Here is a 42145-nt window from a genome sequence, read left to right as displayed (position 1 = left end):
CCGACTGAAGATTCTGACACAACCAAACCGACTGAAGATTCTGACACAACCAAACCGACTGAAGATTCTGACACAACCAAACCGACTGAAGATTCTAACACAACCAAACCGATCAGAGATGTTCACACATCCGAGACGATCGAAGAGCCAGCTGAGATCGACTCCAAAGCGCTCGAGACGCTGACCGAAAAGCTCCGTGCCGCCGCCGATGGTGATCTAACCGTTCGAGCAGATCTCGGTACTGCCGATGCGCAAGCGGTGGCTGCCGCTGAGGCGTTTAACGACCTCGTGAGTGCGTACGAATCGACCGTCAACGACGTCTCTGGCGTCGGAGCACAGGTGATTGGTGCAACAACGCAAGTCGATGATCGAATGGAGTCGATTACCGAGGCCAGCCGGGAGGCCGCACGATCGACCGAAGCCATCACCGGCGATGTGACCGAGCAACAGCAGATGATTTCAGCGCTCAGTGCTGAAATCAGAGGGCTTTCTGCAGCCACAGAGGAGATCGCATCCTCCGCCGAGGAGGTCGCAACAACCTCGGAGGCAGTCTTCGAAAAGGGCCAGCGTGGAGAGAAAGCCGCACGAGACGCCCGCGAGGAACTGGCGGCGATCACCACGCGGACAGAGACCGTGCTCGAATCGATCGAATCACTCAACGAGCGGGTCGACGCGATCGAAGAGAGCGCTGCATTTATTACCGAGGTCGCTGGCCAGACGAATATCCTCGCGTTGAACGCCTCGATCGAGGCTGCCCGCGCGGGTGAGGCTGGTGAGGGGTTTGCGGTCGTAGCCGAAGAGGTCAAATCACTAGCTGAAGATGCCGAGGAAGCAGCAACGGCAATCGAACAATCGGTTGACGCGGTCAAAACTGAGACCAGCCAGACGCTCAGTGAGATGCGAGAAACCGCAGTGCAGGTCGAATCGGGTGCAGAAACGGTCGAGCAAGCAGCCGAAACGTTCGACGAGATTGCCGCCGAGATCGAAGAAACAAACGGTGGCGTTCAAGAGATCAGCGAGGCAACTGACGACCAAGCGAACTCCCTCCAGGAGGCGGCGGGTATGGTCGAGAACGTCGACGACTTAGCGAGCGACACTGCAAGGAACGCTGAAGCAGTCTCCACAACGATGACGAACCACTCGACGTCGGTTTCGGAGGCGTCCACGAGCGTCACGACGCTCACCGAACGGATCGACACACTCGAACGGACAATAGCTGGATTTGAGACGACAGCCAACACCGCCGCAGAAGATGTCGACACTGTGGTCGAATTCTGGCACGCGATGGGTGGTGATAAAGGGGTCTTGGTTGAATCGCTCGCTGAGGAATTTACGGCGGACCACGAGGATGTTGCGATCGTGCCGCGGTCACAGGGCAGCTACCGTGACACTTTTGAGACGACGCTTGCCGCCGTCGAGCGCGGTGAAGGCCCGGTAATCGCCCAACTATACGAGATTGGTACCGCCCGCGCGGTCGACAGCGGGCTATTTACGCCAGTTGCGTCGCTGTTGCCATCTGGATCCACAGCGGCGTACCTCGATCCGATCGCCGATTACTATCGTGTCGACGGACAGCTCTGTTCGATGCCGTTCAACTCCTCGGTGCCAGTGTTGTGTTACAATCGCGACGCCTTCGAGACCGCAGGGCTCGATCCCAATAGGCCGCCAGCGACATACGATGCAGTTGTCGACGCGAGTGAGGCGATCGTCGACGCAGGTGTCTGCCCGACCGGCATCACGTTCGCGAACTACTCGTGGTTCGTCGAGCAGTGGCTCGCAGCTGCCGATCAGCCGATCGTTGACGCAGCCAACGGCCACGAAGGAACCCCGAGGACGGCGTACTTCGACAGCGATGCAGCACACAAACTGTACGAGTGGTGGACTGCAATGGACGACGCCGAGCTCTATGAGAATCCGGGGATCGAGGCCCGCGGAGAGGCGAAACGGCAATTCGTTGAAGGCGATGCCGCAATGCTGATCGGTTCGGCATCGTCGCTCGGATCGATCCGCAATCGGGTTCCATTCTCGTTGGGTGTTGCGGCACTGCCTGCGGCGGCCGGTCGTGCCGGCGTCGTCGTCGGTGGCGGCTCGCTGTGGGTTCCCAAGACTGCCTCGACCGCCGAACAGGCCGCCGCAGGTGAGTTCCTCGCGTGGCTAGCCGAACCCGCCCAGCAGGTCCGCTGGCACACCGAAACTGGCTATCTGCCGGTTCACGAGGATGCCGTTCGATCGCTCAGACGGGACGGCTGGTTTGAGGCGAACCCTGGCTACGAGGTCGCAATCGAACAGTTGCTCGCGAGCGATCGGACCGTTGCGACTCGCGGGGCACGCATCGGCCCCTTCGATACGGTCCGGACGATCGTCGCCAACGCGTATGCTGACGTCGAGTCGATGGGCGTCGAGGCAGGGCTCGATCGTCTCAACGCGCAAGTCGAACAGCAACTTGAATCCTACGCAGAGTGACCACGGCTGTTGTTCGTCGGCCGTACCGCTCTCGTATACATATAATTGTCTTCCCGTCATCCTTGGGGTATGGAACGAGTCGTAACCGTAGTTCCCGAAGACGGCCTGCACGCGCGGCCAGCCGCAACGTTCGTTGAGACTGCCGGCACGTACGACGCAACAGTAACGGTTGCACCTGCGGACGGCTCTCGGTCGGCCGTCGCAGCCGACAGCATGCTTGCAGTGACTGGGCTGGGCGTCAAAGGCGGTGAAGAGGTGGTGTTGACAGCCGAGGGGAGCGACGCCGAGGCCGCACTCGACGCGCTGGAAGCCATTCTCTCGACGACAGTCGAGGAGTGACCTCAAATGTCACGAACCCTTTCGGGTGTCGGGGCGACGCCACGGCGCGGGGTCGGAACTGTTGTCTGGGTCGATCGCGAGTCCGAAGACGCCGAGGATGCTGACGATGCTGACGACGCTGACGACACCGACAGATCGAACGATACAGCCTACCACGAGCGGACAGCCGAGTCGTCGGCGGTCGACCACCACGAGCGGGCGTCCGAGTCGCCGGCCGCGGAGGTCGATCGCTTCGAAGCGGCCACTGAGGCGGCGGTCGCGGAACTGGACGTGGAACGCGAGCGAACCGCCGAACGGGTCGGCGAGTCTGAAGCGGAGGTATTCGACGCGCACAAACAGTTCCTGTTGGATCCGACGATCGAATCCAGCGTCGAGGAAGCGATCGAAGCGGGCAAGAGCGCCGAGACAGCCGTGTGGGACGCGTTTGCGGGGCCGATCGAGCAGTTCGAGGGAATGGACGGAATGATGGCCGAGCGTGCAGACGACCTACGGGACGTTCGTGATCGATTACTCCGAATTCTTTCGGGTGCTGACCGGAGAGATCTCTCGGCGCTCGCCGATGGGACGGTGGTACTCGCCGATCGGCTCACCCCAAGCGACACTGCCCAACTCGATCCAGAGGCAATCGCCGGGGTGGTCACCGCAAAAGGCGGGCGGACATCCCACGCGGCGATCATCGCCCGATCGCTCGGTATCCCGGCGGTTGTCGGCGTCGGCGCGGGGCTGTTCGAGGTCGACGTCGGTGTAACCGTTGCGGTCGACGGCGAGTCAGGACGGATCGTGATCGACCCCGACGCAGAGACGATCGAGACCTACAGTGAGGATACGGCAGCCGCCGCGATCCACGATGCGGTCGAGACCGCTGACGGAACGTCGATCGAGGTGGCCGCAAACCTCGGATCGCCTACGGAGGCCGCCCCGGCGATCGACGCTGGTGCAGACGGCGTTGGACTGTTCCGAACGGAGTTTCTCTTTCTCGATCGCGGAGAGCCACCCACCGAAGACGAACAGTACGAGGCGTACCACGAGGTCTGTGCGGCGTTCGCCGATCGGTGTGCGGCGGCGGGTGGCCACGTCGTCGTCAGAACCGCAGACATCGGTGGCGACAAGCCGATCGACTACCTCGGACTCGATCCCATCGAAAACGGCTTCCTCGGCGCGCGTGGGATCAGACTGTCACTTGAAGAACACGCTGGGCTCTTCGAGACACAACTGCGCGCGCTGTGTCGAGTCGCCGGGTCAGCCGTCGGCGAGCACCTCGCGGTCATGTTCCCGCTCGTCTCGACAGTCGAGGAACTGGATGCGGCGATCGATCGGGTGCACGAGATCGTTGCGGAGCTGAACGCCGAGGGTGTCGATGCAGCCGTTCCCGAGTTGGGAGTGATGATCGAAACGCCCGCCTCGGTCATGCTCGCAGACGCGTTCGCCGATCGGGTCGACTTCCTCAGTATCGGGACGAACGACCTCACGCAGTACGTGCTGGCCGCGCAGCGCGACCTCGATCGGATGGACGACTATCATGACCCGCTCGCGCCCGCAGTGATTCGGGCGATCGATCAAACGGTACAGGCGTCTGGGGACGCGTGGGTCAGCATGTGCGGTGAGATGGCCGGCGATCCAGCACTCACGGCGCTGCTGGTGGGGCTTGGTATCGACGAACTGAGTATGAGTGCGGTGACGATTCCGGATGTCAAACGAGCCGTTCGAGACATCGATCGGACGGAAGCCGAAGCGCTCGCCGCTGATGTTGTCGCATGTGAGACGCGTGCAGACGTGCGATCGGCGATCGGTCTTGAGTGATAGTGATTAACGTAGCTAGCCAGGGATTGAGAAGGGCACAGTTGAGTTACTTTTGACCAGTCAGTTCAGAAGACTAAGCGAACCGTAGCGTTCCTCGTTTTGAATGTGGGTACAGAATTGGGCACAGAGTCGACAGCAGTCTTCGACATCTGTAAAATTCCGAACGCTCGCATCCCAGCGTGTGTTAACAGCACCGAGCATTGCACTTCGAACCGATGGTTCAGTCGCAACCATTACTCGTCGTGTGTCTTCAGGCGGAGTCGCGTCGGCCGCCGATCCATGCATTTCAGCTGTTGACAAGAGATCCTCGAGGACACTTCCGATTTCAATTCCGACACCGAGATTGTCGCCGACCTGTGGCGCAATAAAAATTGTTGCGTTACTCGCCTGTGCAAAGGCAATACTCTGGGTGGCTGCATCAATCTCTTCAAGCGGAATCCCAACGTCAATTGCCAGGAAGGCGTTGAATCCACGCTCACGGAGACAGTCTCGCGTCTCTTGGAGAAGGCGTAAGACTTCGTCCTCAGCGTACTCGCCGCTGGTTTCGTCCCACGTCGCAAACGATGGCGTATCGGTTTCGACGTTGACATCCGCTGGGAGCAATGTGTCGACGTCGAATGTTCGGTATGGTCCCATCAGGTAGACGAGAAACTGTTCCCGACGGACTGGCGCGAGAGCGGCTGAATTATCGGCTTGGTGAGGGAGGTTATCGATAATTCGTTGCCGCATTCGACGCAGTTGTTCGGAGCGACAGTATATAAATATCGGTGTTTTCAGGAATATTCTAGTTGAGAATGACTAAGTAGAGTGCACCCAAATAATGGAGCAGAGAGTTCCCAGATGTCCGAAGCCGATCGCCATCAACCAGATGACGTGCGCCAGCCGGAGCCGCCGCTGCCCGAAGAGAGCGGGCTAACGCTTGAAGAGTACCTCTCGATGCAACAGGCGATCGGTCACCCGACTCGATTTCGAATTCTGCGTACGCTTGTCGCCAACGATGAACTGAGCGCTGCTAAGCTCAAGGCCGCAGTGGATGTCGAATCTTCCAACTTCCACTATCATCTCGACGAACTGGTTAGTGTCGGACTCGTCGATAAGCGCCAGCGGCGGACCGCTGACAGCCAGGGTTTCTATACGTACTATCGACCGACAGGCATGGGTCGCGGTATCCTCGAACACGGCGTCGAGGAGCTCATGCGTCGGGAACGTGAGTTTGATAAGACGTACGCGTGAGGTATTTTCGAGACAATCAGTTCACTTTGTGATACTCGCGCGCATCTTCGGCCTTTTCGACGACGGAATCCATTGTCGCCGCGTCGTTGGTCGCTTCGACTGCGGCGTTGAGCGCGCCTTCCAGCACCGGAGCGTCCGCGATGACCGCTTGTGTGTCTCCCATTTCGATCGCCAACTCGGCGTTCATCACGGCGCTGCCGAGATCGACGAGTACGACGACCCCCTGGCCGTCATCGGCCGATTCGATCGCGTTTTTGATTGTCGTAGTATCAGTGCCGATCTCGCCGTCGTCGCCGCCGGCGGGTTCGATCGGGGCCTTCCCACCCATCTGGGCGGCGATCTCACAGATTCCCTCGGCAGCCTTCTGGCTATGTGAGACCACAACGAGTCCGATCATGCGTCGCCTCCGTCTATCTCGTCGGGGTCCGCTTCAGGCTCTGTCGGCGCAGCTGCATCGACGTCCGTCTCGCCCTCAAGGTACTGTTCGGCTGTGGCGAGGAGTTCCTCCATAATAAACAGCGTCGAGGTCGCGCCAGGATCCTGGTGGCCGACCGATCGCCACCCCAGAAACGACGCGCGGCCCTTTTCAGCGCGAAGCGGTACAGTGAACGCAACGCCGGCTTCTGCGGCTTCGACCGCCTTCGCGAACGCGGTCAGCGGCGGGAGGTCGTCGACCTCGATCGACTTCTTGTAGCTGTGGACCGCCGGCGTCAGCGCGTCGACCATCGTCTTCGCGCCTACACGCGCGTCGCCGCGATCGAGCACCTTCTGGAGGTACGCCTCCGCGAACGCGATCGACGTGTCAGCGGTGAGTCCGTCGTCCAGTTCCTGGCTCGCGCTCATGATCGAGCCGCCGTACAGCGGGCCTGAGGCGCCACCGACCTTCGAGATGAGCGTGACGCCGATCGTCTTGACGATCTCGCCGACGTCGTCATCGCTGTCTGCGACCTCGTCGGCGGCCGCACGGAACCCTCGCGAGAGGTTCGAGCCGTGGTCTGCGTCCCCGATCGCCGAATCGAGTTCGGTGAGATACGATCGTTCGTCTTCGAGGCGATCGGCCACACGGTCGATCGCGGTCAACACAGCCTCGCGCTGCGTGTCGGCGTCTGCCATATCTGTTGGCTCGGCTGTTGGGGGTAAATCGTTTGCGCCCGCATGGTGGGGTGCGAATGCGTCGAATCGATTGGGTGGTTCTCTCTAACCCTTGAGGGCTGGCGTATCGACTGGCGCAGAAAGCAGCGATTTGAGCTCCTCGTCGACCGCACAGACAGTGATCGAACAGCCCATCATATCGAGCGACGTCATGTAGTCGCCGACCCAGCTGTCCCAGGTCTCGAGGCCGTGATCGCCGATAATTTCCTGGAGTTTGCGGTTGACGACGAACAGCTCCATGAGCGGGGTGCCGCCCATCCCGTTGACGATCGTCATCACCTCTTGGCCCTCATCGAGAGCCAGATCCTCGAGAACGTTCTGGGTCAGCTCTTCGGTGATCTCGTCGGCGCTCATCACGTCGACCCGTTCGGTTCCCGGCTCGCCGTGGATTCCGATCCCGAGTTCGATTTCGTCTTCGCCGAGGTCGAAGGTTGGCTCTCCCTTATCTGGGGTGACACACGAGGTGAGCGCAGTTCCCATCGTCCCAACGTTGTCGATCACCTTCTCGGCGACGGCTTTGACCTCGCTGAGATCTCCGCCTGCGGCAGCCTTCGCACCAGCGGCCTTGTGGACGAGGATCGTTCCACAGACCCCACGTCGCCCGGAGGTGTACAGCGAATCCTCGACGGCCACGTCGTCGTTGACGACGACCTGTTCGACTTCGATCCCCTCCATGTCGGCCATCTCAGCGGCCGTCTCGAAGTTCATCACGTCGCCCTCGTAGTTTTTGACGATGTTGAGCACGCCTTCGCCGGCGTCACACGCCTGGATCATCTCGCTGAGTTGATCGGCAGTCGGCGACGTGAACACCTGCCCTGCGGCAGCGCCGTCTAACATCCCGTCGCCAATATAGCCGGCGTGGGTCGGCTCGTGGCCACTGCCGCCCCCAGAGACGAGGCCGACCTTCCCGTCGACTGGTCCGTCCGCCCGGACGAGTACATCGGTGCCGTCCAACCGCCGGAGGCGATCGGGATACGCTGCGAGCATCCCCTCGAGCATCTCGTCGACTACGTTTTCTGGATTGTTGATCAGTTTCTTCATGATCCATCGTGATATGGTCTCTCATCACAGATAGCTCTATTCCCAATGACGTTTGTATTTCCAGAGATGATGTACCGGTATGGCCCCACCGCTTGCGTTGGATATCGACGGGACGTTGACGACGAGCGAGCACACGATCGATCCGCGGGTGTTCGACGCTCTCTCTGGGTGGGACGGCCCAGTTGTGATGGCGACAGGGAAGTCGTTTCCGTACCCTGTCGCGCTGTGTCACTTTATTGGGATCGAAGAGCGTGTGATCGCCGAAAACGGCGGGGTCGTCTACGGCGAGGACACGCTTCGATTCACTGGCGATCCGGATCGGGCAGCCGCGGCGATCGAGGCATTCGTCGATCGTGGTGGTGCGGTTGGCTACGGAACGGTCGACACAACGAACCGCTGGCGAGAGACCGAACTCGCGGTTTCGATCGACGCCGACGAAGCCCTGCTGCGGGAGGTCGCCGCCGAGTTTGACCTCTCGGTCGTCGACACGGGCTACGCGTTTCACGTCAAAACGCCCGGCGTTGAGAAAGGGGTGGGATTGGAGACAATGGCCGAACTGCTAGGTGTTGATGTGGCGTCGTTCGTCGCGATCGGCGACAGCGAGAACGACGCCTCCATGTTCGAGGTCGCCGGCGAATCATACGCAGTCGCAAACGCAGACGATCGAGCGAAGGCCGCTGCGGATACCGTCCTTGGGGAGTCGTACTTCGATGGAACGCTTTCGGTGCTTCGATCGATCGACTCCTCGGTGTAGCGTGTCGGCGTCAGTTTCTGAACGTTCCCAGCAAACGGCCGCCGGCTTGATGGTCCCATCTCACAGGTGACCGTGGGGCCAAGAGATGACCGATGCGTCCCGAAGCAATCGTTACGGGAGCAAATAAATCTCGTTTGGTAAAAATCGAATACGTAGCGCTGCAGCGTTCGCTGATCGAGTTAGCTCTCGATCGGTGCGAATGAACCGTTAATGTCCCACTCGTGGATACAGTAGATTTCACCTGGTTCTTTGTTGACGATCCACGATTCGATCTCGTCGTCCCACCGCTCGGTTCTGCCGCACCGTTCACAGACACGATCGGTCGGCGTTCGCAAGGTGGCGGCCATACATGAAAACACGGCAGCGATCGAATTAAATATACCTGTCTTAGCTCACTGGCCGCATCGGGCCCGCAGTCGATCCAAGTCTCTCCCGTTTCTGCCCCCACAATACTTTCTAACATATGATTTCTATTTTCTCGTATTTTTTGATATACTGAATATTATTACCTTATACTCTCAGGTATATAGTTGGAATTAGGGCATAAAGATTCAATACGTGTCGAAATCTGCCGTGGTATATGGACACAAACTTTAGTGAGGTCGATCCGTACTCGCCAGCGGAAGGGTACTACGAATGTATTGAGTGTAGTCACCGCGAACACCGTGCAGATTCGCCTGGTCGGTGTCCGAACTGCAACGGACAGGTACGAAATATCGCAGTGCCGCGCGAGTGATCAGTTTTACACTTCGATTTCGGCGACCCGATCGAGTGCAAGCACCACAATTGCCCCCAGTATCCCAAAACCTGCAAACAGCCCAACAGCCGTGAGTGTCCACGCCTCTCCGGCCGCCAAGAGTCGACCGTCAACCTGTTCGATCGGCGCTCTCAACGCACCGACAATGAGGCTCACGAGAAATGCAATGGTCGCCTCACGGTAGTGTTCAAGCGCATATCGCACAGCATATGCGATCGTAAAGACACCAACAATTGCCCCGAGGATGAACGTAATGACTGGCGGCGTCGCCGCGAAGAGTGACTGTGGGTTACCCGTCCGAAGGGTTTCGATCGCACCGTCAACGAATGCCGACAGCGAGTTGGACATATATGCGTACTGACCAAGCAGTAGCAATAACAACGATCCGGAGATTCCCGGGAGGATCATCGCGCTCACGGCGATCGCTCCTGCCACAAACACAACTGTGGCCGAGGGATCAATCGCATTCGCTGTGACACCCGACGCCACAAATGCGAGGACGAATCCGGCGATTGCTGCGGCGATACGGCCGTGTGTGTTCAATTCGACATCCCCATACAGGACGATCGCACTTGCGGCGATCAATCCGAAAAAGAAGCCGAACGTGGCCACCGGCGCAACCTCAATCAACGTTGACACGAGGCTGAGTACGGCGACAATTGCGGTGGCAATCCCCGTACCCAACGCGAGTAAAAATGCGAGATCGAGTTCGACCGCAGCCGCTTTCGCGCTTTTTCGTCCCGACGGATGCACGCCCCCGAGCAGTCGAAGAATTCGGGAGGGAGAAATCGCAGTGATTGCGGTAATGAGTCGTTCGTAAATGCCGGTAATCAGGGCAATTGTCCCGCCCGACACGCCTGGGACAGCGTCGGCGGTGCCCATACAGAGCCCGCGGAGGTAGATTCCGAGGAGTTCGCGGGCGCTGGTCATCGATTAGGCGATCGCCCGTACCTCAGCGGGTGCAGTGAGCGACTTATGGGCGGACTGCAATGTACGGTCTGAATGTGACTCACGGTCCGAATCGGTGAGTTCGCTCTCACCGTCGATCGATTCGCTCGTAGACTCGTTGCCTTCGGTCTCCATTTCGGGCGTTTCCAGTTCGACAGTCACCGACGAGTCGTCCTCGCCGACGACCTGGGCTTCTTCAACAGCCGCATTGCCAACCAATTGACCGGCGAGGGGATTCTCAGAGGTGTTCGCGTCCTCGTCGACCGCCGTGAAAGTGTATTCGTCTTCAGCGGTGACACTTACGTTCGTGTACCCGTTCTCGGGACCGAACTCGTCGTAGCCGGTCGTCGAGTACGGCAGCGTCATCTCGAAGTTCCCGTCTTCGTCTGCTGTCGCGTGCTGCACGTACGGGAACGTCGAATTGGTGGTCTGATCGCGCATCTGTACCTGTGCGGTGACCTCGCTTCCTGCGGGGGCCCCACTACCCTCGACGGTCGCGCCGGGGACCCGCTCGAACGTCTTGACCCACTGTGGACTGGTTCGGGTGAGGTACTGCTCGGAGACGTTAGCCTGCTGCATTAGTTGGAGTTGCTGTTGGAAGTCTGAGTTGCTGAAACTTGCCGGGCTCTGGGCGGATTTGACGAGCCGGTAGTGCTCGAGGGCCGCAACGCGTTCCTGTGGATTCGGCCCAATTCCGCCCACCTGTGCGCCAGGATTTTCATCAGCGTACTCTTGCGCTGCTTCGACGCTATCGAACTCCTGGATTCCATCTTCGGCGTCGATCGCGTCGATCGTCACCTGGTCGCCCGCCTGTGTCTCGACGTTCTGCTGTTGGGTCTCGGTGACGATCGGCGAAGGATCGACTGCACTGCCGTGGAACTCGTAGAGTCGAACCATCTGGCTCTCGTAGTAGCGCTGCTCGCGTAACGAAATCGGCTGGCCGAACTGCTCGCCCTGCTGTGGATAGGCCGATTGGATGAAGTCGCCCTGAGAGATGTCCTCCTCATCGTACCAGACGACCGGAGCGCTGAATTTCGAAGCCGGCGAAACCATCTGCCAGTCAACCATGACGTAGCGCGTTTCGCCCGTCTCGCCCATCTTTTCCTCTAGTGCGGTTTCAGCGCGATCCTCACTCGGTGCAAGGAGGTAGTTCGCTGCCTCGGTCGCGCCCTGCTGGAACGGGTTCGCGTTCGGAATCCGCTCGCCCTGGGTGGTTATCCAGTGCCCATAGTCCCACCAGGATTGGACGCCGTACGCGCCTTCAGGGTAGTCGTGATCGCCTTCTGGGATGTCGTAGGTGCCGTAGTACTCCATTCGGTTGTCGTGACCTTCGAGTTCGCCGGGGGCGGGCGTCTCCTCTTCGAGGAAGTCCATGCTGTCGTCCCACGCGACGACCTCGCCGGGTTGGTTCGCCGACTCTGCGCCACGGTCCCACGCGGTCGTCGGGACCGCGAAGACGAGCGGCGCGGTGATGAGCAAGAATGCGGTGACGACTGCCATCACCTGCCAGCCTTCGATGCCGTCGATAACCTCTCGGGGTGAGCCGCGGAAATCGAGGTAGCCGAGGATCTCCGCGATGAAAATCGCGTTGAGAATGCCAACCACGATCGCCAGATAGTAGTTGAATCGCGTCTGGGTGAACGCCGAGGCGGTGATGAATCCTGCCCACGTGAGGAGATAGAATGTGGCGGCATCGTACTGGACGCGAAGGGCCGCGCCGATCAGTAGTGCGAGCGCGATCGCGAGTCCGAGCAACTGCCAGCTAATCCCGATCGCCTCGAAGGCGCCCGAGAACGTCGGGAATGCAGCGAGGACGAGGCCGATGAGGGCGACACCGCTCACGAGATAGATGGTGTCGCTGGTGTCGTCGCTCGCGTACAGTGGGCGGCCGATGAGGTATAGTGCGGCAGCGACGGCTGTGATGAATGCCAGACCGTATTCGTAAAAGATAATCTCGAAAGGGCTGGCTCTCGGGTTGCTCGTGAGGAACGCTTGCGCCTCGCCGATCGTCTGAGTTGTGTCAGAGGCGCTGAACGCGATGATGTTCAGGACGTTGCCCTCGATCGTCCGGTAGAGGCTCGGAATCGCGAACCGGACGACGATGATCGACGCGACGATCAGCCCGAAGACGGTGGCGACGTAGGCAGTCTCGGTCTGCTCTCTTTGTTCCCACTCGCGAGCAAGGAACGCGAGGAAGACACAGCCGGCGGCGACAGCGATCGGGAGCAGTACCTGCAGGAGAGAGTAGCTCGTCGCACCGCCGATCGAGAACTGGTTGAGCGGGACGAGCATCATAAGGCCGGTGACGGTCAGTGAGACGGCGCCGACGAACGCGATTGGCTCGGGGCTGTCGCTGTGGTAGACGTCGGTGGTGATCTTCAGCGCGAAGAAGATGCCAGTGAAGCCGACAAGGAGGATGCCCGGCGGCCACGCCCACATGTACAGTCCCGCTGCGACGCCCGCGAGGGCGCTATAGGCAACCGGGCGTTTGAGCGCCTCGACGTCGCGATCGATCACGAGCTCCCAAATGGGTTTTTCGCGCTCGGCAATCGAGAGGGCAACGATGAACGCGAGGACGGCGATCGTCTGGAAGAACACCTCGAACGCGTGGTGGTCGTAAAAGCCTGCGAGACTGTAGTTGAGGAACGTACCGGGCAGGAGGGCGATCACGCCCACGCCAATGAGGGCTGGGAACTTGCCGGTGAACCGGCGCGCGAGGACGTACGCGGGAATAAGTGCGAGTGTCGCCATCACGGGCGCGGCGATTACCATCACGATCGCCGCCTGTTGGCTCGTTGGATCTCCGAGTCCCAGGGCGAGGATTGCCCCGCCGACGATCTGGTCGACAAGCGTCCCAAACTGCTCAGGGTTGTGTCCAGAGGGATAGTTTGTCCACGGATCGAACGGCATCGTGAACGGGAAGTTCTCGACTACATAGGAGGTCTCTCGGTAGTGATACCACGGGTCGTTACCGCCGAACAGCGGTTCGCCGTTACTCAGGAAGTTCTCGTAACTCTGTAGCCGTACGGCCAACGAGAATGTCATAATTGCCACGAGGACAGGGATCTGATACCATCGTTCGATGATATCCAGGGCGGATCCCTCCAACCCGTCGCGATCGCTTCGCGTACTCATTGGGTTGAACGAATAGCAAATCGGAAATAAGCCTTGTTATATTGTGATCTGTGCGGCGATCGGTGGCAGGGTATCTCGAGTGCATTCGCTGGGTGTGTCATACGTAATAAAATAGAACCGCTCGAACTTACAAACTGCTCAAACTTGCGCGACTATCGATGCAGCACAATGCGTGGGATGTTAAATCCACTCCGGCGACGGCCGGTGTTCGTACGCTTCGATCGCAGCGATCGTAACCGATCGCTCATCACAATCTGGGAGCTCTAACTCGGCAGCCTCGTACATATCATAGAGAACCCCGATCTGTTCATAGAGGTTCACCTGTTTCAACAGGTCGATTCCGTACGCAGTGACCGCGTAGTATTTTCTCGGAATTCCGTTGGGAACTGGTGAGGCATCGGCCTCAAGCACCGCCACAATCTCCGAGTCTCGATTGTTGAGATCACGCAAATGATCGCGGATCGTACTTTCAGTAATCCTGTTCCGTGCCGCTAACTCCACGGCACTCAGTGCTCCCGTGGGACTGGCTAAAATTTGCTGGAGGAGCCGGGCCTTCGGCTCAACCAAGATTGCCCGCAGATCAGCGAGACGATCAGGATCCACGTCATGGTCTACCAACTGGTCTGCCCCGCCCTCTCCTCCGGGACGTGTTGCAGCCGAGGAAGCATTCTGTGACATACACACAGATTCAACGCCCAGCCACATATGTTTTGCGACGGTCATCGACAATCATAATCTTCAACGTATAACCCGCCAATCATACCTCTCACAGCCATGGCAAACACGGATGCGCCACCACATATCCAAGATACCCCTCGGCTCGGAGACGCTGACTTCATCTATAGTGGCCTTACTGGTCCTGCGGTTCAAACGATCCACGACAACGCCCTCTCACTCTTTACTGAACTCGAATTGAAAACCATCTCCGACAGCATTTACTTTATTCTCGGTAGTTACGACACCCCGTCAGGCGACCGTGACGGCCCGAAAGACCGCCTTGAAGATACACGTGACATCATCAACGACAGTCCGCTCCCTGCTAGCGCCATTCTGCTCGACGATCTCGACGAGACAAACGAACACTGGTCGAACTTCTACCTCAAATTCCGTTACACGCTCATCGGTACAGACTACACGCTACTTATTGCTGAAGACAACGACGGCGGCCACGAACTAGAGCTGGGCGAAGCCCCGCTCGAAACCACCTTCATATTCAAGCGCGACTACGTCGATCTGGCTATCGACTCCGATCTCGAATATGAAAAATATGATGCCATGATGGCAACGCTCTTCGACATCATGGATCAAAAGGGCCACCTCAACACGTGGACAACGCCTGAAGAACTTCGAACTGACGTCATGAACATCGTTGAGCAAACTCACTACTAACTCGCCGAACCGCTACCCCAGTGGTTCCGCTGTTAATCGAGACGAAATTCGAGCTTATCCACGCGTGGACTGCCGACGGCGCGAAAGATTCGGGAGACGCGAGGCAGGCACTCGATCTGCTTCTTGAGAGTGGCGACATTGCAAGGGAACGAAACGCCGAGCGGGTTACCGAAGACCACGTCCAAGAGGCGCACTCGCGACTACAGACAGATCAGGTCGTACAGGGGATCGCAAACTATCCAACACACGGAAAACTGGTCCTTTTAGCGTTAACCGTGCTCGCAGAGCGCGATCAGACTCCTGCCCGAACGCGTGAGGTTAGACCAGCATACGAGTCAATCTGCTCACAGGAGGGAACGAACCCGATATCCAACCGGGCAATCCGTGAGTACCTCTCGGAACTAGAGACGCTGGGTATCGTTTCTTCGATCGAAAAAAACCACGGCAAACGCGGCGGAAAGTACAAACTCCATGAGCTTGCACAGTCCACGGAGAGCGTTCGACGTGGGTTAACTGATCTACTCACGCCATTGGCGTAGTGGTAGTAGTCGATTCTTTCGTCGTCGAGCGATCGAGACCATTCTGTTGGCACAGATCACCACCTACCTCACACGCGTTAACAGCGGAACCAGTGGGGTGTGTCGCCCACTTCGAATCGACAATGACCTAACGGCCGGCATATCGGTGACACACAACGCACATCGGTGAAACACAATCCTTATTCGCCGTTTGCGTCAACGCTCGAGCATGAACGTTTCCGTCGTCGTCTGCACATATACGATGGACCGATACGACGTGTTCACGGAGGCTGTCGAGAGCGCGCTCGCACAGACCTACGAGCCGATCGAGGTCGTGTTGGTGATCGACGGTAATCCGGAGGTGTACGAGCGGGTGGTGGAAGATTTCGGCGATCTTGAGAACGTCGTGGTCCACAACAACGACGAGAATCGTGGGATTTCGTACTCGCGGACGAAGGGCGCGGAGCTGGCGTCGGGCGAGATCGTCGCGATGATCGACGACGACGGGGTCGCAGAGCCCGACTGGATCGATCGGTTGGTCGAAACGTACGAGCGGACCGACGCGGTTGCCGTGGGCGGACACGTGAAGCCGAACTGGGTCGGCGGGAAGCCGGATTTCTTTCCCGAGGAGTTCTACTGGCTCGTCGGCTGCGACGAACGCGGCATGGGCGAACACATGGAGGAACTGCGGAATACCTACGGCTCAAACATCTCGTACAGACGGGACGTGTTCTTGTCTGTTGGGGGGTACGATGAGAACACGGGCCGAAAGGGCGATCGGCACATTCAGGCGCACGAAGCTCCCGTCTGCGTTCGGATTCGTGATCTGACTGGGAAGGGTGTCTTATACAATACGGCGGCGGTTGTGAACCACACGCTGTTCGAGTATCGAGGCAACTTCCGGTGGTTGGTTGAGCGATCGTTCTGGCAGGGGTACTCGAAACGGATCATGGACCAGATTTCACCCGAGACGAGCGGCGATAAAAACGAGTACCTGTTCGATCTGTTGTTCACGTACGTGCCGCTGCGGCTGAAAGAGTTGTTGCGTGAGCCGTCAATTTCGAAGGTGAAGCAATTAGTTGCTATTTTCGTGTTTACTGCGGCTGTTGGGTTTGGATATCTATATGGGATGACGAAGCGGGAGTTATCGAATGAGGATGGGTCGGAGATGTCGATCGCATAGGCCGGAAGGGCGATCTCAGTCAAGAAGGCAGATACTTTACCCCACAGACACACCACCGTTTCAATCGTTTTATTCGTCTGTGTAGGGTTCTGATCGCCAACTCATCGAGAACATGAGGATGGGAAACACACCACTATTTCAATCGTTTTCGAGGTCATTTTGATCGAGTTTGATACTGAGTAGAACACACCACTGTTTCAATCGTTCTTAATTTGCTACATCCACCGCGAGAGTAACGACTGAAACAGTGGTGTGTGCGTTTACAGATACGCATACCTAAACGATTGAAACAATTGAAACGTTTGAAGGCTAGATATAAGTATCCTCGGCTGGTGGTTTAGAATAGATGCCGATCTTCGAACGCGATCAGACGATCTTTGAAGACGAAGATATACTCCGAGAGGATTACCAACCAAAACGGCTGACCGAACGAGATGACGAATTAGATGCGTTCAAGGCATATCTCCAACCGGTTATTAATGGTAAGCAGCCGCGGAACATCTTCTTGTACGGGAAAACTGGTGTCGGTAAAACGGCTGCGACGCGGTACTTACTTGATCATCTCGAACGAGACGCTGAGCAGTATGAGGATCTCTCTATAACGACAATCTACTGTAACTGTGAGGATCTCACCTCAAGCTATCAGGTAGCGATCGAACTGACGAATCAACTCCGAACAAAGAACAACCAACTCAGTTCCACCGGGTATCCACTTAATGAGGTGTACAACAAGCTGTACTCCGAGTTAGAAGCGCTCGGCGGGACAATACTCGTCGTTCTTGACGAGGTCGACCAGATCGGAGACGACGATTCGATTCTGTACCAGCTTCCACGTGCACGCGCAAACGGATATCTTAAAGATGCGAAGATCGGCATTGTCGGAATCAGCAACGATTTCAAATTCCGCGAGAACCTTGACCCCCGAGTTGAGGACACTCTCTGTGAGCGCGAAATCCACTTCCCACCCTACGACGCAACCGACCTCCAGGCGATCTTGGAGCGGCGGTCTGCCCTCGCCTTTCGAGACGATGTCCTTGATTCTGAGGTGGTGCCGCTGTGCGCCGCGTTCGCTGCACAGGATCGCGGGAGTGCACGCCAAGCGCTTGATTTGTTATTCGAGGCTGGTGACCTTGCCCGGCGCAATGATCGTGAACGAGTCACCGAAGCAGATGTACGTCGTGGTCAACAGCTCTTGGAGAAACGACAGATTGAACAGAGTCTCCTTGATCTTACGGTCCACGGCCATCTGACGCTTTTCACCATGGCAGTGTTGACTGTAGAAGGCGCTGTTCCAGCACAAAAGCTGGATATCTATACCCGCTACGAGCGGTTCGCCCGGGAGCTCGATCGCGAGCCCCTGAGCGATCGAAGTGTTCACAGCCATCTGAACGAACTCGTGATGCTCGGCGTGCTTGATCGGCGTGAGCATAACCGTGGCCGAGCAGGCGGAATCTTCTACGAGTACACGCTGGCTGTGTGCGTTGACACCGTCTTTTCAGCACTCGGAGACGTACAGGCGTTCGACGGGATCGATCTCGAAACTCTGCGCGATCGATGCCTCCGAAAGCGACAGAACGATTGAAATAGTGGTGTGTGTCTGATCAAACTATTGATAAGCCTGATTGTGCTTTTGGCTTGATTACGCATAGACGAAATCCATTTAACCGATCGATTGTACAATGTCGAGGGTCTGTTCACACACCTACGCATTACAGCTATAGATGATGTCCGTCTCATTATAGTGGGTGATCCGGGCATTGTCGTACAAAGGAGCGCAATCAGCAGTACGAATAGTGGAGTCGCTGTCGACAAAAATAATGCAGTAGCCGTTGGAGGTGCGGTTTGGCGAGAAGCAAATAAAGCATTGATCGGATGCCGGTGGAATCGTTGTAGATAGGAATAATATCGGGCTTCACAATAGTTACTGAATTTTGATATGATTTTCGAAGAGTTTTTACATATAATTAAGAGTGTCAAAATACTGTTCTCCTCCATCGCAGACTATGGAGACTACAGAAGCATTCTCATTTTCATTTGCAATATTATAAGCAATTTTAAATGCCGCTCCGGCGGATGTTCCAATCAACAGCCCATCTTCTCTAGCTGCTTTTTTAGCCCATTGGATGGCCTCTTCATCTTTTACTGATATAATTTCATCGATGTAATCAAACCACATCGTTGGAGTTTCACCCCCTTTTCCTAGCCCTTCGATTTTAGTATCGTATTTGACTGGTTCCTTATCATAAAATGACGTACTAATGTTGGATTTTTTAGCGTCTACCCCGATTATATTTACTGAAGGATCTTGATTTTTAATATATTTACCAATTCCGGATAGAGTGCCGCCAGTTCCCATAGGACAAACTATGTGAGTTAATTTATTTGTCTGATTCCAAAGCTCCGGCCCAGTCCATTTTTCATGAACTTTAGGATTTAATTGATTATGATATTGATTTAGGAAGATACCTCCCCGTTTATCGGCAATTTGCTGTGCTTTCGCTCGATAGTGATCTTTATGATCAGAGTTGACGTCAGGACACGTAACTAATTCTGACCCAAAAGCTTTCACAAATCCCATTTTCTGCGGACTCGTTTTCTCAGGAGTTGTGATAATACTATCATGCCCAAGTCGATTTGCGGCAAGTGCAACAGCTCCGGCAGTGTTCCCTGAGGACGCTTCGATGACAAGGTCACCATCAGAAATCTCACCAGACTCTCGCATCTCAAGAATCATTCCGAGACCAATTCTATCTTTCATTGAGCCTGTTGGATTTTCTTTTTCCAATTTAAGATGGAGATCGCCTAAGAGATTCTTAGGATGTTCGACGAGAGATGTTTGACCGATCAGAGATAAAACTGGGTCGTCAATATTATACGGGTTCATGTTCTAGGATTTTCAATTGGGAGCTTGATGTTCTCATCCGTTCTTACTAATTTGTATGTATTTGAGTCCGAATATAAGTGCTCTTTCCTCATCGGTTATATCAAAGCATAGAATCATTTTAAATCAAGTGGTTTTTTTATTATAGGAATAAACACAAGGATATCACTGACTCATTCATGAATCCACAAATAGAATTAAACAATAATATTTGGGTGAGGACTGGTGACACTTACGTACGTGGCCATGTTTTTTACGAGGGAGATTACGTTGATTCCTCAGATCTCGGAAGAATAGTTAACAATACTACTGGGGTAGAAGAAATATCTAAATTGCTAGACGAATTCATCGGCTTCTATGGAATAGTTATTGATCGTGATGAGCAAACAATTCTCGTAGCCGATCGTATGCGAACGGGTCCGTTATTCTATTCTCAGGAAAATGGAGATCTCTTGGTGAGTGATGATTGTAGTTGGATAATAGACCAGATACCTAAAACGACTTGGTCTGAGATCTCAAGAATAGAGTACAAGACATCCCGGTTCGTGACTGGATCACATACCCTATATAAAGAAATCAACCAAATTCAGTCCGGTGAAATTGTAGTATTTGATAAGTCTAAGAATGAGTTCTCATTTTACCAGCATCATGTACACACTGTTACTAAACCTGAATATGGATATGAAGAACTAGCTAAAGAGTTTGACAGAGTTCTAAAGTCCGTTTTTAATAGAATAGTTGAAATAGCTAATGATCGTCCGATTGTGCTCCCACTGAGCGGAGGGTACGACTCACGACTGATTGCACTAATGTTGAAGCGTGTTGGTTACGAAAATGTAATAACATATACAATAAACACAGGGGGAAAGAATACAGACATAGCGAAACGTATAGCAGAAAATCTCGGATTTCCATGGTACTCGGCTAAATTGACTCATTCAGATTGGCAAGAGTTCTACGAATCGGATGTGTGGAACAATTATTTCAATCGCGCGGCGTATATTGGTAGTCTTCCACATCCAACCAATGTACCCCCAATACGAAGATTAAAAGAATCAGGCATTTTACCTGAAAATGCATTATTCCTTCCAGGCCATTCGAGCTTGGATTCAATGAAAGCAACACCCGTCGCATTTGAAAATCAAGATGAGATTAATTTGGATCAATTAACTAATGCAATTATTGACCAGCACTTCAAGTATAATGAACACCTATCTATTCCATTTGAGGATGTCCGGGATAGAGTAGCCGAGACACTTGGACTAACAGAAGATCGGACTCCTAGCTCTCTTATGGAGGCTTTTGAACGATGGCGATTGAAAGAGCGGCGAGCAAAATTAATCGTAAATGGTGTTCGGGCAATTGAATTTTCTAAATATCAGTGGTGGATGCCTCTGGAAGATAAAGAATTATATGAATTTTGGCGGCAGGTCCCGATAGAAAAAAAGCGACATCGATCATTCTATGAGAAATATATTAAACAACTATATGTCGAAATAGCAGGGGTAAGTCTCAGGGAAGCAGGCCATGTCGCTGACAATGATTTAAAAGCTAATATCTCTAATATGATTCGTGGTCTTCCGATTGAGTCGGCCGTTCGTCAACTATACTCACTTTGGGATGAGAGTATATTCAGATATATTTATACAAAGTATTTTCAACTCGGAAAGATGTATGAGTCAGATCCCAGGTATGGTATTACAACCAAAGAGAAATTAAAAAATAATTATAATGGTCAATCTTTCTTATTTTTTTCACTACTCGCACTTTCTGTAACAGGAGATATTGAATTATAATAAACTAGGTTAAGCGAATCTATTTATTAAGTTTCGAACCTAATATGTGAATCTCATTATTTCTTTGCCTAAGAGTTCTTAATTCATATCCTGCCGAAATTAGGAGGGATCTTATATTTTCTATGTCTGTATGCTGTGGGTGGATTTCAACCAAAATAGAATGTGAATTTTCTAACCCTGTTTTAAATCCCCTAATTACGTCTAGCTCTACACCTTCAACATCAATTTTTATTATATCGGGGAGAGGTAACTCATGTTCTTCAATAAGATTATCTCCAGTTGTCGCAGTAACTTTCTCAATTTCTTTCATTTTATCTCCAGATTTGGTCGTAAATGTTCCTGTACCGATCTCATAGGTATCTTTGTCTGGAATACAAAGGCTAGTTGTTCCCTCCACATCACTCAGAGCATATTCTAAAACAACACCATCAACACCATTTCTCTCCATGTTCTCACGTGCTCTAGAAGCGGTTTCAGGATGTGGCTCAATCGCCACAATTTGATTCCCTCTCTGTCCGATATAGCACGAATGTGTTCCTATATTTGCGCCAATATCCCAAAAGACATCGTTTGGCTCAATTTTAGAAAGTAAGGTTTCAATTACAAAATCTTCATTCTGATAATCAATTGCACGAAGAAATTCACGGAAGGAACCAACCCCTAGTGTGACTGATTCACCTCCAACGGTTCTCGTTAATAACTTGCCGGAAGTATAATACTTAAATTGAAGAAATCGCCACTCGAGATGTTCCCTAATTGCATCTACTTTCATATTAGAGATTTACTCTTCCTATACATAAACAGCTTTATTGAAAAATCGGTCGATCACATCAGTCGTAGTGAAAGTGTCTGCTTCGGGAAAGTATGTAAACAAACTAAGTGGACAACAGAATGGAACCCATTTTCCGCACTCTGTATTAGATAAGCAACAAGTTTCTGAAATCAAAGGGTCGTTACACATGATCTATCGATACATATCAGTCACCTTGGTTGCGTATCTAATGAAGAAGTACTTCTCTCCAAAATTGTTCCATAACGTACCGCTTTTGCTAATTTCAGTAGATACATACATAAAGATCAATAAACTATTATTCCTCAATTGAGAAGGTACTGAGCGACTATGTTGGTTGAATGACTAAAATACAAATTATTGATGAAATAGATTCACGGTATGAAACGAGTCTCAATTGCCTTCTGACCCTCGTCAATGGCCGTACCAAGCTGATCTTCACACAAATGCTTCAATACATTTATTCGATGACTTATGATAATTGCTACTCACTACGCTCTCTGAAGCCTCAAAGATAGCACTGGTCACTTTAGCCGTGTGAGCACGGTCTTGGTTCGATTAATCTTGAGAAATTGTTCTGATTGTACCGTTTATAATAAGAGAACGGTGTGACAGTGGATTTCACCGTCTTATGGCGATTCAGCACAGCCATTCGTGATGTACGATAGCTGTGTTTTCGGGGCCAAAGCGCGACATTGATACGGTGGCAACGTAATCTTCACATTATCTGCGATCCCCTGGGTGATATCTTATGAGATATGGGCGCACCACGATGGTGAGTTTTTTGTCGAGTATGGTGATGTCTGTCTCTGGATTTATCGCGACTATCGTTTTGACACGAACGCTTGGACAAAATCAGTATGGAATATATGTAGTTGTTTTGTCTGTTTTGTCGTGGGTTGCAATCGCGGGGAAATTAGGGATCCCGGAGGCCATTAGAAAACGTATTAGTGAAGTCAATGAGGGGAACTACGTCATTGCTGGTGCTTTAGCTCAATTGTGTATATATATCGTATTAGTACTATTTCTATGGCTGTCACGCCCTTACTTAAATAAATTTATGGGAATTCAGGCAACTTGGATTCTGATTTTAATGCTTTTAGCTCATTTATTTATTGAGTTTATTCGTGTGGTGTTGGACGGTCAGCATCTTGTCCATGTCTCGAGTATTTTAGTTCCTGTAGAATGGACTAGTCGAAGTATCGTTCAGGTGGCTCTTGTTCTTACTGGATTCGGAATTACAGGTGCCTTCGTAGGTTACATTGCGGGCGCTGTTGTCGCAGTTGCCATTGGCTTTTATTTTATTGATATCCCTAATAATGTCCCATCTCGGAAAGAATTCACCCGTCTCAGATCCTATGCCCAATTCTCTTGGCTCAGTTCTGTTAAAGGAAGAACATTTCTCTCAATGGATACGATCGTACTTGCTGTCTTCGTCTCCAACAGCCTCATTGCAGTCTATGAGATCGCATGGAATTTGGCGTCCCTTTTTTCGACCTTTGGTGGCTCCATCTCCCAGACGTTATTTCCAGAAATGAGTGAGAAAGCGTCTGAGGGTGACTCGGAGGCAGAGATCGCTGGACTGCTACGCGTTAGCCTCGCTTTTTCTGGGTTGTTCGTCATACCGGGACTCATTGGAGGTGCAATCGTCGGAGATATTGTGTTAACCATTTATGGTCCAGGATTTGATTCTGGCTATTATATCCTTCTCATTCTCACTTTTGCACGACTTCTATATGGCTACATGAGTCAATTCGTGTCCACGATTAACGCACTCAACCATCCAGAGCTGACGTTCTATATCAATATAATTTTTGTCTTAATAAATACTGTATTAAATATCGGTCTAACCTGGCAATACGGGTGGTACGGAGCTGCCGTAGCTACAACTGTATCCGCTGGCTTAGGACTGTTTTTGGGATATCATTACGCACGTAAAATTACCAAGGTTATTATTCCGATTAGCGAGATAGCAAAACAGTTCACTGCAGGAGGAATCATGGCGGGAATTGTACTTAGTGGTCGCATTCTTTTAGGTGATTCACTTCTACGGGTGATTGGACTCGTATGCTTAGGTGCCATAGTTTACTTTATTACATTGCTCATTCTCTCTCGGGAATTTAGGACAACGGTTCAAGAGAATCTCCCGTTCCGTGTACCGGTCTTTTCTTCACCGTAGATCGGACACTTCATTGTTATGCGGTCTACTATCAAAATTACATGCAGACCCACGTCAAAAAATGGCTTGCAGAGATGGGTGAGCGATTCCGAGAAAATCCGATTCGAGCACCAATGTATGTGATTTACACGTGGTATCTTGTTTTTTGGTACGCGGTTACCTCTCGAATTCCGATAGGTACGAATGTCTACGAGCGGGATTGGGATTTACTTATTATCCTTGATGCATGTCGTGTTGACACGCTAATCGAGGTTGCGCCTGAGTACGATTTCATTGAGGATGTTGAGACAATTTGGTCCGTTGGCAGTCAGTCCGATGAGTGGATGGTGAACACTTTTATACCAGATTACGATAAAAAAATTAATCAGACCCACTACATTACTGGTAATGGCCACGCCACACAACTATTTGAAAGAGGAATTTTCCCTCCGAAAAATAATACAACTCCATTCGATTTTTCTCGTTGGGAGATAGTCGATACTGAAGATTTTGCAAATATTGATTTCGTATGGAAACAGAACCATGATAAACGATATCGTATTGTACTTCCAGGAGTGATAACCGATCGCGCGATTCATCTGGGACGGTCTTGTGGGTTTGACAGATTGATAGTACATTATATGCAGCCACATTTACCGTACATTGGCCGTGCTCTGCCTGAGGATAGAGAAGCAACGGACCTCGAGATGGAAGGATACGAACAACTAGAGAACAATACTGCCGATAGAAACGAAGTTTACGAACTGTACCGTGATACACTGCGTCTCGCGTTGGATGAGGTCGGAGAACTTTTACAAAATATTGACGCGGAAAACGTCGTAATCACCGCGGACCACGGTGAGGCATTTGGCGAATTTGGCGCTTATGGTCATCCAGAAGGATTCCCACATCCAGTGGTTAAGAAAGTGCCGTGGATCCGAACTAGTGCCGTAGATACCGGTAGTCGAAAACCAAGCCTCGAAACGGACCCGGATGAAACGGTGGACTTAGAACAACATCTGAAAGATCTTGGATACCGGTGAGGATATTTTTCTGCGAAAATCTTTCTATGAAACGTATTTAACTCCCCATCGTCATATTCGTAGTAACTGTTCTAAGAATGACCATAAGTTTCAAACAGTGGACAACTGAAACCGTATCGAACATACGCGAAAGCAACCAGCCCCTCCCCATCCGAATATTTCGGCCAATTTATTACATTTATGTTGCATTTCTTCTTACTCTTACACGCTGGCGACCATTTGGAACGAATATTTTCGAACGTGACTGGGATACACTAATCATTCTCGATGCATGTCGGGTTGATGCCCTACGGGAGGTAGAAGACGAGTATAAATTTTTGACAGTTAATGATTCAATTACTTCTGTTGGTAGCACCTCTTTTGAATGGTTGAACCACACTTTCGACAAAAAGTATCAGGAGAAAATTCAACAGACGGCATACGTAACCGGAAATGGATACACAGAGCGGGTATTCGAAGAAAATGGGTATACTGGCAATGCAGCGATTCCATTTGGACCATCAGAGTACAGTGTCGTCGATACGGACGATTTTAAATATCTCGAGGAATTGTGGCGAGCAGATTTTCAAGACTCTTCCGAATGGATAGTCGGAAGTGGGGATGTGACACGAATTCACCCCCGGTATACGACCGATCGTGCCATTAGAGCGAGTCGAGAATCCGACGCAAACAAATTAATAATACACTATATGTATCCACACACACCGTATCCACTTGCGGAGGATCCAGATTTAAGAGATCCATTCGAACCTCTTCGGGCAGGGAAACTCTCTAAACAAGAGGTTTGGGATGAATATCTGGATAATCTCCGCTTCGTGCTCGATGAAGTGGAAAAGTTACTGGAGAATATCGACGCAGAATCAGTCGCAATTACTGCCGATCACGGAGAAGCGTTCGGAGAGTTCGGTATGTATTGGCACTTTATTGGTTGTCCACTTCCAGTCATGAGACGTGTCCCATGGGCGAAGGCGACTGCTCATAATTCTGGGGAGTACGAACCCAGCGCGCCAGCTCCGGATTCAATGGCTGGATCAACTACGGCGGAGCAACAACTTAAGCAACTTGGATATCTATAATCGTTATAAGAGTTAACAAGCCGATAGTCGATAATTCAGCGGTCGGTTCCAAAATCACTATCATCTTCGATTTAACAAATGAAAACACGACACATTATATGCAAAATAATTCTTCGTCTCTTCTCATGGCTTCAGTTATTTTGCCAGTCTACAACGACGAAGAGGGCGTTCAAACTACTCTACGTTCACTAATCACTAATGAATACGACGAGTATGAAATAATTCCAGTAGACAACAACTCGACTGATAACACGGGTGACACGATTGACCAGATAGCGTCCGACTACTCAAATATCGCACATCCACAAGAGGAGACAGCGATCCAGTCTTCCTATGCAGCCAGAAATACTGGAATCGAACACGCTTCTGGTGACGTCCTCCTCTTTCTCGACGCGGACATGTGGGTTCCCAAAACCTGGATCGAAGACATGGTCACAGCCCTCGAATCCAACGATTACGACTATCTCGGCTGTAACGTCGAAGTAATCGCAGACGATCGGCCCAATTTCTGGGAACGCTACGAACAGTCGTTCTCTTTCCCCGTCGAAACTTACCTCGAGGACAAACACTTCGCCCCGACCTGCGCCCTCGCGGTCAGACGTGAAGTCTTCGAGGAGATCGGATTATTCGACGATCGCCTCGAGTCCGGCGGCGACAAGGAGTTCGGCCAGCGGGTCCACCGTGCTGGATTCAAACAGGGATATGCTGATGACGTCACCGCATATCACCCCGCCCGAAAGTCATGGGATGCGCTCAAATCGAAGGCGCTCCGGATCGGACGTGGTCGCGCACAGAAGCGTCGGTACCACCCAGAGCTCGCCGGACCCCATCCGCTGCATCCGATCAACTACCTCCCGCCGAGTCCGTTCCGACTTCAGCGTCGTTTCTCGGGACAAGATGTTTCGCTTCCGTCACTCGTTGGGTTCTATCTGCTTGAGTACGTCCTGAAGCTCACCCAGAGTTACGGGATGCTTCGAGAAACACTCACACAACGGCGATCGAAACGCGAGGAATCTTGACGATGATCTCGATCGTCATCCCCGTCTACAACGATCCTGAAGGTATCCAGACCACCCTCGACTCTATTCTCAATCAAACCATCTCTGACTATCGAATCGTCGTTGTCGACAACAACTCTACCGACAACACCTCAGAAATCATTTGTTCCTACCAAGCGTACCACGACAACCTCGTCCTTGTCCACGAACGCGATATCCAATCCTCCTACGCCGCCCGTAACACAGGTATTAGAAACACCGACACTGAAATTCTCGCGTTCGTTGACTCCGACATGACCGTCTCTGAGGATTGGCTTGAGTCGGCCTTCGACACCTTCCAAACCTCAGACGCCGACTACATGGGCTCTAATGTTGAGCTCACCCTCCCCGACAACCCGACTCTCCCCGCCCGATACGACCACCACACCGGCTTTCCTGTAAAACAGTACATTCAACACCAGCACTTCGCTCCCACGTGTTGTCTATTCGTCCGCCGGGAGGTCTTCGAAGACGTCGGCCTGTTTGACCATCGACTCGTCTCCGGTGGTGACAAGGAGTTCGGCAACCGGGTCCACGAGGCGGGGTACGACCTCCAGTTCGCCAAGAACGTGACGATGTTCCACCCGACCAGGAACAGCCTCCGCGCACACGTCAAGAAGGATCTTCGGGTAGGTTGCGGTCTCTGTCAACTCCAGCGATACCATCCCGATCGCTACGGCACGCCTGGCGTCCCACCCAGACCCAGCGGGATCAAACGTCCCGAGCGAACCCTCCCGGTAAGAGATCGAATCGCATTTGGCGGGGTCTCAAAGTTCCTTACAGGCGTCCGTGGCTTGGGCTACTATCGTGAGTATCTTACTGGCAATCGACAGCACGATATTGACGACGGTATTCCACAACTCAAAACCTGAATCAGCAGATCGGTCAGAATCGGTTACGAGCGGCTGTTGTTGGCTGACGTTTTTACCACGACCGTCCCAGACATCTCCTCAAACAACCTGACCACCTTCTTAGTCAATCCACAAACCCCTCATTTCGTCTGTTCTTCCGTCGTGGAATTACAAGTATCTGAACTGGTTGTACGAACGAGTAGCTAGTAGGAAGGACTCGCAGAAATCGATCGAAGGACAGTCCAGAAAACGCAGACTAAGAATCCCACACAGAGAGTACGTTTCGTCTGTCTGCGACGGTTCCGGTGGGGGCCAGCGAGGAGTTAGACACGAAGGTGAGAGACGATCGGATACCCCAAAATGAGACAAGGGACTGGCTGTGGGCCGAATAGCCGGGACAGACGAAACGAGGCGTGTAGGCTTTCACCGACATCACACACTCACAAAGTGACAACACGGCCCTCCCGTCGAAACCAACAGGTCTATTCGACGATAGCCACAACCTCGGAGAGAGTACGTTTCGTCTGTCTCCCAACCGAGTACGCTTTCAGCGGGAACCAGTACGTCTAATCTTGATCGATAGAGAGAGTGCACTTCGTCTGTCTTTCTAGCAGTCAAGAGTGAACCTGACTGTATACCCATTTACGCATAACTAAGACAGACGAGACAAACAAAAGCAGGTTTTAAATATCCACATTGAATCGTTTTGTACATGGCTGGGCCATTCAGTGATATGGAGCGATCGATATTTGTCTCTAAAGAAGTTCTTTCGGAGGATCATCAGCCTGATCAGATCCTCGAACGCGACGAGGAGATCGATCAGTACCGCCATGCGCTCCAGGACGTACTCTTCGGTCGTACACCACAGAACGTCATGCTGTACGGAAAAGCTGGACTCGGTAAGACCGCAGTCACGACGTACATGATGGAAGCACTCCAAGACGAAGTCACGAACCGCCCAGACGCAGACGATCTTCACGTACACGAGCTGAACTGCAACGGCAAGTCACTGTACACCGTCGTTCGAACGCTAGTGAATGGGCTGTTACCCGAGCACGCGAATGGGTTCCCGAAACGCGGTCTCGGGACGGCCGACGCCTTCGAAGAGCTGTATGCCCAGCTCGATCGAATTGGCGGTACCCATCTCGTCGTCTTCGATGAGATCGATCACTTAGATGACGTCGATACGCTTCTGTATGAGCTCCCCCGGGCGCGATCGATCGGCCACATCACCAACTCGAAGGTCGGCGTCATTGGTATCAGCAACAACTACACGTTTCGGCAGTCACTGTCGCCGAAAGTGAAAGACACCCTGATGGAGACAGAAATTTCGTTTAGTCCGTACGACGCGAGCGAGCTCCAGACGATCCTCGCAGATCGTGCTGATCGGGCGTTCGTCGATGGTGCCTGTGACGACTCGGCCATTGCGAGAGCAGCCGCAACCGCGGCCAAAGACCGCGGGAATGCGCGACAGGCGATCGACCTCCTTCGCGTTGGCGGCGAAGTCGCGACCCGCTGTGACGACGACCACGTCGACGACTCACACATCCTTCGGGCCCAGGAACTTGTCCAACGGGGTCGGTTGCGAAACCGGATCAACGATCAGACGCAGCACGCACAGCTTCTGCTCGAAACTGTGGCGTACATCGAAAAGCAGGGGGAATCGCCGGCACGATCGAGAACAATCAAGGACCAATACGAATCGGTCGCCGAATTACACGCCGTGGATCCGCTCACGACACTCAAAAGTATCCAGAACCACCTCTCAGATCTCCACATGCTCGGATTTTTGCAGCGTCACGATCGAAATCACGGCGAAAGCGGTGGACGGTACTACGAATATCAGCTGGATCTGGATCCGGAAATCGTTATCGAGATCAGACAGGAAACTGAGGCAGAAGCTTCCCTGTGATACTTGATATTGCCAGTCGCAACCACGTAGCGGACGATCGCGACGAGTGCTGTGGTTGATCCAGTACCTCCCTCAAGCCGACTACCCCGAACGTCGCAAAGACAGACGAAACGTACTGTGTCTCACGTCGCAGAGAGAGACCAAACACACAGTGATCGGCAGCACCCACGAGCTTTTGAGTCGAAAACAGACGAAATGAGGTGTGTCTGTGTTTTCAGGTCCCGACCACTATTGATGGCAAAGAGTCGTCGATCGGACTGTGACTAGACCATTCGTCGATCAAACTGCGACCGAACCATTCGTCGATCAAACTGCGACCGAACCATTCGCCGATCAAACTGCGACCGAACCATTCGCCGATCGAACTGCGAGAAAAACTTCCTCGATCGGCTTACGAAAGAAAAGATCCATCCAACGGAACCGTGACCGGATTACACAAGGATCGATCTGCAACAAAACACACGGATCGAACAAATTCATTTCGAAGACGGTGTGTGAATGTCGCTCGATAGTACCCATATTGTGGTGGATTTCATTTCGAACACGGTGTGTGTATGGATTCGGCCACTTATTTGAGGAACGATCGAAACAGTGGTGTACAGATCGAAGTCCATTGACTGTTGCGGCGTGAGTCGCTTTTGTACTCGATCACTTCAGTTGTGGATGCGTATGTCTGTGCCCGTACTGATTCACGATACGTGACGGCGAGATCGAGACTCGTCGAGGTGGCGGACTTGTCTCCAACGTCGCGGTGGCGGACTTGTCTCCAACGTCGAGGTGGCTAGCTTGTCTTCAAGATACTCGCTTTGAGCTTTTAGAGGTAGTTTCTGGTTCGAAAACAGGGATATCCTGATCACGGGCCATGATTTGGGCGTTCATTTTCGACTGCGTGTACGCTCGGATGTATTTGATTGCTGTTGTGAGTCTGCTGATACCGCGACGATCGATCCTTGCCACAACTGAGAACAGACGAAATGAGGGGTGTATACAAATCCAACGCATCCGTATTGTGTTCTGCAGGGATTCCGCATCCACCGATCGAGCCAACCTACAGCTCCCATCACAAATCCGAAATTACTCCTGGCGAGCTTCAATTCCGTTCCGGACCTCCTCAAGCGCCGATCGCAGCCCAACCGTCAACTCCTCGAACCGATCGATCGACATCGAATCGGTGGTGATCCAGACCCCCTGACTGAACTCATCATCATCGCCCTCGTCAATCACGCGGGTCAAAAATCCGTTTTCGAACATGCGGATCGTCGCCTCGTACGACCCGAGCTGGGTGTTGCAGTAGTACGCCTGGGAGTGAAAACCCGATCGCTCGTGGTCAGCGAATCCAACGAGATCGGCGCTTCGTTCGAGATCGTCACGCAAATACAGCTGTTCGACTGTATCTTCAGTAAAGTACGTCACGCTACGAAGTTCGTCGCCGACGGCCGTTCGGCATACGCTCACCAACTGATCAGTAGCAGCCTCCGAAAGCATCCGATTTGACATGGGTGGTTTCGACGTGGCGGGTGTGCTGGAAGTGTCGTTTACGACTCGTCCTCCGAGCCGTGCGGATCTTCGCTCACGTGATCGTCAAGCACGTTCTTTATTTCAGTCAACTTAATGTACGTCGCAAGCGCGAGGATCGACGAGGGCCACAACCCGACGAACTGTCCACGCTGTTCGTCTCCTTTCACATAGTAGTAATACAGCGCGAGCATGACCGACCCAACCGACGCCAACACCACTGGGCCGATACCGTTATCATCAAGCTCCTGTGCTATTCCACTAACTTCGTCAACGTCCGTTGTATCGGACATATGCTTTGTTATGTCTTCACACGCATATATGTTGCCTGAACCCCTCGAAATCGGGACTATCACGGAGTCAACTCTGATCGCAAACGGGGCAGCCACGATCCAAACAGGCCAACCACAATCCAAACGGGCCAACCACAATCCAAACAGGCCAACCACAATCCAAACGGGCCAACCACAATCCACATGGTATAACCACAATCCACATGGTATAACCACGATCGCATCCTAACGGATCGCCCATAACGACCGAGACGCATTTACGCCCCCCCAATGAATCGCCTGGTATTGAATGACGCGCGATGAGCATCCTCGGTCTCAAGACGACTCCGAGCAGTCTGGACAGCGAGTCCGATCAGACAGACGAGCGTTTCTCGCCGCAGCAGGCGCGATCGGTACCACAGCCCTCGCTGGCTGTGCAGCGGTCCCACCGGGGACACCAACCTATGACAAGACCCAAAACGAATTTAGCCCCGAGATCCCCCCGTACGATCGGACCTACCCCGACGATCCAGAGATCACCATGTTTCGGCGTGGGCTTCGACGCCTCGGCTACTATCCTGATACAACGGTCCCTGACGCAGTCGAGGTCAACTGGCAGCTTCCAGTTAACTACATCGGCCACACCGCCGCCAAATCGAGCCCGATCGTGACGCCGGACGGCGAAAACGTGATCATCGCTGCAGACACGGGACGAGTCCACGCAGTCTCAACAACCGGAGAGCACCGCTGGGTTGCAGAAACGGGCGCGACGAACCTTGGGATTCACGGGACGCCGACGATCGTCGATGGGGTCGCCTACATCGGTGGCTACGATGGGCACCTCTACGCGATCAACGTCCACACCGGCGAGTACGTGTGGCACACCCACCGCCGAGAGCTTGATTGGGCGATCGCGATCGGCTCCAGTCCGGCGTACCTCGACGGCGTACTCTATCTCATGGCCGAGTACAACCATCCGCCGTCGGGGGCGATGTGGGCGATCGACGCCGAGACGGGGACGCCGCTCGAGAGCGACCACCGGCCGGTCGGGATGCCCCATCCGTCGATGGCCATCGATCCAGAAACCGAGCGCATGGTTTCGGGATCGAACGACGGGGTCTGTTATTGCTGGGAGTTCCCCTCACTCGAACCAGTCTGGGAGTTCCAGACCGACGGGGAAATCAAAGGGACACCACCAGTGTACGAGGGCAAGACGTTCGTCGGATCGTGGGACGGGACGTTCTACTGTTTGGCTCTCGAAGACGGCGAGGAGCTGTGGACGTTCGACACCGGACAGGTCGTCATGTCGAATCCTGGTGTCGATCCGGAGGCCGGCGTGGTCTACGTCGGTAGTGACGATCGACAGATCCACGCGCTCGATACCGAGACCGGCGAACAGCTGTGGTCCCAGAATGTCGGCGGGAGCGTGATCGGCTCGCTGACAGTCACACCTGACGCGGTGCTCGTTGGCTCCTACGACACCCATATGTACGCGCTCGAAGCCGATACTGGTGACGTCCGCTGGCGCGTTGGGGGTAACGGACACGCGACGAGCGAAGTAGCGATCCACGACGGCAGGCTGTACTACGCCGAGCGTGGCGACATCTCTGGATACTGGGACGACGACGACGAGGAGACGGTCAACGCGCCTGGACACGCGTACTGTCTTGTTTCCGACGAGTAAGCTGGTCAAACACGAATGATTTCGACGCAAAACCTGCTCGAACACGAATGATTTCGACGCAAAACCTGCTCGAACACGAATGATTTCGACGCAAGAGCCGCTCGAGGCAGGACGATCGATCGCAGTGGAAATACGGTTAGTCATGTACATTCAGGTCATTAATTACCTCGCCCCGCAAATGGCACGCTATGGACACAGCTACGCTTCGGGACGCCCTCGAGGATGCGGGTCTCTCGCAGTATCAATCTGAGGCGTACATCACGCTGTTGCAGCTCGGGTCAGCTAGCGCAACCGAAATCGCGGATGGTTGTACGGTCCCAACGGCGCGGATCTACGATGTAATTAGAGATCTCGAACGCAAAGGATACGTCGAGACGTACGAACAAGACAGCCTACACGCCCGGGCAGTCGAACCCGGGAGCGTCCTCTCGGAGCTTCGATCGCGCGCGGAGTTGCTCTCATCGGCCGCCGAGGAAATCGAGACGCGCTGGGAAGCGCCCACGGTTGACAGACACAAAATAAGCATTGTCAAGCGATTTCAGACCGTGTTCGATCGGGCAGCCGAAGGGATTGCCAACGCCGAAGATGAGGTACAACTGTCGATTTCTGAGTCGAATTTCCATGCGCTCCGTGACATCCTCGTGGATGCAGTCGATCGGGGCGTGATCGTGAAGGTGAGTCTTCACGCAGACACACGCGGTGACCCTGCGCCACCATCGATCGACCAATTCACAGACGCAGCCACTGAGGTGCGCTACCGACCGCTGCCGACGCCGTTTATCGCGCTCATCGATCGCACCGACGCGTGCTTTGCACCCACGCGCGGCTCGCTCAACGAGTACGGCGTGTTGATCCACGACCGATCGCTCACGTATATTTTCCACTGGTACTTTCTCACCTGCTTGTGGGAGGCGTGGGACGAGATATACAGCGTCCGATCTGAGGAGCCACCGATAATCTACACCGACATTAGACGGTGTCTCAGAGACATCGAGCCGCTGTATGCAGCGGGTGAGACGGTGGTTCTCACCGTCGAAGGGTACGACACGACGACTGGCGAGCGAGTCTCTAGACGGGGACGAGTCACCGATCTGGTGTACGCAGGTGCGTCAAATCATAACAAACCCGTGCCGTTGGCGCAGCTGGCCGGACAGGTAGCGATTTATATCACAGACAATGACGGCGACACGACGAGCGTCGGAGGGTGGGGTGCTGTACTCGAAGACATCGAGGCGACCCGGCTGATCGTAACTGATATCACTGACGCTGAAGAGCGCATGGACACCTGACACCCTCCCACGACTGAAGTCGTGGGGTTCCCAGCCACAGACCAGGTGCCCCACGGCGGAAGGTTCCCCACTCATCGACGGTGGGGTTGTGGGCCGTGCCAGTACGGCCCCCGACCGAGATAGCGGGCTTCATTTACCTCCGTGTGGAGTGCGTATCCTTACCTCAGACTCGGCAGCACAACCTATGGTACGATCCGTGGTAGTTGTTTCGGGTGGTGTCGGATTCATCCCACGACTGAAGTCGTGGGCTTTCTCCTTGAACCATTGTAAGCACAGACAAAAACAATCAGTCTGGACGAACCAACACGACGACAAAGTGGACGAACCAACACGACGACAAAGTGGACGAACCAACACGACGACAAAGTGGACGAACCAACACGACGACAAAGTGGACGAACCAACACAATGACAAAGTCTTTGTCGGATCGAAGAGGTATTTTCTTATACGCTGACCCGCCACAATGAGACACAACGTGAGAGGTAGACCAGGAATATGAGTGACGCTCCAGTCGTGTTGATCGTTGAGGACGAGCCGGACCTCGCAGATTTGTACGCTGCTTGGCTCACCGGTGACTACGATGTCCGGACTGCGTACGGCGGCCGCGAAGCCCTTGACAAGCTCAATGACGATCTCGACGTGGTACTGCTCGATCGAAGAATGCCTGGCCTCTCAGGGGACGAGGTCCTCGTTGCGCTCCGTGATCGCGGGATTAACTGCAAGGTAGCGATGGTCACTGCCGTCGAGCCGGACTTTGACATCATTGCGATGGGTTTCGATGATTACCTGGTCAAGCCTGTGACGAGAGAAGGGCTCAAAGAAACGGTCTCAGAACTCCTAACACGGAATGAATACGACAAAGGCGTCCAAGAGCTGTTCAGCCTCTCTTCGAAAAAAGCGCTCTTAGAGTCAGAAAAAGGCACTACGACACTCGAAACCAACGAGGAGTATCAAGAGCTCACCCGCCGGATTGCCAAACTTCGTGAAGAGCTCGATCAGTCGATCGGTTCATTCTCCGAACACGACGATTTCGTAAATATGTTCCGCGAGTTTGAGTCCGAAGATGACGGAGACGGCTCTCCCGACCCCGACATATCATAAACATAAATCGTCACTACCGAGGCGTATTCGTCATTTCATCATCTTGAGAGCTACATCGGGACCATCTGTCCAAGCTCTTGGTCGATCGCTGCGTCAAGGACGGTTGCTGCCGCAGCTGCGTCCAGTGCTGCGGTTCCGACAGATTTCACCACGATGATGTCGCCTGGTTCTGACTGTGCACTCCGGTCTTGGCCCGCAAGCGCACTTCCGAGCGGCTTGAATGCGTCGGCGTATGCTGCGGGGATGTCTCCCGTCTCGACTGCTTCCTCGGGCACATCGGCGTATCGTACTGATGCTCGCTCTAGTGTCCGCCGATCGAGCTCGCGCATCTCTGGAGTGAATGCACCGATGGCAACGACAAGCGCGTTCCCAGGGAGGTCGTCCCCGTCGAACGTCGGCTCTGTGCTCGTCGTTGCCGTCACGACGACATCAGCTCCGGAGACCGCCGCCGCTGGTGAATGAACCGCAACTGCGTCGATTGATTCACCCCGAAGGTCGACAGCGCACCGATCGCGAGAGTCACTTGGCGAGTAGATACGGACCTGATCGACTGGACAAGCGGCTGCGATCGCGCGGGTCTGCCACCGCGCCTGTGTGCCAGCACCGAGGACGCCCACTGTGAGTTCACCTTCGGTGAAGGCGTCTGCAGCGACCCCGCCAATACACCCCGTGCGAGCGTTTGTGATCCGCTGGCCGTCCATGTAGGCAACGGGCTGGCCGGTCTCGGCGTCCGTCACGGCGATTGTCGCGTGTACTGTCGGTAGCCCCTGGTCAGGATTGCCTTCGTGGACGGTCGCAAGTTTTGTCACGGCGTAGGGCGCCCCTTCGATGTAGGCAGGCATGACGAGGCCAGTTCCAAGAGGGTCCTCGCCGCGTAATCCCGCACCGATCGGGTAGTGCGGCCGATCGGGCCGGACGACCCGGCCACGAAATTGGTCGATCAATGCGTCACGGGTCGCTACGAGCAACGTGTCAAGATCGAGCACTGTCGATACATCTTCGTCCGAAAGCATACGGATACCAGCGAAGTCGCCCATACCTGTGTCGTCGTCCCGAGCGATCGAATAGTCACCGGTCAACCCGATCGAGCCCGAGCCGATCGCTTTTTGACTGTGCTGTGTGACCCACAGCCATGGTTGGACCGGTGGTTGTAATCGGCGGCGGAATTGTGGGGTTGTCGTGTGCGTACGCGCTCGCCGATCGCGGTCGCGACGTCGTCGTCTGTGAAAAAGCGAGCCTCGGCGCGGGCAGCACTGCTCGCGCGGCTGGCGGGATTCGAACCCAATTTTCGACCCGCATCAACGTCGAATTATCACTGGCGAGCCTGCCAACGTGGGAAGCGTTCGAAGAACACTTCGGCGTCGATATCGGTTTCAAACAGGTCGGGTATCTCTTTCTCGCACGCGAGGCGACGACCGCCGATCGCTTCGAAGAAACAGTCGCAATGCAACAGAAAGCGGGTGCGTCGGTCGACTTGCTCTCGCCAGCGGACGCAGCTACGCACTGCCCTGAGCTGCACGCCGATCGATTCCGATCGGCAACGTACGCGGGGCGTGATGGGTTTGCTGATCCATACCTCGCGTTACAGGGGTACGCAGACGCCGCCCGAGCGGCCGGTGTTGACATCCGAACACACACCGAAGTGACCGCGATCGACCGTACTGACGCGGGGATCGAGACCGTCACGATCGGCACCTCGGGCGGCACCGAACGTCTCGAACCGAGCGCGGTCATCAACGCTGCTGGGCCCTGGGCGAGCGCGATTGCGGCGCTCGCTGACATGGAGATCCCTGTCGTTCCACGGCGTCGACAGGCACTCGTTGCCGCTCCCGAGACACCTATCGGCGAGACCGTCCCGCTGACGATCGATTTAGACTCGGGCGTGTACTTTCGACCCGAACGAGAAGGCGCGGCGATCGTCGGCGGCCAGTTCGATGCGGACGATCCCGAAGCAGATCCAGACCGCTACAGCGAGTCGATGGATCTCGACTGGGCGGCAACCGCGATCGAACGAGCGGCTGACGTGGCGGGATACTTCGGCCCGAAAACACAGCTCAAACGTGGCTGGGCAGGCTTATATGCGGTGACGCCAGACCATCACCCAATCATCGAGGAAACCGAGCCAGGGTTCGTCAACGCGGTTGGGTTCTCCGGACACGGATTTCAGCACGCGCCGGCAACCGGTCAGGTCGTCGCGGAGTTGCTCATTGATGGCGAGGCATCTACTGTGGATATCTCGGGGCTTTCGAGCGATCGGTTCGATCGCGGCGAGCAGCTAATTGAACGGCACGTCGCCTGAGCGATCGTCGAACGACACGTCGCCTGAGCGATCGGGATCATGTGCCTCCCTACGTCACATACCCTTGCCGAGGAGCTCTCTGGCGATGATGTTCTTTTGAATCTCGGTTGTCCCTTCGTAGATCTGGGTGATCTTCGCATCTCGATAGAACCGCCCGACGTCGAAGTCGTCGACGTAGCCCGCTCCGCCGTGGATCTGTACGGCCTCGTCAGCAACGGCTGTTGCGACCCGGGAGGCGTACTCTTTGGCCATCGAAGCGAGCGTTGTCACGTCATCGGAGTCCGCATCGACACTCCAGGCAGACTTGTACGTCAGCCCCCGTGCCGCTTCAGTCCGGGTGTACATATCGGCGAGTTTGTGCTGGATCGCCTGGAACTCCGAGATCGAGCGCCCGAACTGCTCGCGCTCTTGGGCGTACTCAAGGGCCCGCTGAGCAGCACCTTTTGCGATCCCGACACCCTGGGCGGCGACCGCGGTTCGGGTCTCGTCGAAGAACTGCATGACCTGCAGAAAGCCCATCCCGCGGGTGCCAACGAGGTTCTCCTCGGGCACACGAACGTCGTCGAGGACGAGTTCGGCGGTGTCACTCGCGCGAATTCCAAGCTTTCCAGTGATCTTCTCAGCAGAAAATCCGTCTCGATCGCTCTCGATAATAATCTGTGAAAAGCCGGTGTAGCGATCCTCGACGTCGGGGTCGGTCTCACAGACGACGACGAAGTAGTCGCCGACCGAGCCGTTCGTGATCCACATCTTGTTGCCGTTGATGACCCACTCGTCGCCGTCTTTCTCCGCGCGGGTCGAGACCGAACTCACATCCGAGCCGGCGTGTGGCTCGCTGATCGCTGCGCCCATGACCGACTCGCCGCTGGTCAACGGCGGGAGATATTTTTCTTTTTGTTCGTCGGTCCCGAACGCCATGATCGCCTCTGCACCGAAGCCAGCGCTTGCGATACACAGCCCAATTCCGGGATCGGCCGCGAACAGTTCCTCGGTCAAAATCGCAGTCTCGAGCGTCGAGTAGCCGACTCCGCCGTACTCGATCGGAATGTGTGGAGCTAAAAGCCCCATGTCCGCGGCGGCGTCCATCACGTCGTGGGGATATTTTTCTTCGCGGTCGTACTCGGTGGCGACCGGTTCGATCTCGTTTTCGGCGAAGCGAGCAACCTCCTCACGGAGTGCCTGCTGTTCGTCTGACAAGGCGAAGTCCATGCTGAGCGGTCACAATCTACACAATTATATATTTGGAAATGTCGAATGCGATGAAACGAGTTTCTTTCAACACGGGATTGTAAGTGGCGTCCGATCGGCGAAAAGCGCTGTTGTCCAAGCTACCGATCGGCGAAAAGCGCTGTTGTCCAAGCTACCGATCGGCGAAAAGCGCTGTTGTCCAAGCTACCGATCGGCGAAAAGCGCTGTTGTCCAAGCTACCGATCGGTCAAGAACGTCTCCATCCGGTTCATCGCTTCTTTCAAGTCGCGCATTCCCGTGGCGTACGATACCCGCAGATGGCCGCGGCCGCCTTCTCCAAAGACACTCCCAGGAACCACTGCGACACCCTGAGATTCAAGCAAATCTTCGGCGAACGCCTCGTCGTCACCGCCCGGCTCGGGAAAGGCGTAAAACGCCCCACGTGCTTCGAAACAGTCGAGGCCCATCTCTGAAAAGCGCGACAGAACGAACCGCCGGCGACGGTTGTATGCCGATCGCATCTCCTCAACCGCATCACCACAGCTTCGCAGCGCCTCGATCGCCGCGAACTGTGCCGTCGTGGGTGCTGAAAGCATCGTATACTGGTGGACGCGGTTCATCGCGTCGATTCCCGCCGGTGGCCCCATTGCGTACCCGAGCCGCAATCCGGTCATCGCGAAGGCCTTTGAGAAGCCGTTGATGACGATCGTCCGCTCGCGCATGCCAGGCAACGTCGCAATCGACACGTGCTCACGCCCGTACGTCAGTGCTGCGTAGATTTCGTCGGCGATCACCAGTATGTCGTTATCAACACAGAAGTCCGCGACGGCGGAGAGCTCCCGCTCATTCATAACCGCGCCAGTTGGGTTGTTCGGGTAACAGAGGATCAACACGTCCGCATCAGCTGCCCCCGACTTCTGCAGCGACTCGACGGTCAACACGAAATCGTCCTCGGCGTAGGTTGCCACCCCAAGCGGCTCGCCACCGGCGAACCTGACGCCCGGCACGTACGATATGTAGCTCGGCTCGTGAACTGCGACCGTGTCGCCGGGATTAACAAACGCCCGAAGGGCAAGGTCAACGGCTTCGCTCGCCCCGGTTGTCACCAGAATTTCTTCGTCAGGACTATACTCCAAGCCCCACCTTGAGACGTCTTCAGCGATGTATTCTCGAAGTTCGCGTTTCCCCAGGTTTGAGGTGTAGGAGGTCCGTCCGCGTTCGAGCGAATCGATCGCCGCGGTCCGTGCAGCCCACGGTGCCGAAAAGTCCGGCTCACCGACACCGAGTGAGATTACATCGTCGCGCTCTTCGGCCAACTCGAAGAACTTCCGGATGCCCGATTCAGGGACACTGCGGACCCGATCGGCGATTCGCATTACGCCTCACCTCTGGATCGGCGAGTCACTCCAGTGTCAGGCTGTGAATGGTTCTCGCCGGTCATGGTGACACAGAGAGCCGATCGTCTCGGTCGCGATCACCAAACTCCATACCACCGTCCTTGTAGGTATCCATGATGAAGTGCGTCACCGTCTGGGTGACCTCAGGAATTGGGGCGATCTGTTCGGAAATGAACCGCGAGACCGACTGCATCGACTCACCGGTGACTTCGATAGCGAAATCGTAATCCCCAGAAACCAGGCGCAGCGACTGTACGGTCGGAAACTTCACGATTCGATCGGCGATCTCCTCGTAGCCCGTCTCTCGATCGAGTTCGACGTTCAGCTCGACGAATGCCGAGACGTGGCTGTCATTGATACTGTCCCAGTCGATGACTGCCTGGTAGCCGTGGATGACACCCTCAGCCTCGAGTTCGGCGATCAGTTGCTCGACAGTTTCCGGGTCGACGTCCAACTGTCGAGCGAGGTCGTCGACGCTTTCTCTGGCGTCTGTCGACAACACGTCAAGCAGTTCGCGTTTCGCAGCCATACTGGACAGTGATGGGTCACGGGGCAAAGTAGTTCCTCATTGTGAGTGAATATACCTCATGGCTTATTGTGAGCGGCAATACAATACGGCGCCGATATATCAACGCGATGAGCGGCTATACAATACGGCGCCGATATATCAACGCGAACCCATCGTCGGAAAGAGCGTTTATTTGTACCGCAACCGAACCAACGATCATGGTACTGAAAGAATCCGAATCCGAACTCGATCGCGGCGATGTCGCACCGGATTTTGATCTGCTTGGGACCGATGGTAAGCAGTATTCGCTGAACTCCTTCGAAGAATCTGATGCGTTGCTCATTGTCTTTACGTGCAATCATTGCCCCTACGCGAAGGCGAAGTTCGATCTTCTCAACGAGTTGGCCGCCGAGTACGACGACGCGGCGATCGTCGGAATCAACCCCAACGCGAACGAGGAGTATCCCGACGACTCCTACGATCGGATGGTCGAACTCGTCGAGGACGGGACGATCGCTTATGACGCGTACCTTTATGACGAGCGTACTTCCAAGCGAAGTGTGAATCTGGAGACCCTATTTGTGAAATTTTACTGAGGGGTACTGGCTGTAGAAGAACTTGACCGAACTATAGCG

The 42145-nt window shown here is 54.3% G+C and carries 37 protein-coding genes and 2 pseudogenes; 22 read left to right on the top strand and 17 right to left on the bottom strand.

The window, feature by feature from the left end; genetic code table 11:
• The 3 genes from E5K03_RS13670 to ptsP form a co-directional block, all read left to right on the top strand.
• The coding region (locus E5K03_RS13670; RefSeq protein WP_138007366.1) for a methyl-accepting chemotaxis protein at positions 1-2463 on the top strand (2463 nt) is incomplete at its 5' end.
• Positions 2464-2532: 69 nt separating this feature from the next.
• Complete coding sequence (locus tag E5K03_RS13665; protein ID WP_138007365.1) at positions 2533-2802, top strand: HPr family phosphocarrier protein; 270 nt, start codon at positions 2533-2535, stop codon at positions 2800-2802.
• 6 nt (positions 2803-2808) lie between these two features.
• Positions 2809-4602 (top strand): phosphoenolpyruvate--protein phosphotransferase, encoded by a 1794-nt coding sequence (gene ptsP / locus E5K03_RS13660; RefSeq protein ID WP_138007364.1) that lies wholly within the window; start codon positions 2809-2811, stop codon positions 4600-4602.
• Positions 4603-4662: 60 nt separating this feature from the next.
• Here ptsP and E5K03_RS13655 read toward each other — a convergent pair whose 3' ends face one another.
• Positions 4663-5331: a DUF7509 family protein gene (locus tag E5K03_RS13655; RefSeq protein WP_138007363.1), complete on the bottom strand. Its 669-nt coding sequence runs from the start codon at positions 5329-5331 to the stop codon at positions 4663-4665.
• Between the two features lie 111 nt (positions 5332-5442).
• Here E5K03_RS13655 and E5K03_RS13650 point away from each other — a divergent pair, with 111 nt between their 5' ends.
• A complete protein-coding gene (locus tag E5K03_RS13650; RefSeq protein ID WP_137198679.1) occupies positions 5443-5835 on the top strand; it encodes a winged helix-turn-helix domain-containing protein in 393 nt (130 codons plus the stop codon).
• 16 nt (positions 5836-5851) lie between these two features.
• Here E5K03_RS13650 and dhaM read toward each other — a convergent pair whose 3' ends face one another.
• The 3 genes from dhaM to dhaK all read right to left on the bottom strand — a co-directional run bounded on the left by dhaM (position 5852) and on the right by dhaK (position 8028).
• Positions 5852-6232 (bottom strand): dihydroxyacetone kinase phosphoryl donor subunit DhaM, encoded by a 381-nt coding sequence (gene dhaM, locus E5K03_RS13645; RefSeq protein ID WP_138007362.1) that lies wholly within the window; start codon positions 6230-6232, stop codon positions 5852-5854.
• Positions 6229-6948, bottom strand: a complete 720-nt coding sequence (gene dhaL, locus E5K03_RS13640; RefSeq protein ID WP_138007361.1) for a dihydroxyacetone kinase subunit DhaL — start codon at positions 6946-6948, stop codon at positions 6229-6231. Before dhaL ends, dhaM begins: the two co-directional genes overlap by 4 nt.
• Positions 6949-7032: 84 nt before the next feature.
• Positions 7033-8028, bottom strand: coding sequence for a dihydroxyacetone kinase subunit DhaK (gene dhaK, locus E5K03_RS13635; RefSeq protein ID WP_138007360.1), 996 nt, complete (start codon positions 8026-8028; stop codon positions 7033-7035).
• A gap of 79 nt (positions 8029-8107) precedes the next feature.
• Here dhaK and E5K03_RS13630 point away from each other — a divergent pair, with 79 nt between their 5' ends.
• On the top strand, positions 8108-8782 hold the full coding sequence (locus E5K03_RS13630; protein ID WP_138007359.1) for a phosphoglycolate phosphatase: 675 nt from the start codon (positions 8108-8110) through the stop codon (positions 8780-8782).
• Between the two features lie 179 nt (positions 8783-8961).
• On the opposite strand, the gene E5K03_RS17295 is transcribed toward E5K03_RS13630, so the two are convergent.
• A complete protein-coding gene (locus E5K03_RS17295) occupies positions 8962-9129 on the bottom strand; it encodes an HEWD family protein (RefSeq protein WP_171006697.1) in 168 nt (55 codons plus the stop codon).
• 233 nt (positions 9130-9362) lie between these two features.
• Between E5K03_RS17295 and E5K03_RS13625 the strand changes: the two genes are divergently transcribed.
• On the top strand, positions 9363-9518 hold the full coding sequence (locus E5K03_RS13625) for a rubrerythrin-like domain-containing protein (protein WP_138007358.1): 156 nt from the start codon (positions 9363-9365) through the stop codon (positions 9516-9518).
• A gap of 6 nt (positions 9519-9524) precedes the next feature.
• Here E5K03_RS13625 and E5K03_RS13620 read toward each other — a convergent pair whose 3' ends face one another.
• The 3 genes from E5K03_RS13620 to E5K03_RS13610 all read right to left on the bottom strand — a co-directional run bounded on the left by E5K03_RS13620 (position 9525) and on the right by E5K03_RS13610 (position 14300).
• Positions 9525-10469, bottom strand: coding sequence for a DUF368 domain-containing protein (locus E5K03_RS13620; protein WP_138007357.1), 945 nt, complete (start codon positions 10467-10469; stop codon positions 9525-9527).
• 3 nt (positions 10470-10472) lie between these two features.
• Complete coding sequence (locus E5K03_RS13615) at positions 10473-13622, bottom strand: oligosaccharyl transferase, archaeosortase A system-associated (RefSeq protein ID WP_138007356.1); 3150 nt, start codon at positions 13620-13622, stop codon at positions 10473-10475.
• Positions 13623-13802: 180 nt separating this feature from the next.
• Complete coding sequence (locus tag E5K03_RS13610; RefSeq protein ID WP_138007355.1) at positions 13803-14300, bottom strand: hypothetical protein; 498 nt, start codon at positions 14298-14300, stop codon at positions 13803-13805.
• 96 nt (positions 14301-14396) lie between these two features.
• On the opposite strand from E5K03_RS13610, the gene E5K03_RS13605 reads away from it, so the two are divergent.
• From E5K03_RS13605 to E5K03_RS13590, 4 genes and pseudogenes are all read left to right on the top strand, one after another.
• Complete coding sequence (locus E5K03_RS13605) at positions 14397-15011, top strand: hypothetical protein (RefSeq protein ID WP_138007354.1); 615 nt, start codon at positions 14397-14399, stop codon at positions 15009-15011.
• Positions 15012-15064: 53 nt separating this feature from the next.
• Positions 15065-15550: pseudogene (locus E5K03_RS13600) on the top strand (Cdc6/Cdc18 family protein); the annotation flags it as partial.
• Positions 15551-15758: 208 nt separating this feature from the next.
• The gene (aglG, locus tag E5K03_RS13595) at positions 15759-16712 is read left to right on the top strand and encodes a glucosyl-dolichyl phosphate glucuronosyltransferase (RefSeq protein ID WP_138007353.1); all 954 of its coding nucleotides are present in this window, start codon (positions 15759-15761) and stop codon (positions 16710-16712) included.
• Between the two features lie 346 nt (positions 16713-17058).
• Positions 17059-18294 (top strand): orc1/cdc6 family replication initiation protein, encoded by a 1236-nt coding sequence (locus E5K03_RS13590; RefSeq protein WP_138007352.1) that lies wholly within the window; start codon positions 17059-17061, stop codon positions 18292-18294.
• A gap of 372 nt (positions 18295-18666) precedes the next feature.
• Here the strand turns inward: E5K03_RS13590 and E5K03_RS13585 are convergent, their stop codons facing one another.
• Complete coding sequence (locus E5K03_RS13585; protein WP_138007351.1) at positions 18667-19596, bottom strand: PLP-dependent cysteine synthase family protein; 930 nt, start codon at positions 19594-19596, stop codon at positions 18667-18669.
• A gap of 176 nt (positions 19597-19772) precedes the next feature.
• On the opposite strand from E5K03_RS13585, the gene E5K03_RS13580 reads away from it, so the two are divergent.
• The gene (locus E5K03_RS13580) at positions 19773-21389 is read left to right on the top strand and encodes an asparagine synthase-related protein (protein WP_138007350.1); all 1617 of its coding nucleotides are present in this window, start codon (positions 19773-19775) and stop codon (positions 21387-21389) included.
• 19 nt (positions 21390-21408) lie between these two features.
• Here the strand turns inward: E5K03_RS13580 and E5K03_RS13575 are convergent, their stop codons facing one another.
• Entirely contained in the window at positions 21409-22161 is a 753-nt protein-coding gene (locus E5K03_RS13575; RefSeq protein WP_138007349.1) for an FkbM family methyltransferase, read from the bottom strand.
• Positions 22162-22951: 790 nt separating this feature from the next.
• Here E5K03_RS13575 and E5K03_RS13570 point away from each other — a divergent pair.
• From E5K03_RS13570 to E5K03_RS13545, 6 genes are all read left to right on the top strand, one after another.
• A complete protein-coding gene (locus E5K03_RS13570) occupies positions 22952-24358 on the top strand; it encodes an oligosaccharide flippase family protein (RefSeq protein ID WP_138007367.1) in 1407 nt (468 codons plus the stop codon).
• A 41-nt stretch (positions 24359-24399) separates the two neighbouring features.
• On the top strand, positions 24400-25380 hold the full coding sequence (locus E5K03_RS13565) for a hypothetical protein (RefSeq protein WP_138007348.1): 981 nt from the start codon (positions 24400-24402) through the stop codon (positions 25378-25380).
• 77 nt (positions 25381-25457) lie between these two features.
• Positions 25458-26456 (top strand): hypothetical protein, encoded by a 999-nt coding sequence (locus tag E5K03_RS13560; RefSeq protein WP_171006696.1) that lies wholly within the window; start codon positions 25458-25460, stop codon positions 26454-26456.
• 125 nt (positions 26457-26581) lie between these two features.
• Entirely contained in the window at positions 26582-27475 is an 894-nt protein-coding gene (locus tag E5K03_RS13555; protein WP_205743004.1) for a glycosyltransferase, read from the top strand.
• Positions 27476-27477: 2 nt separating this feature from the next.
• A complete protein-coding gene (locus tag E5K03_RS13550; protein ID WP_138007345.1) occupies positions 27478-28365 on the top strand; it encodes a glycosyltransferase in 888 nt (295 codons plus the stop codon).
• 691 nt (positions 28366-29056) lie between these two features.
• Positions 29057-30256, top strand: coding sequence for an orc1/cdc6 family replication initiation protein (locus E5K03_RS13545; protein WP_138007344.1), 1200 nt, complete (start codon positions 29057-29059; stop codon positions 30254-30256).
• Between the two features lie 792 nt (positions 30257-31048).
• Here the strand turns inward: E5K03_RS13545 and E5K03_RS18020 are convergent.
• The 3 genes from E5K03_RS18020 to E5K03_RS13530 all read right to left on the bottom strand — a co-directional run bounded on the left by E5K03_RS18020 (position 31049) and on the right by E5K03_RS13530 (position 32064).
• Complete coding sequence (locus E5K03_RS18020) at positions 31049-31258, bottom strand: DUF7437 domain-containing protein (RefSeq protein ID WP_449267300.1); 210 nt, start codon at positions 31256-31258, stop codon at positions 31049-31051.
• Between the two features lie 72 nt (positions 31259-31330).
• Complete coding sequence (locus tag E5K03_RS13535) at positions 31331-31753, bottom strand: DUF7522 family protein (protein ID WP_138007343.1); 423 nt, start codon at positions 31751-31753, stop codon at positions 31331-31333.
• Positions 31754-31791: 38 nt separating this feature from the next.
• Entirely contained in the window at positions 31792-32064 is a 273-nt protein-coding gene (locus E5K03_RS13530; protein WP_170967643.1) for a hypothetical protein, read from the bottom strand.
• A gap of 289 nt (positions 32065-32353) precedes the next feature.
• Here E5K03_RS13530 and E5K03_RS13525 point away from each other — a divergent pair, with 289 nt between their 5' ends.
• The 3 genes from E5K03_RS13525 (at position 32354) to E5K03_RS13515 (ending at position 36118) form a co-directional block, all read left to right on the top strand.
• Entirely contained in the window at positions 32354-33727 is a 1374-nt protein-coding gene (locus E5K03_RS13525) for an outer membrane protein assembly factor BamB family protein (protein ID WP_138007342.1), read from the top strand.
• 188 nt (positions 33728-33915) lie between these two features.
• Positions 33916-35016: a TrmB family transcriptional regulator gene (locus E5K03_RS13520; RefSeq protein WP_138007341.1), complete on the top strand. Its 1101-nt coding sequence runs from the start codon at positions 33916-33918 to the stop codon at positions 35014-35016.
• 496 nt (positions 35017-35512) lie between these two features.
• The gene (locus tag E5K03_RS13515; protein WP_138007340.1) at positions 35513-36118 is read left to right on the top strand and encodes a response regulator transcription factor; all 606 of its coding nucleotides are present in this window, start codon (positions 35513-35515) and stop codon (positions 36116-36118) included.
• Positions 36119-36168: 50 nt separating this feature from the next.
• Here E5K03_RS13515 and E5K03_RS13510 read toward each other — a convergent pair whose 3' ends face one another.
• Positions 36169-37155 carry an ornithine cyclodeaminase family protein gene (locus E5K03_RS13510; RefSeq protein ID WP_138007339.1) on the bottom strand — a complete coding sequence of 329 codons (987 nt, stop codon included), beginning with the start codon at positions 37153-37155 and terminating at the stop codon, positions 36169-36171.
• A gap of 95 nt (positions 37156-37250) precedes the next feature.
• On the opposite strand from E5K03_RS13510, the gene E5K03_RS13505 reads away from it, so the two are divergent.
• On the top strand, positions 37251-38417 hold the full coding sequence (locus tag E5K03_RS13505; protein ID WP_138007338.1) for an NAD(P)/FAD-dependent oxidoreductase: 1167 nt from the start codon (positions 37251-37253) through the stop codon (positions 38415-38417).
• A gap of 54 nt (positions 38418-38471) precedes the next feature.
• Here the strand turns inward: E5K03_RS13505 and E5K03_RS13500 are convergent, their stop codons facing one another.
• The 3 genes from E5K03_RS13500 to E5K03_RS13490 form a co-directional block, all read right to left on the bottom strand.
• A complete protein-coding gene (locus E5K03_RS13500; protein ID WP_138007337.1) occupies positions 38472-39626 on the bottom strand; it encodes an acyl-CoA dehydrogenase family protein in 1155 nt (384 codons plus the stop codon).
• A 215-nt stretch (positions 39627-39841) separates the two neighbouring features.
• Positions 39842-40981, bottom strand: coding sequence for a pyridoxal phosphate-dependent aminotransferase (locus tag E5K03_RS13495; RefSeq protein ID WP_138007336.1), 1140 nt, complete (start codon positions 40979-40981; stop codon positions 39842-39844).
• A gap of 61 nt (positions 40982-41042) precedes the next feature.
• Positions 41043-41531 (bottom strand): Lrp/AsnC family transcriptional regulator, encoded by a 489-nt coding sequence (locus tag E5K03_RS13490; RefSeq protein ID WP_138007335.1) that lies wholly within the window; start codon positions 41529-41531, stop codon positions 41043-41045.
• A gap of 197 nt (positions 41532-41728) precedes the next feature.
• On the opposite strand from E5K03_RS13490, the pseudogene E5K03_RS13485 reads away from it, so the two are divergent.
• Positions 41729-42052, top strand: a pseudogene (locus E5K03_RS13485) (redoxin domain-containing protein); the annotation flags it as partial.
• Positions 42053-42145: the final 93 nt, after the last annotated feature.

Origin of the sequence: Halalkalirubrum salinum, assembly GCF_005543295.1 — an archaeon.
Lineage (GTDB): Archaea > Halobacteriota > Halobacteria > Halobacteriales > Haloferacaceae > Halalkalirubrum > Halalkalirubrum salinum.
The sequence above is the reverse complement of the archived record's forward strand: the minus strand, read 5'-3'. Positions and strand labels throughout refer to the sequence as shown.

Bases quoted from the DNA above. Each gene is read 5' to 3' on its own strand.
- E5K03_RS13665 (WP_138007365.1), top strand. From the start codon at position 2,533: ATGGAACGAGTCGTAACCGTAGTTCCCGAAGACGGCCTGCACGCGCGG.
- ptsP (WP_138007364.1), top strand. From the start codon at position 2,809: ATGTCACGAACCCTTTCGGGTGTCGGGGCGACGCCACGGCGCGGGGTC.
- E5K03_RS13655 (WP_138007363.1), bottom strand. From the start codon at position 5,331: ATGCGGCAACGAATTATCGATAACCTCCCTCACCAAGCCGATAATTCA.
- E5K03_RS13650 (WP_137198679.1), top strand. From the start codon at position 5,443: ATGTCCGAAGCCGATCGCCATCAACCAGATGACGTGCGCCAGCCGGAG.
- dhaM (WP_138007362.1), bottom strand. From the start codon at position 6,232: ATGATCGGACTCGTTGTGGTCTCACATAGCCAGAAGGCTGCCGAGGGA.
- dhaL (WP_138007361.1), bottom strand. From the start codon at position 6,948: ATGGCAGACGCCGACACGCAGCGCGAGGCTGTGTTGACCGCGATCGAC.
- dhaK (WP_138007360.1), bottom strand. From the start codon at position 8,028: ATGAAGAAACTGATCAACAATCCAGAAAACGTAGTCGACGAGATGCTC.
- E5K03_RS13630 (WP_138007359.1), top strand. From the start codon at position 8,108: ATGGCCCCACCGCTTGCGTTGGATATCGACGGGACGTTGACGACGAGC.
- E5K03_RS17295 (WP_171006697.1), bottom strand. From the start codon at position 9,129: ATGGCCGCCACCTTGCGAACGCCGACCGATCGTGTCTGTGAACGGTGC.
- E5K03_RS13625 (WP_138007358.1), top strand. From the start codon at position 9,363: ATGGACACAAACTTTAGTGAGGTCGATCCGTACTCGCCAGCGGAAGGG.
- E5K03_RS13620 (WP_138007357.1), bottom strand. From the start codon at position 10,469: ATGACCAGCGCCCGCGAACTCCTCGGAATCTACCTCCGCGGGCTCTGT.
- E5K03_RS13615 (WP_138007356.1), bottom strand. From the start codon at position 13,622: ATGAGTACGCGAAGCGATCGCGACGGGTTGGAGGGATCCGCCCTGGAT.
- E5K03_RS13610 (WP_138007355.1), bottom strand. From the start codon at position 14,300: ATGTCACAGAATGCTTCCTCGGCTGCAACACGTCCCGGAGGAGAGGGC.
- E5K03_RS13605 (WP_138007354.1), top strand. From the start codon at position 14,397: ATGGCAAACACGGATGCGCCACCACATATCCAAGATACCCCTCGGCTC.
- aglG (WP_138007353.1), top strand. From the start codon at position 15,759: ATGAACGTTTCCGTCGTCGTCTGCACATATACGATGGACCGATACGAC.
- E5K03_RS13590 (WP_138007352.1), top strand. From the start codon at position 17,059: ATGCCGATCTTCGAACGCGATCAGACGATCTTTGAAGACGAAGATATA.
- E5K03_RS13585 (WP_138007351.1), bottom strand. From the start codon at position 19,596: ATGAACCCGTATAATATTGACGACCCAGTTTTATCTCTGATCGGTCAA.
- E5K03_RS13580 (WP_138007350.1), top strand. From the start codon at position 19,773: ATGAATCCACAAATAGAATTAAACAATAATATTTGGGTGAGGACTGGT.
- E5K03_RS13575 (WP_138007349.1), bottom strand. From the start codon at position 22,161: ATGAAAGTAGATGCAATTAGGGAACATCTCGAGTGGCGATTTCTTCAA.
- E5K03_RS13570 (WP_138007367.1), top strand. From the start codon at position 22,952: ATGGTGAGTTTTTTGTCGAGTATGGTGATGTCTGTCTCTGGATTTATC.
- E5K03_RS13565 (WP_138007348.1), top strand. From the start codon at position 24,400: ATGCAGACCCACGTCAAAAAATGGCTTGCAGAGATGGGTGAGCGATTC.
- E5K03_RS13560 (WP_171006696.1), top strand. From the start codon at position 25,458: ATGACCATAAGTTTCAAACAGTGGACAACTGAAACCGTATCGAACATA.
- E5K03_RS13555 (WP_205743004.1), top strand. From the start codon at position 26,582: ATGGCTTCAGTTATTTTGCCAGTCTACAACGACGAAGAGGGCGTTCAA.
- E5K03_RS13550 (WP_138007345.1), top strand. From the start codon at position 27,478: ATGATCTCGATCGTCATCCCCGTCTACAACGATCCTGAAGGTATCCAG.
- E5K03_RS13545 (WP_138007344.1), top strand. From the start codon at position 29,057: ATGGCTGGGCCATTCAGTGATATGGAGCGATCGATATTTGTCTCTAAA.
- E5K03_RS18020 (WP_449267300.1), bottom strand. From the start codon at position 31,258: ATGCGTTGGATTTGTATACACCCCTCATTTCGTCTGTTCTCAGTTGTG.
- E5K03_RS13535 (WP_138007343.1), bottom strand. From the start codon at position 31,753: ATGTCAAATCGGATGCTTTCGGAGGCTGCTACTGATCAGTTGGTGAGC.
- E5K03_RS13530 (WP_170967643.1), bottom strand. From the start codon at position 32,064: ATGTCCGATACAACGGACGTTGACGAAGTTAGTGGAATAGCACAGGAG.
- E5K03_RS13525 (WP_138007342.1), top strand. From the start codon at position 32,354: ATGACGCGCGATGAGCATCCTCGGTCTCAAGACGACTCCGAGCAGTCT.
- E5K03_RS13520 (WP_138007341.1), top strand. From the start codon at position 33,916: ATGGACACAGCTACGCTTCGGGACGCCCTCGAGGATGCGGGTCTCTCG.
- E5K03_RS13515 (WP_138007340.1), top strand. From the start codon at position 35,513: ATGAGTGACGCTCCAGTCGTGTTGATCGTTGAGGACGAGCCGGACCTC.
- E5K03_RS13510 (WP_138007339.1), bottom strand. From the start codon at position 37,155: ATGGGCGACTTCGCTGGTATCCGTATGCTTTCGGACGAAGATGTATCG.
- E5K03_RS13505 (WP_138007338.1), top strand. From the start codon at position 37,251: ATGGTTGGACCGGTGGTTGTAATCGGCGGCGGAATTGTGGGGTTGTCG.
- E5K03_RS13500 (WP_138007337.1), bottom strand. From the start codon at position 39,626: ATGGACTTCGCCTTGTCAGACGAACAGCAGGCACTCCGTGAGGAGGTT.
- E5K03_RS13495 (WP_138007336.1), bottom strand. From the start codon at position 40,981: ATGCGAATCGCCGATCGGGTCCGCAGTGTCCCTGAATCGGGCATCCGG.
- E5K03_RS13490 (WP_138007335.1), bottom strand. From the start codon at position 41,531: ATGGCTGCGAAACGCGAACTGCTTGACGTGTTGTCGACAGACGCCAGA.